General features: G+C 74.3%; 27 protein-coding genes and 1 pseudogene (2 of these 28 only partly in view). 10 read left to right on the top strand and 18 right to left on the bottom strand.

The genetic code is table 11. The features are described 5' to 3' along the window. From OG715_RS06980 to OG715_RS06960, 5 genes are all read left to right on the top strand, one after another. Positions 1-25,828, top strand: partial view of an EndoU domain-containing protein gene (locus OG715_RS06980; protein ID WP_266276401.1) — the 3' portion only. 9,080 nt of this gene lie to the left of the window's left edge; 25,828 of the gene's 34,908 nt are visible here — the last part of the coding sequence; the start codon falls outside the window, past its left edge; it ends in the stop codon at positions 25,826-25,828. A gap of 106 nt (positions 25,829-25,934) precedes the next feature. Continuing rightward, positions 25,935-27,482 carry a carbohydrate-binding protein gene (locus tag OG715_RS06975; RefSeq protein ID WP_266276403.1) on the top strand — a complete coding sequence of 516 codons (1,548 nt, stop codon included), beginning with the start codon at positions 25,935-25,937 and terminating at the stop codon, positions 27,480-27,482. Positions 27,483-27,630: 148 nt separating this feature from the next. Further along, complete coding sequence (locus OG715_RS06970) at positions 27,631-31,005, top strand: right-handed parallel beta-helix repeat-containing protein (protein ID WP_266277415.1); 3,375 nt, start codon at positions 27,631-27,633, stop codon at positions 31,003-31,005. After that, entirely contained in the window at positions 31,002-32,498 is a 1,497-nt protein-coding gene (locus tag OG715_RS06965) for a S8 family serine peptidase (protein ID WP_266276405.1), read from the top strand. The genes OG715_RS06970 and OG715_RS06965 overlap by 4 nt, the downstream gene beginning before the upstream one ends. Positions 32,499-32,728: 230 nt before the next feature. After that, positions 32,729-33,349, top strand: a complete 621-nt coding sequence (locus OG715_RS06960) for a sigma-70 family RNA polymerase sigma factor (protein WP_266276407.1) — start codon at positions 32,729-32,731, stop codon at positions 33,347-33,349. A 374-nt stretch (positions 33,350-33,723) separates the two neighbouring features. On the opposite strand, the gene OG715_RS06955 is transcribed toward OG715_RS06960, so the two are convergent. Together OG715_RS06955 and OG715_RS06950 are read right to left on the bottom strand one after the other, a co-directional pair. Continuing rightward, complete coding sequence (locus OG715_RS06955) at positions 33,724-34,233, bottom strand: ATP-binding protein (RefSeq protein WP_266276408.1); 510 nt, start codon at positions 34,231-34,233, stop codon at positions 33,724-33,726. Between the two features lie 263 nt (positions 34,234-34,496). Beyond that, positions 34,497-36,077, bottom strand: coding sequence for a CehA/McbA family metallohydrolase (locus OG715_RS06950; RefSeq protein WP_266276409.1), 1,581 nt, complete (start codon positions 36,075-36,077; stop codon positions 34,497-34,499). 203 nt (positions 36,078-36,280) lie between these two features. Here OG715_RS06950 and OG715_RS06945 point away from each other — a divergent pair, with 203 nt between their 5' ends. Beyond that, positions 36,281-37,243 (top strand): polysaccharide deacetylase family protein, encoded by a 963-nt coding sequence (locus tag OG715_RS06945; RefSeq protein WP_266276412.1) that lies wholly within the window; start codon positions 36,281-36,283, stop codon positions 37,241-37,243. On the opposite strand, the gene OG715_RS06940 is transcribed toward OG715_RS06945, so the two are convergent. The 13 genes and pseudogenes from OG715_RS06940 to OG715_RS06880 all read right to left on the bottom strand — a co-directional run bounded on the left by OG715_RS06940 (position 37,215) and on the right by OG715_RS06880 (position 50,404). Continuing rightward, positions 37,215-38,516 (bottom strand): sensor histidine kinase, encoded by a 1,302-nt coding sequence (locus OG715_RS06940; protein ID WP_266276414.1) that lies wholly within the window; start codon positions 38,514-38,516, stop codon positions 37,215-37,217. The genes OG715_RS06945 and OG715_RS06940 overlap by 29 nt on opposite strands. A 21-nt stretch (positions 38,517-38,537) precedes the next feature. Next, positions 38,538-39,122 carry a hypothetical protein gene (locus OG715_RS06935; RefSeq protein ID WP_266276416.1) on the bottom strand — a complete coding sequence of 195 codons (585 nt, stop codon included), beginning with the start codon at positions 39,120-39,122 and terminating at the stop codon, positions 38,538-38,540. Positions 39,123-39,294: 172 nt separating this feature from the next. Next, the gene (locus OG715_RS06930; RefSeq protein WP_266276417.1) at positions 39,295-40,860 is read right to left on the bottom strand and encodes a carbamoyltransferase C-terminal domain-containing protein; all 1,566 of its coding nucleotides are present in this window, start codon (positions 40,858-40,860) and stop codon (positions 39,295-39,297) included. Positions 40,861-40,908: 48 nt separating this feature from the next. Beyond that, positions 40,909-41,733 carry a histidinol-phosphatase gene (gene hisN, locus OG715_RS06925; RefSeq protein WP_266276418.1) on the bottom strand — a complete coding sequence of 275 codons (825 nt, stop codon included), beginning with the start codon at positions 41,731-41,733 and terminating at the stop codon, positions 40,909-40,911. Between the two features lie 5 nt (positions 41,734-41,738). Continuing rightward, a complete protein-coding gene (locus OG715_RS06920) occupies positions 41,739-42,428 on the bottom strand; it encodes a methyltransferase (RefSeq protein WP_266276419.1) in 690 nt (229 codons plus the stop codon). Between the two features lie 31 nt (positions 42,429-42,459). After that, on the bottom strand, positions 42,460-43,749 hold the full coding sequence (locus tag OG715_RS06915) for a DegT/DnrJ/EryC1/StrS aminotransferase family protein (RefSeq protein WP_266276421.1): 1,290 nt from the start codon (positions 43,747-43,749) through the stop codon (positions 42,460-42,462). Positions 43,750-43,799: 50 nt separating this feature from the next. Continuing rightward, entirely contained in the window at positions 43,800-44,816 is a 1,017-nt protein-coding gene (locus OG715_RS06910) for a Gfo/Idh/MocA family protein (protein WP_266276423.1), read from the bottom strand. 97 nt (positions 44,817-44,913) lie between these two features. Further along, positions 44,914-45,384 carry an NUDIX hydrolase gene (locus OG715_RS06905; protein ID WP_266276426.1) on the bottom strand — a complete coding sequence of 157 codons (471 nt, stop codon included), beginning with the start codon at positions 45,382-45,384 and terminating at the stop codon, positions 44,914-44,916. 517 nt (positions 45,385-45,901) lie between these two features. After that, entirely contained in the window at positions 45,902-46,744 is an 843-nt protein-coding gene (locus OG715_RS06900) for an SAM-dependent methyltransferase (protein ID WP_266276429.1), read from the bottom strand. A gap of 160 nt (positions 46,745-46,904) precedes the next feature. Next, positions 46,905-47,540 (bottom strand): 4'-phosphopantetheinyl transferase family protein, encoded by a 636-nt coding sequence (locus tag OG715_RS06895; RefSeq protein WP_266276430.1) that lies wholly within the window; start codon positions 47,538-47,540, stop codon positions 46,905-46,907. Between the two features lie 75 nt (positions 47,541-47,615). After that, positions 47,616-47,945 (bottom strand): annotated as a pseudogene (locus OG715_RS06890) (arylsulfatase); the annotation flags it as partial. Between the two features lie 62 nt (positions 47,946-48,007). After that, positions 48,008-49,309, bottom strand: coding sequence for an ROK family transcriptional regulator (locus tag OG715_RS06885; RefSeq protein ID WP_266276431.1), 1,302 nt, complete (start codon positions 49,307-49,309; stop codon positions 48,008-48,010). A 51-nt stretch (positions 49,310-49,360) separates the two neighbouring features. Next, positions 49,361-50,404, bottom strand: a complete 1,044-nt coding sequence (locus OG715_RS06880) for a TauD/TfdA dioxygenase family protein (protein ID WP_323182287.1) — start codon at positions 50,402-50,404, stop codon at positions 49,361-49,363. Positions 50,405-51,061: 657 nt separating this feature from the next. On the opposite strand from OG715_RS06880, the gene OG715_RS06875 reads away from it, so the two are divergent. Next, complete coding sequence (locus tag OG715_RS06875; RefSeq protein WP_266273001.1) at positions 51,062-52,324, top strand: ISL3 family transposase; 1,263 nt, start codon at positions 51,062-51,064, stop codon at positions 52,322-52,324. Between the two features lie 217 nt (positions 52,325-52,541). On the opposite strand, the gene OG715_RS06870 is transcribed toward OG715_RS06875, so the two are convergent. Further along, positions 52,542-52,778, bottom strand: a complete 237-nt coding sequence (locus OG715_RS06870) for a hypothetical protein (protein ID WP_266276433.1) — start codon at positions 52,776-52,778, stop codon at positions 52,542-52,544. A 237-nt stretch (positions 52,779-53,015) separates the two neighbouring features. Further along, complete coding sequence (locus OG715_RS06865; RefSeq protein ID WP_266276435.1) at positions 53,016-53,273, bottom strand: hypothetical protein; 258 nt, start codon at positions 53,271-53,273, stop codon at positions 53,016-53,018. Between the two features lie 130 nt (positions 53,274-53,403). Between OG715_RS06865 and OG715_RS06860 the strand changes: the two genes are divergently transcribed. From OG715_RS06860 to OG715_RS06850, 3 genes are all read left to right on the top strand, one after another. Continuing rightward, positions 53,404-53,886 carry a cysteine/serine endopeptidase inhibitor gene (locus OG715_RS06860; protein WP_266276437.1) on the top strand — a complete coding sequence of 161 codons (483 nt, stop codon included), beginning with the start codon at positions 53,404-53,406 and terminating at the stop codon, positions 53,884-53,886. Positions 53,887-54,016: 130 nt separating this feature from the next. Then, a complete protein-coding gene (locus OG715_RS06855) occupies positions 54,017-54,613 on the top strand; it encodes a hypothetical protein (RefSeq protein WP_266276439.1) in 597 nt (198 codons plus the stop codon). A gap of 240 nt (positions 54,614-54,853) precedes the next feature. Further along, positions 54,854-56,188: an NAD(P)/FAD-dependent oxidoreductase gene (locus OG715_RS06850; RefSeq protein ID WP_266276441.1), complete on the top strand. Its 1,335-nt coding sequence runs from the start codon at positions 54,854-54,856 to the stop codon at positions 56,186-56,188. 59 nt (positions 56,189-56,247) lie between these two features. On the opposite strand, the gene OG715_RS06845 is transcribed toward OG715_RS06850, so the two are convergent. Continuing rightward, positions 56,248-57,671: the 3' portion of an excinuclease ABC subunit UvrA gene (locus tag OG715_RS06845; protein WP_266276443.1), read on the bottom strand. It continues 967 nt past the right edge of the window; the window shows 1,424 of its 2,391 coding nt (coding positions 968-2,391); its start codon lies beyond the right edge, outside the window — the gene reads right to left on this strand; it ends in the stop codon at positions 56,248-56,250.

The following is a 57,671-nucleotide window of genomic DNA, read 5'->3' as shown; positions in this document are numbered from 1 at the left end:
GGACCGGGAGAACCACCGCGCATGGGGCCTGAACACCAAGGCTGATGTCATCGCCCACGAGGTCGGCCACCTGTTCGGCCTGCCCGACGAGTACCGCGAAGCGTCGTGGAGCAGCCGTCCGGTCTACCTCGACGGCGGGCTGATGGCGGCCCGGGCCCGGGAGGAAGGCCACGGCCTGATCGCGGTCGACCAGGACCACCAGTCCAGGGGCAACTACTCCGTCGGCCCGCACCAGGTCCTGCCCGCGCGCAACCTGCGGCAGCTGGGCGCCGTGATCGACCTCGCCTTCGGTGCCGACCGCGGTCCTGCCCCGGGCGCCACCCACCCGCCGCGACCGCAGGTGAACGAGGACGCCCGGCGCACCGCGCTGTACGGCGACGGGCGCGGGGGCGGCCACCTGTTCCCGCCGCCGGGTTCCGACCGGCCCCGGCCGGAGCGGGTCGCGGGGTCGGAGAACCGCAACGGCACCTTCCGGGTGCTCGGCGGCCCGGCGGACGAGGTGGCGACGGACCACCGGGCGACGCTGAACGGGCGGCAGGCCGGCGACCTGGCGACCGGCCGGGCTCCCCGGACTGCGGACTTCACCACCGGCCGGGCTCCCCGGACGGGAGACCTCGGTACCGCCCCTGACCCCGTTCCCCGGGGCGGCGACCGCCACCGCACCATGTTCCCGGAGCACTGGTCGTCGGACGACGCGGTGTACGCGGCTGAGCAGGCGTACCAGCACGCGCTGCGCCGGGGCCCGGAGGCGTTCACCGAGGTCGCCCCCGGTGTTCGGACCTTCACCGGTGAGTACGGCGGGGTGCGGATCGAGGGCCGGGTCGAGAACCGGACCGAGTTCCGGCCGGCGAACCCGGAGGAGAACCGGCGCGGCGGCCAGGTCGAGGTGGTGGAGATCGTCTCCTTCCGCCCGTCCGACGACCAGAGCGGCCTGGGCGCGGCCGCCCACCTGCCGTGGCGCCCCTCCGAGGGGGCCTTCGGCCGGCGCGTCGAGGACCTGGTGCGCTTCGGCGACCGGCTCACCCTCACCGGCCTGCACCACCAGCCGGTGGACGCGGCCAAGGCCGTGCACGGGATCGACATCGGGGAACCGGTGCACACCAACCCCAACGGGACCTACCGTGCCCCGGTCTGGTTCCTCGACCCCGTGGCGTCCCCGGGTTCCAGGCTGGCGGAGTTCGACTCCCGCTGGCACCGGCGCGAGGACGCCCCGGACAACATGTTCTACCCCCGGACCTGGGACCCGCTGCGGGTCCTCGGCGCCGTCGAATCGGCGCACCGGAACGCGACCGACCGGCGCACCGTGAACGGCGCCGTCCACTGGACGGGGGTGGCCGACGGCGTCCGGATCGAGGGCATCACCCGGGACGGTCGCCACCTGATCCACCGTCCGGCGGACGACCAGCCCGGCGCTCCGGCGGCGGACGGGCACCGCTCCCACCCGCTCACCGAACCGGCGCCGCCCGGCACCGGCACCCGCCCGGCGACGGTGGCCCGGCCGATCGCGGACCCGGTGGACGCCGACGTGGTCAGCCCGTCCCTGCGGCCCGACGCGGGCCGGGGCCTGCCGCCGCAGTGGACCCGCGAGGAGATGATCCACGCGGCCGCCCGCGGCGATCAGATCGGCTCCCAGACGCAGGTCGGGGCCGAGCTGATCCAGCAGGTGCGCTACGGCGACGTCCTGATCACCGTGGTCCGGGACTGGCACAGCTACAAGATCATCGACTTCCGGGCCGCGGACGGGCACACCCCGCCGCCCCAGGGCTCCCGTCCCCTGCCCCCGCGCGGTTCCGGGCCGCTGTCCGGCACGGACGGCGAGGGCCCGGTGCTGCACGCGCCACACACCGGTGACGCGGACACCCTGGTCCTCCCGCAGGCGTACCCGAACTCCGATGTCCCCGCGCCGACCGCGCCGGCCACCGCTCCCGTCGCCGCCGCGCAGGCCGGGCAGGCCGGAGCGGCCCGGACCAACCCCTGGCACCCCACCGCGACCGACGGCACCGTCCAGGACGGCCCGCGCCGCCCGCCCGCCCTCCAGGACGGCGAGCGGCAGGAGACCCTGCACAACGGCACGGTCCGGGTGTTCAAGGCACAGCTGGACCCCGCCGTGGAGGCGGGCGCGCCGGTGGCGGCCTTCCCCTCGCGCTGGAGCCGCTCGTTGCTCGACCCCGGCACCGTGTACTACCCGAAGGCCTGGACCGCGGCGCACCTCGGCGAGCGGGTCACCGAGGCGCTCGGGAACACGCTGTTCACCCGGGTGGAGAACGGCGTCACCTTCAAGCTCGGCCGCGCCGACGGCGTGTGGATCGAAGGCATGTACCTCGCGGACGGCAGCTTCATGGGCCACCGCCCGTCCCCGCACCAGTCGTTCCGGGACCCGAGGTACGACCTCGGCTCGGCGCCGACCGTCGGCCGGGGCGAGGAGGTGGACCTGGCGGGCTTCGGGCCGGTCCGGGTCCGCCGCGAGCTGATGGCAGACGGATCCGAGGTCGTCCGGCTCACCGCCCGGGTCCGGATCACCGGCACCGAGGGTGTCGCCCAGCCCGACGTCGTGCGCGCCCAGACGGCGCTGCACCGGGCCGCCGGCCAGCTGCTGGCGGGCCACCAGGACGGCGGCATCCGGATGGAGCTCGGGCTGCGGTTCACCCGGGACGCCGACGCCGTCGAGATCCGGTTCGTCCCCGGCGAGGGCTTCTCGCTCCAGCAGGCCGTGCCACGGCTGCACGAGGAGGCGACCGGTCCCGGACCGTCCGCAGTGCTGGCCGCCGCACGGGAGCAGGCACCGCTGCCGCCGCACACCGTGTCCGGCGAGACGATGCTGGACGGAGCGCGGGAGCTCTTCGCCCCGGCCGCGTGGAACCGTCCGACCGAGGGCCGCAACCTGCCCCGCGAGTGGACCCCCGACGAGGCCCGCTACGCCGCGAGCGTGGTCGCGCGCTCCGCGTTCCGGGCCCAGGCCGGGCCGGTGCCGCCCGGCGGCACCACCGCTCCCACGCTGCGCCACGGCGAGTTCGCCGGGGTGCGGCTGACGGTGCGGGTGGAGAACGGCCGGATCAGCGACTTCTGGGCCCAGCCGGACCAGCGGGTCCCGGACCAGCTGGCCGCGCCCACGGCCGAGCGGCGCCGGGTACTCGGGACCCGTGAGGTCGTCCCGCCGGTGGACCTCTTCGAGCGCGCCCTGGAGGAGCGGCGGCTCCAGCGGTTCTCGGTGAGCCGGATCAGGCTCGCCGACGGTGACACCGAGTCACTGGTGACCGTCAAGGTGTATCTGGACACCCGTGACCTGGACATGACGAAGCGGGCCACCAAGGACGGCCTCAAGGAGCTGACCAGGAACGCCCGCGCCAGGACGGCGGAGATCTACGACCTCGGCCAGCGGCTGCCCGGCGGCGACCGGCTGCGGGTGCGGATGGAGTTCGTGAAGAACCCCCGCGCCGCCCACCACACCGTGACCGTCCACCCGACCCAGTCCCGGCCGAACGCCTTCAACTGGGGCCTGGACACCCCGGCCAAGGCCGTCGTCCACGAACTCGGCCACCTGCTCGGACTGCCGGACGAGTACCGCGAACTGTCCCGCCCCGGCCGGGTCCGCCCGGTCCACGACGACGGCGGCATGATGGGCTCCACCACCCGGGACCGATTCGGCCGGGTCGGTCTCGACGCGGACAACCCGACCGGCGGCGAGTACACCGCGGACCCGAGGCCCGTCCTGAAGGCGCGCAACCTGCGCCAGCTCGGCGGCGTCATCGACAGCGCCTTCGGCGCCGACCGCGGCCCGGTCCGCGACGGCAGCCACCCGCCCCGCCCGACGGTGAACGAGGACACCCGGCGCACCGCGCTGTTCGGCGACGGCCGCGAGGGCGGCCACCTGTTCCCGCCGCCCGGCTCCGACCGGCCGCGGCCGATCCGGATCCCCGGCTCCGAGCACCGCAACGGCACCTTCCGGGTGCACGACGACGGCCCGGCCGCCGGGCCGACGACCGGTCAGCACCGGCTGGCCGGCGACCTCGCCACCACGCCGGCCCCCCGGCCCGCCGACCGCCACCGCACCATGTTCCCCGAGCACTGGTCGTCCGACGACGCGGTGTACGCGGCCGAGCAGGCGTACCAGCACGCGCTGCGCCGGGGCGGCGACGCGTTCACCGAAGTCGCCCCCGGCGTCCGGACGTTCACCGGCGAGTACGGCGGCGTGCGGATCGAGGGCCGGGTCGAGAACCGGACCGAGATCCGGACGCCGAACCCGGACGAGAACCGGCCCGGCGGCCCGGTCGAGGTGGTGGAGATCCTCTCCTTCCGCCCGTCCGACGACCAGGGCGGGCTCGGCCCGGCCCCGCACCTGCCCTGGCACCCGTCCCCGGACGCCTTCGGGCAGCACGTCGCGGACCTGGTCCGCTACGGCGACCGGCAGACCCTCGCCGGCTTCCACCACCAGCCGGCCCAGGACCGCCCCCAGGACGGGCAGTTCTCCAAGGTCGAGGTGGCCGGCAGCCGGCGGGGCGTCAGGATCGGGAACCGCTCCTTCAACTCCAACCCCAACGGGACCTACCGGGCCACCGCCTGGTTCCTCGACCCGTTCATCGCCCCGAGGGCGCACCTGGCGCAGTTCCCCTCCCGCTGGTTCCGGCACGCCGACCACCCGGGGCGGATGTTCTACCCGGCGCACTGGCAGGCCGGCCACGTCCTCGACGCCGTCCAGCACGCGTACGAGAACCGGAACGTGGCCCACGACCGCGTCGTCGACGGTGCCACCCACTGGACCGGCACCGGCAACGGCGTCCGGATCGAGGGCATCACCCGGGACGGCCGGCACCTGGTCCACCGCCCGGCGGACGTCCAGCCCGACGCCCGGGTGCGGGGCAGGTCCGCCCCGCTCACCGAGCCCGCGGCGCCCGGCACCGGCCGGCGCCCGGCCGTCGTCGCCGACCTGAGCGCGATCGAGCTGCCCGCCGGCGAGGCCGGCGTGCTGCGGGCCGGCGCCGGCCGCGGCCTGCCCGAGGAGTGGACGGCGGCGGAGCGGCTCTACGCCGCCTACGCGGGCCGGCCGCTGGAGCCCGTGACCGCGCTCGACGACGGCGGCTCCAGCGTCCGGGTGCGGTTCGCCGGCGTCGAGATCACCGTGGTGCGCGACGCGAGCAGCCGGATCGTCGACTTCACGGTCGCGGACGGCCACACCCCGCCGCCCCAGCGGGCCGTGCCGATCCCCGAGCGCGGTACCCGGCAGTCGGCCCTGCGGCCCGTCGAGAACGAGCCGCTGCCGCACTACCCCGGCTCGGACGAGGGCTCCGACCACGACCTCGGTTCGCCGGGCGGCCACCGCCGCTCCGACGAGGACGAGGACATGGAGCTGTACTCGGACACCGACGAGGAGACGTTCTCCCGCGCCGACACCCTGGACCTGATCTCCGACGACGAGCCGATGGACTGGGAGGACGGCTCCGACGCCGGTTCCGGCCGCCGCTCGGAGGAGCCGGACGACGACCTGCTGATGGACCTGGACGAGGTACTCGCGGTGCGGCCGGTCCGGCCCGCACACGAGGCGCCCGCGCCGGACCTCGGGTTCGCCGCCGTCCTCGACCCGGTCGAGGTCACCGCGCCCACCGACCGGGCGCTGCACAGCAGCACCTCCACCGTCCACCGGCGCTTCCAGGCCGCGCGAGGCTTCCTGCTGGACGGCTCGCCGGCCGTCGAGACGGTGGTGCGGATCCACCTGGACACCTCGGGGCTACCGGCCGGCCAGGACCACAGCGGCGCGCTGGGGGACCTGCGCGCCCGTGCCCGGCGCGGCGTCGACGAGTACTTCAACACCGGTCACCGGCTGCCCGAGGGCGACGTCCTGGTGGTGCGGGTGGAGTTCGTCGACGACCCCGACGCGGCGCACCACCTGGTCCGGGTCGAGGACGGGAACGTCCGCGAGCACAACGACCTCTGGGGGCTGCACACGAACGGCACCGTGCTGGCCCACGAGATCGGCCACCTCTTCGGTCTGCCCGACGAGTACCGGGAGCGGCGCGTCCGCGAGGAGGGCGTCGACCAGGGCGGAAACCGCGTCGTCCTGGAGCGCGGGATCCGGCCCCGGCCGTCGTACCTCGACGCCGGGCTGATGGGCGGCACCCACGCCGGCAACGACCGGGTCCGTTTCGACCAGGACGCCGGGATCCTCACGGACGGCACCGACATCCGGTTCGCGCTCCAGCCGCGCAATCTGCGGGAGCTGGGGGCGGTGATCGAGCAGGCGCTGGGTCCGGTGCTGGCGGTGCCGAACGCGCACGGTCTGCCGGGCCGGGCGTCGTTCGACCTGGACGCCCGGCAGTCCTCGCTGTTCGGGGGGACGCGGAACCCGGGCGGGCATCTGCTGCCGCCGGTCGGCTCGGACCGGCCGGCGCCGGAACGCGTGGTGCGGATCGAGCGCAACGGCGTGGTCGTCGCCGACTTCTCCTCGGACGCCACGATCCCGCGCGTCCGGCGGACGGACACCTCGTCCGCCGCCGGTGACCTGCCGGCCGACGCCACCCTCACGGGGCCGGTCCATCGCCGGATGTTCCCGCGCAACTGGACCAGCGAGGACGCGGTGTACGCGGCCGAGCAGGCGTACCTGCACGCGCTGGGCACCGACCAGGTGGTCCCGCTGGGCGGCGCCCGGCACCGCTGGACCGGCGAGTACGCCGGGGTGCGGATCGAGGGCGAGGTCCTCGGCGAGCAGTTCCTGTCCTTCCGGCCCTCCGACAGCCAGCCCGACACCGACCCGCCCCTGAACGCCCCGCACCGGCCCGACCCGCTGGCCCTCACCGAGCACGACCCGGCCCGGAGCGACAACCAGGCCCAGGGCTACGGCGCCTTCGGCCAGCGCGCCGAGGACATCGCCCGCTACGGCGACCGGCAGCACCTCACCGGCCTGCACCACGAACTCGACCCGGCCCTGTCCGGTCGGGAGAACGCGCTGCGGGCCCACGGCGCCCGGGTCGTCGAGACCAGCCCGCCGATCCACAACGGCACCTACCGGGCCCGGGTCGCCTTCCTCGACCCGACCGTCGCCCCGACCTCCCCGCTCGCCCAGCTCCCGACCCGCTGGCGCCTCCGCGGCAACGCCGACGGCGGCAGCGCGCGCACCATGTACCCGCGGACCTGGTCCTCGGCGGACCTGCTGACCCGCGTCGACGAGGCGCACGACGGCGTCCCGGCCGAGCGCCGGGTCTACCTGGACGACGGCCGGACGTACTACTGGACCGGCGAGGCCAACGGCGTCCGGATCGAGGGACTCTCCCGCGACGGCGCCCACCTGGCCCACCGCCCGACCGACACCCAGCCGATGACCGACTGGAACCAGCGGCGGGTGCTGCGCACCTCCCCGGACACCGCGACCTGGCTGGGCGACCGCCCACTGTCCGTCTCCCGGGTGCTCTTCGACTCCGGGCAGGAGGGCCTGCGGATCACCGTGCCCGTGCGCACCGTCGTCGAGGGCCCGGTGACGCCCGAGTACCGGGCGTTCGCCGAGGAGCACGTCCAGCAGCGGGTGAACGACTACGTCCGGGACCGGACGCTGGAGACGGCGGGCCCGGACGGGGTGCCGCCGAGGCTGGTCGCCGTCGTCCTCGACTTCACCCCCGGGCGTCCGGACGTCTTCTCCGGCGTGCTGGTGCGTCCCGGCTCGGCGTCGGACGTGTCGGACGTCCTGGGCCCGCTGGCCTTCCATGGGCAGGACCAGGTGTTCAACTCGCTCGTCGCCGCCCTGGACGGCTATGCCACCCCGCACGCCGACCTGGTCGCCCAGCAGGGCGCCCCCCGGGTCCCGGCCGACCTGCGTGAGCCCGGCCCGCTGCGGCCCGGCGAGCACCGGCCCGCCGAGGTGGCCGGCTGGGACCAGCAGACCGCGCTGGAACTGCGCCACCTGGACGCCCGGTTCAGCCAGGAGGCGCTGGCCGCCGACCCGCGGAACCTGCCCGTCACCCACAGCCTGCCCCGGGAGTGGACGGCCCTCGACGCGCGGTGGGCCGCCGTCCAGATCCACAACGCGCACGACAGCCAGTACGGCGCCACCGTGACCGGCCTCGTCCGGGGCTCCTTCGGCGGCGTCGAGTTCGCCGTCCACGTGGAGGAGGGACGGATCGTCCTGGTCACCGGCGTCGGCGACCAGCGGGACCTGCCGCAGCTGCACGTCCCGCCGCTCGGCGCGGACGCCGGGACCCAGCCCGCCCCCGCGCCCGCCCCCGTCGCGCAGCGCCGGGCCGCCTCCGCCTGGCAGTCGGCCGACCTGGACGGGACGGTGACCGGGACCCCGCGCCGCCCGCCGGCCCCCGCCGCCGGCGAGATGCGGGTGACCCTGCCGAACGGCGCCGTCCGGGTCTTCGCGGCCCACCTCGACCCCGCGGTCGCCCCCGGCGCCCCGGCCACGCAGTTCCCCACCCGCTGGCACCGCTCCGCGCTCGACCCCGGGACGGTGTACTACCCGGAGCACTGGAGCGAGGCGCAGCTCACCGCGCACGTCACCACCGCGCTCGACCACCCGCTCCTCACCCGCCAGGAGGCCGACGGCTCCCGGGTCGTGCTCGGCCGGGCCGACGGGGTGTGGATCGAGGGCCGGTTCGGACCGGACGGCGAGCTCTACTACCACCGCCCCGCTCCGCACCAGACCTTCGACAACCCGGACTACCAGGGAGCCGCCTCGGCGACGGCCCACCGGGGCACCGAGGTGCGGCCGACCGGCCTCGGGCCGGTCCGGGTCCGCCGCGACCTCATGTTCGACGGCTCCGAGGTCCTCCGGGTCACCGCCCGGGTCCGGCTGGTCGGCGGCGAGCACGCCACCCCCGCCGACCTGCGGCAGGCCGAGACGACATTGCGGCAGGCCGCCGCCGAGTACCTGGAGGGCCACCAGGCCGGCAGCGACACCCCGTTGGACCTCCACCTGGAGTTCACCCGGGACCGCGACGCCACCCCGGTCCGGCTCGTCCCCGGCCAGGACCCCACCGTCGAACAGGCCCTGCCGAGGCTGCACCGGGCGGCGGGCACCGACCGGCTGGCCGAGGTGCTGGCCTCGGAGCGGCAGCCGCAGGCGCCGTCGGCCCCGGACACGGTCTCCGGCGAGACGATGCTCGACGGCCGGCGGCGGCTCTTCACGGCCTCCGTGTGGGACCGCCCGACCGAGGGCCGCAACCTGCCCCGCGAGTGGACCGCCGACGAGGCCCGCTACGCCGCCAGCGTGGTCGCCGGCTCGGCGCACCGCGCCCCGGCCGGCCCGGTGCCGCCCGGCGGCACGACCGCGCCCGAACTGGTCCACGGCACCTTCGCCGGGGTCCGGCTGACGGTGCGGGTGGAGAACGGCCGGATCAGCGACTTCTGGGGCCAGCCGGACCAGCGGATGCCCGACCAACTGACCAGGCGCGGACCCGAGCGGATCCAGGTGCTCGGGAGCCGCGAGGTCCACCCTCCGGCGGACCGCCTCGAACACGCCATGGAGGACCGGCGGTTGCAGCGCTTCTCGGTGAGCCGGATCCGGTTCGCCGACGGTGACACCGAGTCCCTCGTGACCGTTCGGGTGCACCTGGACACCGCCGCGCTGGATCTGGCCGACCCCACCACCGTGCGCGGCCTCGACGACCTGGCCAACCGGGCTCGCGCCGGGCTGGCGGCCACCTACGGCGGAACCCAGCGGCTGCCGGGCGGCGACCGGCTGCGGGTCCGGGTCGAGTTCGTGAACGACCCCGGCGCCGCGCACCACATCGTGGCCGTCCACCCCGACCAGGAGCGGGCGAACCACCACAACTGGGGCCTGGACATCCGGGCCGAGATCATCGCCCACGAGATCGGCCACACGCTCGGGCTGGCGGACGAGTACCGCGAGGGCTCCTACGACGGCCGGTCCCGGCCGGTCCACGTCGACGGCGGACTGATGGCCTCCACGACGCGGGACCGCTTCGACCGGCCTCTGGTCGACAGCGACAGCCTGGCCGACCGCCCGGGCTACACCGACCGGCGACCCGTTCTGACGGCGCGCAACCTGCGGCAGCTGGGCGCCGTGATCGACCTCGCGTTCGGCGCCGACCGAGGCCCCGCCCCGGACGGGACCCACCCGCCGAGGCCGCGGGTGAACGAGGACGCCCGGCGCACCGCGCTCTTCGGCGACCTCGACGGGACCGGCGGGCGGTTGTCGAGCGGCGGCCGCGACGGCGGCGGCCACCTGGTCCCACCGCCCGGTTCGGACCGGCCGCGGCCGACCCGGATCCCGGGCTCGGAGAACCGCAACGGCACCTTCCGGGTCTACGGCGGCCCGGCCGACGGCACCGCGACCGGGCAGCACCGGCTGGCCGGCGACCTAGCGGCCGGCCCGGGCGCCCGCGACCGGGGCCGCACGGTGTTCCCGGAGCACTGGTCGTCCGACGACGCGGTGTACGCGGCGGAGCAGGCGTACCAGCACGCGCTGCGCCGCGGCGGCGACGCGTTCACCGGACTCGGTTCGGGTTCCTGGGCGTTCACCGGCGAGTACGGCGGGGTGCGGATCGAGGGCCGGGTCGAGTCCCGGACCGAGTTCCGGCCCGCCAACCCGGCCGAGAACCGGCGCGGCGGCACGGTCGAGGTGGCGGAGATCGTCTCCTTCCGCCCGTCCGAGGACCAGAGCGGCCTCGGCGCCGCCGCGCACCTGCCCTGGCACCCCTTCCCGGACGGCTTCGGCCAGCGGGTCGAGGACCTGGTGCGCTACGGCGACCGCTACACCATGACCGGCGCGCACCACCAGCCGCCGGAGCCGCCCGGGCACCGGCCGGGGGAGCCGTCCGCGGTGGAGCTGGCCGGCCAGCGCCGGGGGATCCGGATCGGCGCCCCGTTCGGCGGGCACCCCAATGGGACCTACCGCGCGCCCGTGTGGTTCCTGGACCCGGTGGTGACGCCGTCCTCCTGGATAACGGACTTCCCCTCCCGCTGGCACCTGCGCGCGGACCACCCGACCAACACCTTCTACCCGAGGGACTGGCCGGCCGGCCGGGTCCTGGAGGCCGTCCGGACGGCGTACGAGAACCGGACCGAAACGCGCCTCGTGAACGGTGCCCAGCACTGGACCGGCACCGCCGACGGCGTCCGGATCGAGGGCATCACCCGGGACGGCCGGCATCTCGTCCACCGCCCGGCGGACGAGCAGCCCGGCGTCGTCCTGCCGCCGGACGCGCACCGCTCCGCCCCGCTCACCGAGCCCGGGGCGCCCGCCACCGGCCGCCGCCCGGCCACCACCGACCCGACGGCGCCCGTCGCGGTGCCCGCCGACCGGGTCGCCCCGAACCTGAGCGACACCGCCGGCCGGGGCCTGCCCCGGGAGTGGACGGCTGCGGAGCGCCTCTACGCGGCCCACCACGGGCGCCCCATCGGGGTCGAGGAGCCGGTCGCGGACGGGTTCCGGAGCCGGGTGCGGTTCGCCGGGGTCGAGATCACGGTGCTGAGGGACGCGGAGTACCGGATCGTCGACTTCTCGGTCGCCGACGGCCACACCCCGCCGAGCCAGACCAACGTGCCGGTGCCCGAGCGAGGCCCCGTCCGGCCGCCCGCCCCGGGCGACGCGGCACCGGCGCCGCTGTCGTTCGCGCCGCGCTCCGCCGGTTCGGACGGCGGCTCCCTGCCCACCACCCCGGGCGGCGACGGCAACGTCGTGCCCAGGACGCCCGGCCATGACGGGGACTCCCGGCCCACCACTCCGGGCGGCGACGACAACGCCCTGCCCAGGACGCCGGGTTGGCCCACCACCCCGGGTGGGCCCAGCACGCCGGGCCGGGACGAGTCCGGCCTGCCCGCCACCCCGGGCCGGCCCGAGGACATGGACCTGGACCTGTACCGGGACTCCGACGAGGAGATGGGCTACTACACCGACTCCACGCTCGACTACCTGTCCTCCGACCACGACATGGAGTCGGTGTACGGCTACGACTCCGACCGATCCATGGACACGGACTCGCGCCGGGACACCGACACCGACACCGACACCGACAGCACCACCGACACCGACAGCACCACCGACACCGACGGCGGCGCCGACCGGGTCCGCCCCGCGCACCGGGCACCGGCGCCGGACCTGCGGATCGCCCAGGTCCTCCGGACGGTCGAGGTCACCGCGCCCGCCGACCGGGCCCTGCACAGCAGCACCAGCACCCACCTGCGCCGCTTCCAGGCCGGCCGGGCCGTCCTGCTGGACGGCTCGCCGGCGGTCGAGGTCCTGGTGCGGGTCCACCTGGACACCTCGGGGCTGCCGGCCGGCCAGGACCACACCGAGTCGCTGGCGGACCTGCGCGCCCGTGCCCGGCGAAGCGTCGACGACTACTACAACACCGGCCACCGGCTGCCCGACGGCGATGTCATGGTGGTCCGACTGGAGTTCGTCGACGGCCCCGGCGCGGCGCACCACCAGGTCGAGGTCCTGGCCCCCGAGCCGGGGACGCCGATCCGTGAGCACTCCGGCCTCTGGGGTCTGGACACGAACGGCACCGTCCTGGCCCACGAGCTGGGCCACCTGCTCGGCCTGCCCGACGAGTACCGCGAGCGGCGCGTCCACGAGGAGTCGGTCGACGAGAACGGCGACCGCGTCGTCCTGGAGCGCGAGATCCGACCCCGGCCCTCCTACACCGACGCCGGGCTGATGGGCGGCACCCACGCCGGTAACAACCGGGTCCGTTTCGACCAGGACGCCGGGATCCTCACCGACGGCACCGACATCCGGTTCGCCGTCCAGCCGCGCAATCTGCGGGAGCTGGGGGCGGTGATCGAGCAGGCGCTCGGTCCCGTGCAGGCGGTGCCGAACGCTCACGAGCTGCCGGGTCGGGCGTCGTTCGACCTGGACGCCCGGCAGTCCTCGCTGTTCGGGGGGACGCGGAACCCGGGCGGGCATCTGCTGCCGCCGGCCGGTTCGGACCGGCCGGCGCCGGAGCGGGTGGTGCGGGTGGAGCGCAACGGCGTGGTGGTGGCCGAGTTCGCCTCGGATGCGGCGCTGCCGCGGGCGCGGCGGGTGGCGACCTCCTCCGCCGCCGGTGACCTGCTGGGCGCCGGTGACCCGCTGACCCCTGCCGGGCCGGCGCAGCGCCGGATGTTCCCGCGCAACTGGACCAGCGAGGACGCGGTGTACGCGGCCGAGCAGGCGTACCTGCACGCGCTGGGCAGTGACCAGGTGGTCCCGCTGGGCGGCGCCCGCCGCCGCTGGACCGGCGAGTACGCGGGCGTGCGGATCGAGGGCGAGGTCCAGGGCGACCGGTTCCTGTCCTTCCGGCCCTCCGACAGCCAGCCCGACACCGACCCGCCCCTGAACGCCCCGCACCGGCCCGACCCGCTGGCCCTCACCGAGCACGACCCGGCCCGGAGCGACAACCCGGCCCAGGGCTACGGCGCCTTCGGCCAGCGCGCCGAGGACATCGCCCGCTACGGCGACCGGCAGCACCTCACCGGCCTGCACCACGAACTCGACCCGGCCCTGTCCGGCCGGGAGAACGCGCTGCGGGCCCACGGCGCCCGGGTCGTCGAGACCATGGCCCCGGCCCACAACGGCACCTACCGGGCCCGGGTCGCCTTCCTCGACCCGACCGTCGCCCCGAACTCCCCGCTCGCCGAATTCCCGACCCGCTGGCGGGTCCGGGACGCCGACGACGGCCTGCGCACCATGTACCCGCGGACCTGGTCGTCGGAGGACCTGCTGATCCGCGTCGACGAGGCGCACGACGGCGTCCCGGCCGAGCGCCGGGTCTACCTGGACGACGGCCGGACGTACTACTGGACCGGCGAGGCCGACGGCGTCCGGATCGAGGGACTCTCCCGCGACGGCGCCCACCTGGCCCACCGCCCGACCGAGGACCAGCCGACGGCACCGATCCGGGCCTGGGACGACCTCCGGGTGCGGCACACCGTCCGCGGCGAGGACGTCGACCTCGACGGCCGCACGGTCACCGTCTCCCGGGTGCTGTTCGACTCCGGGCAGCTCGGCCTGGAGATCACCCTCCCCGTCCAGGTGTCCACCGAGGGCGGCCTGACCCGCCGGGAGCAGCTGGCCGCCGAGGGCGAACTCCAGCGCCGGGTGGACGCCTACGTCCGCGAGCGGGTCCGCGACACCGCGGACCCGGACGGCCTGCCGGAGACACTGGTCGCCGTCCGCCTCGACTTCGCCGACGAGCACCAGGACCCCTATGCCCGGGTGATCGTCGACCGCGACTCGCTGCCCGACCCGGAGGACCTGGCGCTGGTCGACACCGCCGAGAACCTCCGGCACCTCCTCGGCCCGCTGGCCCACTTCGACGGCGCGGACGTGTTCCACGAGACGGCCGTCCGGCTGGAGGAGGAGGCACCCACCCGGGTCGACCTCCTCACCGACCTGCACACCGCCGGGGGCACCCCCCGCGTCCCCGCCGACCTGCGCGAACCCGGCCCGCTGCGGCCGGGCGAGCAGCGGCCCGCCGTGACCGCCGGCGCCGACCGGGACACGCAACGGGCCGTGGAGGCGATGGACTTCCGGTTCACCCGGAGGGCGGTCGACCTCGACCCGCGCACCTTCCCCGCCGACCGGAGCCTGCCCCGCGAGTGGACCGCCCGCGACGCGCGCTGGGCCGTCACCCGGCTCGTCGAGCAGCACCAGGTCGGCCCGAGGGAGACGAGCGTCGTCATCGGCGACTTCCGCGGCGTCCTGCTGGAGGTCTCCGTCGTGAACGGCCGGATCACCGGCTACCGGGGCATCGGCGACCAGCGGGAGCTGCCGCAGCTGCACGTCCCGCCGCTCGGCGAGCAGGCCCCCTCCCACACCTCCGCCCCCGTCCCCACCGCTCCCGCCGCCCTGCCGCACCTCGCGCCGCCGGACGGCCACCCCCTGCTGGACGCCGTCGCGGACGCCTCGCCCGAACTCGTCGGCGCCCTGCTCGGGCACCACAACCTCTCCCCGGACACCGGACGGCCGGAGCTGCGTCGGCTGATGACCACCGAGGTGGCCGAGTACCTCCAGCGGACCGGGCCCGCAGACCTGCCCGCCGAGGCCCTGGCCGCCTTCCGCCCCCACCTGGCGCCGAGCATGGACACCGCCCGGGAGCTGCACGCCCTGCGGCACGCCCTGGCGGCCTCGGACGGCACCCACGACGCCGGGCTCGGCGGGGCGCTCGCCCCGCTGCTGGCCCACGCCCTGCACATCCGGCTGGAGGTGACCGACCAGCAGGGGAACACCGCGCACCACGGCCCCGACAGCGAGACCGTCGTCCGGATCACCGACGAGCCCGCGGAGCAGGACACCGCGGGCCACGACACCGACATGCAGTCCCAGCGGGAGTCCTCCCCGGCCGGGACCGACCACGGCGACGACCTCACCATGCTGGTCGACCCCGCCGAGACCGAGCTCGCCCAGGTCACCGGGGCCCGCGAGGTCCGGGCCCCCGCCGACCCCTTCGGCCGGTCCGTCTCGGCCGCCCGCGTGCGCGGCTACGAGGCGCGGCGCGGCCTCCTGGAGGACGGCGAGCCCGCCACCGAGATCGTGGTGCGCATCCACATCCGCCGCGAGCAGGGCGAGATGGACAGCGACCTCGACAGCGAGGACGGCCACCTCTACGACGCCCCCGTGGAGCAGTTCACCGACGAGCAGATCGGGGAGGTGATCGAACGGACCTGGGAGGGCGTCAACGCGGCCTACAACACCGGCCACCGGCTTCCCAACGGCGACCTGCTGCGGATCCGGCCCGAGTTCGTCGAGCACTCGGCCGACGTCAACCACCACGTCCACATCGTCGACCTCTTCACCCGCCAGCTCCACGAGAACCACGAGACCTGGTCCCTCGAATCCACCCCGGACACCCTCGCCCACGAGATCGGCCACCTGCTCGGCCTCGACGACGAGTACCGCCGCCACCAGATGCGGCACACCATCTACACCGACGCCGGGATGATGGGCTCCGTCCACGTCGAACACGGCCGGGTCTCCGCCGACCAGCTCGCCGGCGTCGGCCCGCAGCGGGTCGAGGGCGTGCCGACCCTGGCCGCGCGCAACCTGCGCGAACTGGGCGCCGCCATCGACGAGGTGTTCGGCACCCAGCCGTCCCGGCTCACGCCCACCCACCACGCCCCCGACGGCCACCCGCTGCCGCCCCGGGCCGCGTTCGACCTGCACACCCGGCAGGCCGCCCTGTTCGGCGACCGCCGTACCGAGGGCGGCCACCTGCTCCCGGCACCCGGCTCCGACCGTCGCCGGCCCACCGGCATCGTCGAGCAGCACCCCAACGGCGTCCTGCACGTCGAGTACGGGGCTGCCCCGGTCGGCCCGCGCCGCACCGTCACCGACGTCCGCACCAGCAGCTCCGCCGGGGACCTGCACAGCACCGGGCCCGCGCCCACCGCCGACCACAGTCGGCGGCGGCTGTTCCCGCGCAACTGGACCGAGGACGAAGCGGTCTATGCCGCCGAGCAGGCGTACCTCGACGCGGTGCGCCACAGTGGCGTCACCCCGACCGGCCCCGGCCGGTACCGCTGGACCGGCGAGTACGCCGGAGTGCGGATCGAGGGCGAGATCCACGGCGACAAGTTCACGTCCTTCCGGCCCGCCGACACCCAGCCGGACCCGCAGGCCCACCAGGTGCACCAGGCCGGCCCGCCGGCCCGCCCCCGCCGGGCCGCCCCCTGGGACGGCCTGTCCGACCTCGGCCCGCTGCCGCCGCGCGGCGAGGGCCTCGACCACGCGCCCTCGCGGCCCACCGGCCTGCTCCGCTACGGGCAGCGGGCGCAGGACGTCTCCCGCTACGGCGACCGGCAGTCCCTCACCGGGCTGCACCAGGAGTTCACCCCGAACGGGGAGCTGGACCTCGCCGCCTGGCAGCGGCAGCGCGGCGTCGAGGTGATCGAGCGCGGCAACGTCCACCCCAACGGCACCTACCCCGCCCGGGTGCGGTTCCTGGACGCGACCGTCGCCCCCGACGCGCCGCTCGCGGAGTTCCGCAACCACTGGTTCGAACCCCAGGGCACCTCCGTCCGGACGATGTTCCCGCGCGAGTGGGGGCGGACCGCCGTCCTGTACGCGGTCGAGACCGCGCACGCCAACGCGTTCCACCGGGTCCGGATCGACGAGCGGACCTACCGCTGGATCGGCGAGGCCAACGGCGTCCGGATCGAGGGCCTCAGCCGCAACGGCCAGCACCTCGCGTACCGGCCCACCGGGATCCAGCCCGGCGCCCACACCGAGGTCTGGAACCGGCAGCAGGTGATCGCCACCGGCGCCACCCGGGCGGTCGCCGCCGGCACCGGGCAGATCCACGTCCAGCGGGTGCTCTTCAACTCCGGACAGCAAGGCGTCGACATCGTCGTCCCGCTCCATGTCGGTCTGACCGGCGGGGTGACGGAACAGCAGGTCCGCGCCTTCACCGACCAGGTGACCCAGCAGGCCCAGCAGGTCTGGGGCCAGGCCAACGCGGGCCGGCAGCCCTGGCTGGTCAACGTCACCGTGGTGCCGACGGCCGGGCCCGCGGGCGCCTTCCGCAGCCTCGGCGCGAACGAGGCCGGCGGCATCTCCGCCTCGGCACTGCTGGGCGGCCTGCTGCCCGGATTCGGCTGGAACGGGTCCGGCAGCCCGGTGCGGCAGCTGTTCGACCTGGCCGGGCCGGTCACCACCTTCTCCGACCGGCTCCTGCCGACCGGCGGCCCCGAGGCGCTGCGCGAGCCCGGCCCGCGCCGGCCGGGGGAGCAGCTCCCGCCCGCCGTCCCGCAGTTCGACGCCCGCACGCTCCGGCCCGAGTTCACCGAGGACGCCTGGCGGGACCCGCGCGGCCCCGGCCTGCCGCGCGAGTGGTCGGCCGACGACATCCGCGTCGCGGCCGGCGTCGTGCTCGACCACGCCCGGCGGACCACGGGGCAGCTGCCGCCGGCCGACGGCGTCGTGCACGGCACCGCCGGCGGCGTCACCGTGCACGTCCGGCGCGAGGGCGGCCGGATCGCCGAGGTCTGGGGCGAGCCGGGCCAGGAGCAGTCGCGGCAGCACTCCACCCCGGTCGGCGAGGGCGTCACCGTCCCCCGCAACGCCGTCCGGCCGGAGCAGGAGCCGGCCGGCTCGCAGATGCTGCGCGCGCTCGTCGAGGACGACCCGGGACTGCTGCGGGAGCTGTTCGGCGACGAGGAGGGCGGGCGGCTCGCCGCCGACCCGGCCGCCGCCGAGCGGGCGCTGCGCGAGCTGGTCCAGCAGCGGTTCCGGGACGAGCCCGAGCTGGCGCGGGAGGTGCACGAGCTCTACGCTGCCTCGGCCCGCCGGACCGGGAACGAGCCGCCCGAATGGCAGCCCTTCCTCGAGGGCCTGCGGCAGGAGTTCACCGCCTGGCACGAGCAGGACGAGGTCGGCCTGACTGCCCCGAGCACTGGCAGCGACGCCCTCGCCGTGCTCACCGCCGCCGCGCTGAACCTTCGGGTCACGCTCGTGGACGTCGGCGACAACCGGGCGGTGCTCTCCGAGTTCGGCCCCGCCAACGGCCGCCGGACCACGCTCGACCACACCGAGCAGGAGGGCTACTCGACCGTCGCCGCCGCCGAGCGGCGGAAGGAGCAGGAGCGGCTCGACCAGGAGCGGCGGGAGCAGACCGAGGAGGAGCGGGAACGGGAGCCGGTCAGGCGGGCGAGCGAGGACGAGCAGGAGCGGGAGCGGCTCCGGCGGGAGGCCGAGGAGGAGCTGACCGAGGAGGAGCTGCAGCGGATCCGCAGGAACGCCGCCGGCAAGGCCAAGGCCCCCACGACGGTCGACGAGAGCGTCGGCGCCGGCAGTAACCCTGCGCGCGAGAACCCTGTGCGCGGCAAGCAGGAGGCCGAAGAAGCGGACCTGCCCGAGATCAACCGGCGGATCAAGGAGATGGAGGACGCCGACGCCGCGAAGAAGGCCGCGGAGAAGGCGGCGACGCAGGGGGAGAGCTCGGGCAGCTGGCCGTCGAAGCCCGCGCTCAAGGACGAGGAGGCGCCGAAGGTCCCGTCCAAGAGCGAGATCGAGGAGGAGCCCGCGCTCCCGCTCAAGGAGGAGGAGGCCGCGCCGCCGCCGAGGATCGAGCCCGTCGTGGTGCCGTCCTCGTCCAGCACCGACGAGCGGGTACCGCCGCGGACCGTCACCGAGTCCGGCGTACTCTCCGGCTCGCACATGGTGACCGGCATCGGCGAGCCCAGCAGCGTGCTGGTCGTGAACCTCGCCGCGCGGATCGCCGACGTCCTCCCCGAGGGGACCGCCAACCGGCGGGCCCTGGCCAGGACGCTCGCGGAGACCCTCTTCAGCGACTCCGCCCTGCGCGCCCAGGTGTCCGCCCTCTCCCGGGGCGAGGTCGTGCACATCCCGGTCGGGACCGACGCCCGGCAGGGCACCGTCACCGTCCGCGGCGAGGTCGCGGACCTGGTGCACCGGGCGAAGGACAAGGCGAAGGAGAAGTTCGAGTACGAGGGCGGTAGCGACCGCGTCGTGACGCTCGGCACGACCACGGGCGGCCGCAAGCGGCTCGGGCTCGGGCTGCAGGGGCGGCTCGACTTCTTCAAGCTGTTCCGGCTCCAGGGCTCCGGCGGGGTCCAGGGCGACCTGATGTCCTGGGAGGGCCTGACCACCCGGGCGCGGTTCTTCTCGCGGTCCAAGACCACCGAGCGGACCGAGATGTTCGACGGACACCTGCGCCTGGAGGTCGGCTACCAGCCGGCCGGCCGGAGGGGGACGGAGGACCTGTCGGTCCGACTGGACCGGTTGGCCGCGAACGTCGTGACGACGCCGATCGAGGTCGGCATCCCGCAGCGCGAGACCCGGGACTCCGCCGACGACCTCGACGCCGCGCACCTCGACTGGCCGACCGGTTTCGACACGGCCCGCCGGACCCAGGCACGGCTGCACCTGTCCCACGTGATGCTGGACGTCCACGCCAAGGGCGAGCCCCGGCTGCGCAGCACGCCGCGCCAGGACGCGGACGGCAACGTGGAGATGCAGACCCTGAACACCCCGCCCGGCCGGCCGCTGCGACGGCAGGTCATGGCGGGCGTGGTCGACCTGCTCGCCGGGAACGCCGAGGTCAGGGCGGCGCTCGGGAGCGACCGCAGGTCGCTGTCCGACCGGCTCGTGGCGGAGTTCGGCTACCAGCGCCTCCAGCAGGACTTCAAGGGCATGACCAACGGCGAGTCCGTCGTCCTCCGGATCCCCGGCAGCGACGTCCGGATCGAGGTGAAGGCCGCCAACCGCGAACTGAACGTCCTGGCCCTCACCAAGGAGACCGAGTTCAACACCGGCGCGGGCGACATGGTCACCAGGCTCCGGCGGAAGGTCGTGAGCGGGCTCCGGCAGCTCCAGGGTGGCGGCCGGATCGGCCTCGACGACCGCAATGTCAACGCCTCCTACGGCGGCCGGAAGGGGTCGGACACGATCCACATCTCGGGCCGGACGCTGGAGACCGCGGTCACCACCAAGACCAAGGAACCCGGCGCGATCCTCGACGGCGACGGCTACCTGGAGGTCGTGGTCCACAAGGGTGACCAGCAGCTCGGCGACGCCGTCGAGATCCCGGTCGGGTTCCGTTCGGTGATGCCGCAGTCCGACCTGCTGACGCCGACGAAGCACGCTTCGGCCGCGGCCACGGCCGCGGTGGCCAGGATCGTCGAGAACGGCCTGCCGGAGTCCACGGTCGTCCGCGACCTCGGCTCCGTCGACAAGCTGCGGGCCGGGCTGGAGAAGAACGGCAAGGAGTACTACGGGAGCCTCTGGCCGACCGTGCGGGACGAGGTGATGCAGCTCGTCACCCAGCCCGCGCTGGCGTCCCGGCTCAGTGCGATGACCCGCGGGGAGGCGTTCGAGCTGAACTCCTTCGACCAGAGCAAGGCGGGCGTCCTCAAGGACACGGTGCTGGGACGCAACCTCAAGGTGACCGTCACCGCCACGCTCGAGCCCGATCCGAAGTACCTCAGGCAGAGCGCCAGCGCCGACCTCAGCCGGCAGAACGAGACCAGCACCTTCAGCTCGGAGCGCCGGCAGACCGGGAAGCACAAGGTCAAGCAGGGCGGCATCGGGTTCCCCATGGTCGCCGACCAGCCCTACGGCAACACGGACCTCAGCTGGCAGGAGCGGGTCCGGGTCGGTACCCGCGACTCCGCCGCGGACAAGCTCTACGCGAACAGCAAGGTCCGCGACGCTCAGGACATCCTCGGCGGACAGGTGAGGCTGACCCTGACCCTGGAGGGCAGGGGCGCTCCACGCTCCGTCACGAGGTTCCTCGACACCGAGTTCAGCGTTCGCGCCCCGAAGGCCGAGCTGCCGCTGGAGCCGCACCTGCGTACCCACACCGTCCTGCCGCGCAACCAGCTCAGCGCCTCCTCGGTGGTCGCGTTCAAGGAGCTGGACGGCGGGCGGAGCGGGGGCGCCCAGGTGCTCACGGACGTCCGCGCCGCCCTGCAGAAGCGCTTCGCCGCGCGCGGGGGCGTCTCCCGGCAACTGGACCGCGTCCTCGCCGAGGAACTCGGGCCTAGGACGCTCCAGGCCAACCTGTCCCAGCTCACCCGGGGCGGCGTGCTCAAGGTGCCGGTCGGCGGCGCCGGCTGGTCGGCCGAGGTGGTCGTCCGGGCCCGGCTGAGGGAAGCCCCCGTGCTGCGCCGCGAGGTGAACGACGCCGAGATCGAGGTCGGTACGCAGAACCGGACCGGCCACGGCGTCTCCTACGACCAGCGGGAGCGCGTCACCGGCACCGTCGGCCTGAGCGGCAAGCCCGGTTCGGACGGCAAGAGCGTGCTGACGGTCGACTACTCCTACCGGCACGACTCGGCGACCGGCATCGCCCTGGAGACCGCGGGCAGTACCGTCAACCGGGCGAAGAACGTGTCGAGGGCCGCCGTGTCCGACGCCGATGTCAGCTTCGAGGTCGAGATCCGGGGCTGGACGGGCGGCCTGATCCCCAGCAAGACGAAGCTCCCCGAGATCCGGGCGGAGGCGGAGGTCCTCACCCCGCAGTACAGCCCGGTGGAAACGCCGAGGGCCGTCCCGGACCGCATCTGGCAGACGCACCGGCTCGGGTCCTCGGACGTCGTCACCAACGTGTTCGTGCCGGAAGCCCGCGACAACGGCGCGGCGTCGTCCCACGGGAGCACCGGATCGGTGTCCTCCGACCGGAACTCCGGCGCGGGGCACGCCAACGAGAACAGCGCCGGCGGGAACAGCCTCGGCGTGGACAGCCTCGCCACGAACAACACCAGCACGAACACCATCGTCGCGAACAGTGCCGTCGCGAACAGCGCCGGGGGGAACAGCACCAACGGGAACACCGCCGCCAGGCCCCGCGACTTCGCCGAGGCCCTGCTGCGCTCACCGGGCGACCCGGGGGAGTTCGGCGGCCGGAACATCACCAAGTGGCTCGACGGCCTCGGCAGGTCCGGCCTCCGGCAGAAGCTCTACGACACCCTCACCCCGAACACCCTGCACGACCAGCTCAAGGCCATGATGTCGGGCCGCGAACTGGTGGTCTCCGACGGCGGCGTGACCGTCCGGATCGGCGCGTCCGTGCGCCGGCTGGCCCACACCGGCAGCACCACGACCACCGAGTTCAACACCGGGACGCAGACCGAGCACACCCACTCGGCGGCCGACGGCGCGACCGGCGGCGGGGCGGGCTCCGGCCACCAGCTGCGCGCCACGCTGGGCGTCAACGGCGGTGCCTGGTACGCGGGCGGGGCCCTGACCGGGTCCACCGGCCACGACACCCAGGAGACCTGGTCCAACCGCGCGGGCTCCGGCAACACCACCAAGGTGAAGCCCAAGAACGCGAGCATCTTCAGCGGTGAGGCGGACCTGCACTTCCGGGTCGAGTGGAAGGAAGCGGTCGGCACCACGCCCCCGTTCGTGATGGCCACCAAGCACGCGTACTTCCGGCGTCCGCTCGGTATGGAGACCGTCATCGACATCGCCGAGACGAGGGCGCAGGCACCGGTCGGCGCCACGCCCAACCCGGGCAACGTCTTCGACTCCGCCACCGCGCCGCGCGGGGCCGAGCTGCGCGGGCTCACCGATCACACGGCGGCGGACAACGTCGTCCGGATCCCGCCGGACCGGGTGTGGACGCACGGGCTGGTCGACACGGACGTGGTGCGGACGGCCGACATGGGGCCGGACGCGCGGCAGCAACTGACGGCCGGGGCGAAGGAGTTCCTCGGCGCGGACGCCTGGGACCGGATCCGGGGCATGGTGGACCGGATGATCGACCCGGTGGCGCTGGCGAGCCGCCTCAGCACCCCGCTCACCCCGCTCACCCCGCCGACCCCGCCCACCCCGCGCGCTCCGGGGGAGAACGCCGGCCAGGCCGCCGCGAAGCCGGAACCGACACTCACCGACGGCCCCGGGAACTCCACCCTGCTGATCGGCCCGCCCGACCTGGCCGGCGGCGTCCGGGTGGAGGTGCGGGTGAAGGTCAAGCAGCTGGAGTTCGTCCGGACCGACGCGGAGTCGGAGTCCAACCCGACCAACACGACCTCGGTCACCGACGGTGTCAACTCCCAGCGCACGGTCCAGGCGGCGCTGCGCCTCACCGGCGGCGCCAAGGGCGAGATCAACGAGTACGTCGGCGGTCGCGGCGGCGGCTACGCCGACGGCGCCTACCAGTACCGGACCGACCTCGCGACCGGCGAGGGCGGCCAGGTCGTGAACAACGCCAAGATCAAGACCGACACCGCGCGGTACCGGGGCTTCGCCGAGGTGGAGGTGGTCTACCACAAGGACGGGAAGGTGCTTCCGCGCAAGGAGCTCATGGCGATCGAGATCGACATCCCCGTCGACAACGTCAAGGGGAGCACCGACGTCCCGTCCGGCGGCTACCTGCGGTTCGACGAGGGCACGCGCGACGGTGAACTCCTGCTGCACGGCGCGCCGACCACGGCGGTGCGGTCGGTCGCGGACGCGCTGGGGCTGGACCCGGCCGCCCCGGCCGACCGCGCCCGGATCCTGGGCGTCGGCCACGTCGCCCGGGAACTGCTCGCCGGGTCCCTCACCACCGAGGGCGACCGGGCCGTGCGCTGGCTGCGGGGCCTCGACCGGATGCTCGTCCTCGCCGGGGACGAGTCGAACGGCGGGGCCTTCGAGCACCTCCGCCGGGTGCGGGACGGCGGGACGGTGACGGCGGAGGAACGGCGCCGGCTCCAGGACCTGACCGAGCAGTTCGGCGAGGACCCCGACCTGTCGGCGGCGGACCTGAACGCCCGCTGGAACGCCGAAGCCTCGCACCAGCCCGGGGACCTGAGCCTGCGGGAGCCGTCGGCCGGCCCGGATCCGACGATCCGGCTGGCGGCCGACGCCCGCAGTACCGGCGAGACGAACAGGCTGCTGGAGGACGTCCGGCAGCGGGTCCTCGGTGCCGAGGGCGACGCGCCGCAGCGGGTGGAGGTCACCCTGGACGTCCCGGCCGACCGGGCCACCAGGGAGGCCGACCGCCTGGAGCGGCGGCTGCGCGGGGTGCTCCGGACGACGCCGCGCGAGGTGGACGTGGTCATCGTGACCACCACCGCCCAGGTCCGGCGTCCGGCGCAGGACGGCCCGGAGCCCGAGGGCGGGCCCGGGCCCGTGGGCGGCGTCCGGAGCTTCCGGGTCGGCCCGCCGTCGCGGGACGCGGGGGAGCAGGTGCAGCACGAGCAGGTGCAGCAGGTGGAGCAGGTACAGGTACAGCAGGAGCAGGTGCAGCAGGTACAGGTACAGCACGAGCAGGTGCAGCAGGTAGAGCAGGAACGGGTACAGCAGGAGCAGGCACAGGTGGAGCAGATTCCGCCGGTCGTCCAGGTCCCGTCCGGGCAGGCCCCGCTGCTGCAGGCCCCGCCTCCGCCCCCGCCGCGTCGCGCGTCGGCGGAGGAACTGCCGCGCAACTCGGAGGACGAGCACCTGACCTCGGAGTCGGAGTCCGACACGTCGTCGCTGAACAGTTCGAACGACGACACGCCGGACCTGGGACCGGTTGCCGACGAGTGGATGCCCGGCTTCGGGGCATCGGCGTTGCGCAACCTTCCCCGGCCTTCGAACCAGTCGGCCGAGCCGCCGCGGAACCTCGGGTCGGACGAGTCGCGGCCGTTCGACGGCTTGCAGATCGCCGTCCCGGAGGGTCTGACGCACGAGCGTGAGGCGACCACCGACACCTGGCACACGGCTCGGCCCTACGAGGGTGCGGAGGAGTTCTATCTGCATCCCAACACCCGGGTGGGGAACGACTCGGACAACCTCTCGGTCGACTCGGACCTGTCGGAGCCGGCGCACGAGCGTGAGGCGACCACCGACACCTGGCAGACGGCTCGGCCGTACGAGGGTGCGGAGGAGTTCTATCTGCATCCCAACACCCGGTTGGGGAACGACTCGGACAACCTCTCGGTCGACTCGGACCTGTCGGAGCCGGCGCACGAGCGTGAGGCGACCACCGACACCTGGCAGACGGCTCGGCCGTACGAGGGTGCGGAGGAGTTCTATCTGCATCCCAACACCCGGTTGGGGAACGACTCGGACAACGACTCGGTCGACTCGGACCTGTCGGAGCCGGCGCACGAGCGTGAGGCGACCACCGACACCTGGCAGACGGCTCGGCCGTACGAGGGTCCGGAGGGGTTCTATCTGCATCCCAACACCCGGGTGGGGAGCGACTCGGACAACCGCTCGGTCGACTCGGACCTGTCGGACTCCGGGAGCGAGCTGTCCGAGGACTCCTGGGTGCACGTCCCGCCGCCGGTCCCGCCGGTCCCGCCGGTCCAGCCGCCGGTGCCGCCGCCGGGCCCGAACCCGCCGCTGCCGCCGAACGCGGCCGACGGGCCGCCTCGGATCGAGGAGCCGGAGCCCATGGAGAGCCTGGAGGACAGCGTCTTCAGTGCCCTGACCCAGCTGTTGGGCGGCGGTGGTGGGCAGCCGTGAACCGTCGGGCCGGGTCCGGCCGTAGGAACGGAGTAGGAGCACCCGAAGTCCAGTCGACGGGGTGGTCCTGTCGACTGGGACTGCATGCGAGGCCGGAGGGGCTGCGGTGAGCACGAGTACGGGTGGGAACGGGGCTCGGGGCGGGGCGGCGGGGATCCAGCTGCCGTCGATGGACTGGGAGATGGAGGAGGAGCCGGCCGGGGCACCGGCGGGTGCCGCCGCCCCGGCCGGAGGAGCGGCCGCGGCTGCCGCGGTGGCCGCCCCGGCGACGGCGGAGGCGCCGACCGAGCAGGTCGCCGTGCCGCAGTACGGGCCGGTCACGCCGGTGGTGACCGCCGCCGCGGTGCCGCCGGTCGCGGTCGTCCCCTCGGCCTCGGCCGGGTTCGGCCCGGGCGAGGAGCCCGGGGCGCCGGTCCCCGTCGGGGTCGAGGGCGCGGACGGCGAGGAGCCGGACGAGACGTCCCGTCGTCCCCGGTTCCGGCGGCCCGCGCTGGTCGCCGCCGCCACGGCGGGCGTGGTGCTGATGGGCCTGCCGTTCCTGATCACCGACGGCGCGGACAAGCAGGGCGACAACCGGGGCGTGAACCGGGCGGACCCCCAGCTGGTCGACGGACCGGAGATCGACGACGTCCAGCCGCCCGCGCCGACCGACCCGCCCACGACCGGGCTCCCGCTCCCGGCGCCCGTCGACGCGCCCGCGACCGGTGACCCCGGCGCGCTCACCGCGCCGCCCGCCGATGGTTCGGGCACCGTCCCCGGGCTCGCCCTCGGCGGCGGAACCGTCGGCGCCCCGGCGGTGCCGGCCGGCCAGCCGGCCGGTACGAACGTCCCGGCGGGCAAGGCACCGCAGAGCGGGACCCAGAACGGCACCGGTGGCACCGGCGGCAGTAGCACCGGTGGCAGCAACAGCAAGACGACGCAGCCCGCTGCGGGCCAGCCCGCCGCGCAGCAGCCCGGTGCCGGTCAGCCCGCGGCCCAGCAGCCGGCCCCTGGTCAGCCGGCTCCGCAGCAGCCGGCCCCGGGCCAGCCCGCTCCGCAGCAGCCGGCGCCCCAGCAGCCCGCCCCGCAGCAGCCGGCGCCGCAACAGCCGCCCGCCACCCAGCCCCCCGTCCAGCCGCCCGCCGCCGCCAAGGCCACCTACAGCGCCATCGGCGGTGGCAACTGCAGCACCGCCTCGGTCACCTACGCCCAGCACGGCTACTGGGAGCAGGGCTCCACCGGCTGGCTCAGCAGCTCGACCGGCGGCTACACCGGTTCGGGCTGCAACGGCAAGTACGTGTCGATGCCGATGTCCGGCTCGGACAGCAAGGACGACAACGACAACTCGGTGGTCTGGACGTTCTCCACCGCGCCGGTCACGTCCGGCAGTTGCACGATCTCCGTCTACGTGCCGAACAACAGCGACTACAAGCTGGTCGGCGGCAAGCCCGCGTACTACACCGTCCAGAACACCCCGAGCTCCGGCGTCATCGGCGACTTCTCGGTCAACCAGACCAGCAGCCGGGGGAACTGGGTGACCAGCAAGGCGTTCACGGTCTCCGGCGGCAAGATCTCGGTGATGCTGCACTCCCGCGGCCTCGACTGGGCCGGTACCGCCACCGACAAGGCGCACATCGCGGCCTCCGCCGTCAGGGCCGACTGCACGGCCTCCTGACCGCGCGGGGGCGGTCCGGACCTCCTCCCGGACCGCCCCCGGCCCCCGCCCCGTCCGACCTTCCCGACCCCGTCCGACCTGTCCGACCCCGTCCGCCCCGCCCGACCCGCCCGACGACGTACTGATGAAGACCCAGGAGAGGACGGCCATGTCGCGCCATGTGCTGACGGTGTGCCCGGAACAGCGGGGCGGCCCGTACCGCACGATCGGCGACGCGCTCGCGGCGGCCCGCAGCGGAGCGGTGATCTCCGTCCGCCCCGGCCGCTACGAGGAGAACCTGGTCATCACCAAGATGGTCACCATCACCGCCGAGGAGCCGCGCGGCAGCGTCCGGATCACCGCCCGGCGGGGCTGCGTCGTCCAGGTGGTGGCCGAGGCCGTCCAGCTCACCGGCCTGGTCGTGCAGGGCCAGGACGAGGAACTCCCCGCCGTCGACGTGCCCCGGGGGCAGGCCGCGATGTCCGACTGCGAGGTGGTCGGCGCCTCCTGGACGGCCGTCCTCACCCGCCAGCAGGGCTCGCTCGCGATGCGCGACTGCCGGGTCACCAACCCGGCCGGCGCCGGCATCGTCGAGACCTCCACCGGCACCAGCGTGATCGAGGACTGCGTCATCGAGCACCTCGGCACCTCCGCCGTGGTGGTCGGCGAGCGGGCCAACCCGCTGCTGCGCAACTGCGTCCTGCGCGACGCCCGGGGCAACGGCATCTGCGCCAACGGCGAGGCCCGCGGCACCTTCGAGGACTGCGAGATCTCCGTCACCGACAAGCCCGCCGTCGCCCTGGAGGAGCGCTCCACGACCCGGCTGGTGCGCACCGCCGTCCGCGACACCGCCATCGGCGTGTACATCAGCTCCGAGGCCCGGGTGGTGCTGGAGGACTGCGTGGTCAGCGCCACCACCGGCCACGGCATCGCGCTGGCCGCCGGCACCGACCCGGAGCTGCGCCGCTGCTCCACCGCCCGCACCGCCGGGCACGGCATCCACATCACCGGCCGTTCGCGCGGCCAGTTCGAGAACTGCGAGGTCGCCGACGCCGAGGGCACCGGCATCTGGGTCGGCGAGCACTCCGGTCCGGTGCTCAAGGGCACCGTGGTGCGCGGCTGCGGCGGGGCCGGCGTCGAGCTGGCCGAGGAGAGCGCCGCCGACATCGACCGGCTGGAGATCCGGGACGTCACCGGCCCCGGCCTGTCGATCGGCGGCGGCGCCAACCCCCGGGTGCGCCACCTGACCGTCACCGGCGCGGGCGCCGACGGCGTCGAGGTGCTGCGGGACGGCCGGGGCCGGCTGGAGGGCGTCGAGGTGACCGACCCCGGGCGGGCCGGACTGCGGATCACCGACGGCGCGGACACCTTCGTCGGCGCCGGGGTGGTGCGCGGCGCCAAGGGCTCCGGCGTGGTGGTCGGCAAGGTCGGCCGGGCCGCGCTGCGGGACTGCGAGGTCAGCGGCTCGGGCGAGGACGGCCTGTCCGTCGAGGACGGCGGCGACCTGACCTGCACCAGGGTCCGCAGTCACGGCAACCGCCGCCACGGCGTGCGGATCGGCGCCGGCGGACGGGCCGCCCTGGCCCAGGTCGACGCGGTGGAGAACATCGGCGACGGGGTGCGCCTCGACTCGGTGGAGGCGGTCCGGCTGACCGGCTGCAAGCTGTCCCGCAACCGGGGCTCCGGCCTGCGGCAGACGGCGCCGAGCGAGCGGCTCGCGGTGGAGCAGCTGACCAGCGAGGAGAACGGCCTGCCGGACGCCCACGGCACCGCCGCGGCCGCCACCGGCAGCCCGCGCGCCGAGGGCTCCGCAGCCTCCGGCCCGGCCGCCGCCGGGACCGGCGCCCCCGAGCCGGGCGGGGAGCCCGGCCGCGCCCCCGCCCCGGCCGCGCCGCCGGGACCGCTGGAGGTGCTGGAGTCGCTGGTCGGCCTGGCCGGCGTCAAGGAGCAGGTCGCCACCCTGGTCAACCTCAACAAGCTGGCCCGCCGCCGGGAACTGGCCGGTATGCCGGCCCTGCCGATGAGCCGCCACCTGGTCTTCGCCGGTCCGCCCGGCACCGGCAAGACCACCGTCGCCCGGCTCTACGGCGCCATCCTGGCCGAGCTGGGCGTGCTGCGCAGCGGGCACCTGACCGAGGTGGCCCGGGCCGACCTGGTCGCCTCGATCATCGGCGGCACCGCGATCAAGACCACCGAGGTGTTCCAGCAGGCTCTCGGCGGCGTGCTGTTCATCGACGAGGCGTACACCCTGTCGGCCGGTTCCGGCGGCTCCGGCCCGGACTTCGGCAGGGAGGCGATCGACACCCTGGTCAAGCTGATGGAGGACCACCGCGAGGACGTGGTGGTGATCGTGGCCGGCTACTCCGCCGAGATCACCGAGTTCCTGGCCTCCAACCCCGGCCTCGCCTCCCGGTTCAGCCGGACCGTCGAGTTCGCCAACTACGAGGTCGACGAGCTGGTCACCATCGTCGAGCGGGCCGCCACGAGCCACGGCTACGAGCTCGCCGCGGGCACCGGCGACGCGCTGACGCTGCTCTTCGAGCGGATGCCGCGCGGCGAGGACTTCGGCAACGGCCGCGCGGCCCGCAAGGTCTTCGAGGAGATGGTCGACCGGCAGGCGACCCGGCTGGCGGAGCAGGCCGAGATCAGCGACCAGGACCTCGCCCTGCTCGTCCCCGGGGACGTCGGCGTCGAACTCGAACCGCCGGCGAAGGAGGCCGACGGCACCGAGCCGCTGGCCGAACTCCAGGCCCTGGTGGGCCTGCCCGCCGCCAAGGAGCAGGTCGAGGACCTGGTGAACCTGATCCGCCAGGTCCGCCGCCGGGAGGAGGCCGGGCTGGCGACCGCCACCATCAGCCACCACCTGGTCTTCGCCGGTCCGCCCGGTACCGGCAAGACCACGGTCGCCCGGCTCTACGGGCGGCTGCTGTCCGAGCTGGGCGTGCTGCCCGGCGGCCAGCTGATCGAGACCGCCCGCTCCGACCTGGTCGGCCGCTACGTCGGCCACACCGCGCAGCTCACCAAGGAGGCCTTCGACCGGGCCCGGGGCGGTGTGCTGTTCGTCGACGAGGCGTACACCCTGACGCCCCGGCACGGCGGCGGCGGGGACTTCGGCCAGGAGGCCGTGGACACCCTGATGAAGCTGATGGAGGACCACCGGGACGAGGTGGTGGTGATCGTGGCCGGCTACGAGGACGAGATGCGGCACTTCCTCTCCTCCAACCCCGGTCTGGCCTCCCGCTTCTCCCGCCAGATCGACTTCGGCCACTACTCCGACGCGGAGATGGTCACCATCGTGCGCAACCACGCGGTCAAGGCCGGGTACGAGTTGGCACCGCACACGCTGGCCGCGCTGGAGCAGCTGTTCGCGGGGGTCGCGCGCGACCGCACCTTCGGCAACGGCCGCTTCGCCCGGCAGACCCTGGAGGGCATGATCACCCGCCAGGCCGGCCGGCTCAGCCGGCTGGACGTCGCCGACCTCTCGGAGCTGAGCCTGCTGCTGCCCGAGGACATCGCCGCGGACCGCACCGGCAGCCCGGTGTGAGCACCGGCCGGGGCCGGCTCGCCCGTCCCGCCGCCGCGGTGGCCTGCGGCCTGGCCGCGCTCGCCGCTCTCGCCCCGGACGCCGCGGCGGGCGCGGTGGCGGGTGCGTCCGGTTCCGGGCCGCTGGCGGCCGGTCCCGCGGCGGCCACCTCGGCGCCGGCCGTCGGGAACGCGGTGCCGGGTACCACCCCGGGTGCTGCCGCCGGGGGTGGTGGCGCCGGTGCCGCTGCCGGCGGGGGTACGGGCACGCAGGCGGCGGAGTTCCCCCCGATGGCGCAGACGCTCTCCGACGTCCGGCAGAACGGGTGCCGCAAGCCGGTCGCCCGCGCCGCGGACCGGCCCAGCTGGTCGCAGGTCTTCCTGCGGCCGGAGGCCGTCTGGCCGCTGAGCCGGGGCGCCGGGGTGACGGTGGCCGTGATCGGTTCCGGGGTGGACGCCGGGGCCGGTTCGGGCTCCGGCGCGCTGGCCGGGCGGCTCACCCTCGGGCCCCGGCTGCACGGGGACGGCGACGCGGGCCGGGACTGCGTCGGCCACGGCACCGCGCTCGCGACCCTGGTGGCCGGCCGGCGGCCCGCCGACGGAGGCCCGTCCGGTGTCGCCCCCGCCGCGAAGGTGCTGGCCGTGGCCGCCACCGACGACGCCGGCAGCACCAACGCCGACCTGCTCGCCCGGGGCATCCGCGCGGCCGCCGACGCCGGTGCCCGGATCGGCCTGGTCGGGGCGCCGATCGCGGAGGCCGCGCCCGCCCTGGCCGACGCGGTCGGCTACGCGACGGCGAAGGGCATGCTGCTGGTCGCCCCGGTCGGGCCGGACAACCAGGCGGTGAACGTTCCGGTCTACCCCGCCGGGTACCCCGGGGTGCTCGCGGTGGCCGCGATCGGCTCGGACGGCGCCCCGGCCGGTGCCGGAGTCTCCGGCACCGGCGGCGGTTCGGCGGGCCAGGCCGGTGGTGCGGCCGCCGCTCTCGGCCCCGGGCGGACCTCGCGGGTGGACGTGACCGCGCCGGGCGAGGGCCTGCTGGCGGCCGGCCCCGGCGGCGGCACCTTCACGGCCACCGGGCCGAGCTACGCCGCCGCACTGGTGGCGGGGACGGCGGCCCTGGTGCTCGGCCGGTCGCCGTCGTTGACGGTCGAGCAGCTCGCCGACCGGCTGCGGTCCACCGCCTACCGGCCCGGTACGGCGCTGCCCGATCCGGCCGTCGGCTGGGGCGCGGTGGACCCGGTGACGGCGGTCGGCGCCCCGGCCGCCGCCGGAGCGGCTGCGGCCGCAGCGCCGACCCCGGCTGCTACCGCCGACCCCGTGGTTGTCCCGCCGCCGCCGGACGGGAGGCCGGTGCGGCTGGCGTCGGCGGTCACCGGGGTGAGCCTGGGCGGCGCGGCGCTGCTCGGCCTGGCGGCTGCCGCCGCGAGGGTCGGCCGCAGGCGGGCGGCCGGGCGGGACGGCCGGGACGGCCGGGACGGGCAGGACGGAGCGGGGACGCCGGCGGCGGAATGACCCGGCGGTGGATCGACCCGTAGGTGGATCGACCCGTCGGCGGGACGCCAACGTCCCGCCAACGCGGGCGGTCGCGGCCGCGTTGGCCGCGCGTTGGCGGGGGCTGTCAGCGTGGCACCGCCCGGGGAGCCGTCCGATCGCGGTGGCCTGCCCCGGTGCACCGAGACAGCGATCGACCCCGGTACCGACCGACCGACGTACCGATGAATGGTGTGAGGGGCTCAACAGCCGTGGCCATCGACGCAACCGCCCTGGCCGGGACGACCTCCGGGGACGCCCCGGTACCCGCCGTGCCCGCCGTGCCCGCCGCGCCCGCCGCGCCCGCCGTCCGGCCCACCCTGGACCAGGACGTCCTCGCCGAGCTCTACCGCCTGCACGGCGGCTACCTGCTGCGCGCGATGCTCCGGGTGACCAGCGGCGACCGGGGCAAGGCGGAGGACATCGTCCAGGAGACCCTGCTGCGCGCCTGGCAGAACCCGGCGGCCGTGCAGCGCGGCCCCGAGCACAGCCGCCCCTGGCTGTTCACGGTGGCGCGCCGGATCGCCATCGACCACTACCGGATGCAGGCCGCCCGCGCCCAGGAGGTCGCCGACGAGACCCCGGAGGACCACGGCGGTGCCCACGACCCCTACGACGAGGTGCTCGTCGCCCAGGACGTGGCGGTGGCGATGGCCGAGCTCCAGCCGCACCACCGGGACGTCCTGGTCCAGTTGCACATGAAGGGCCGGTCGATGGTCGAGGTGGCGCAGGTGCTGGGAGTGCCCGTCGGCACGGTGAAGTCCCGCAGCTTCTACGCGGTCCGCGCGCTGCGGCCGATCCTGGAGGCCCGCGGGATGGCCTGGGCCGGCTGAGCCTCTGACCGGGGGACCGGCTGACCGGCCGGGGTTCCGCCCGCGATCGCTGCCCTTTCGGGAAATCCCGGCCGGTCCGGGCGGACCCGAACCGGAAGGCCGTGAACCGCTTCCGAGCCGCCGTCCGTTGACCATTGTGGCGGCACCGCCACCGGCGCCTGTACCCCCGTTCGGGCGCCGGGTCCGCGGCCGCCCCGGCGTTCGCTCTTGTGGGAGAGCGGACGCCGGGGCGTCGTCGCTCGTGACGCCGTGCCGCGGGCGGTCGGCCGGTCCCCCCCAGAACCGACCGACCGCCCCTCTTCCGTTCCCGGCCGCCGTCCGCCGCCGTTCCGTTCCTGCCGCCGCCCCGGTCTCCCCCCGGGGCGGCGGCATGCTCACCAGCCGAGCAGGTACGCCCCTCGGCGCAGCCCCGCCAGCACCGTGTCCGCCGTGGCCTCGGCCGCGTCCGCCGCCGGGCCACCGGCCTGCGGCGCACCGTCGGCCGCGGCACCCCCGGCCGTGCCCCCGTTGAGCACCACGTAGTGCAGCGCCGCGCCCGTGGCCCGGCTCTCCCGCCGGAAGGCGTCCAGAGCGGTCGGGGCGACCGAGCCTTCCACCACCACCTGGTAGCCGCCCGAGGCGAAGGCGAAGGCCGCCTGGGCGGTGGCCGCCAGCGCGGTCAGGTTCTGCCGCCGCGCCTCCGGCCGGTCCGGGGCGACATAGCCCTGCCGGACCGCCCGCCGGAAGTCCTCCGCGCGCAGGTGGACGCTGGGGAAGAGCGCGTCCGCGACCAGGGGGGCCACCGCGCCGCTCCCGGCGCCGGCGGCCGGGTCGGAGAGGACGACCACGCTGCCCGCCCCCCGTCCGCCTCCGAGCTCCGGCCCACCTACGGTCGTACGGTTCACAGCTGCTGATCCCTTCGCGGGCCTGGGACGGACGGGGCCGGGGCGGGACGGGCGGAACGCACGGGGGCCGGCCGGAGTCGGCACACGAACCGACCGAATCCGGCAAGGCGGACAGCCGACCGCCTCGTCCCTACGAGTGACTGCTGTCGAGGATCAACCTAGTCCACGGCGCGCCCCGGAGTCCTCCCCTCCCCGGACCTCCCGCCGTCCCTCCGCGGGCCCCCCGCCGTCCGTTCGCCTTCCCGCCGCGCCCGCGCGGACCGCTACGCCCGGGCCCGCAGCACGATCGGGTTGGTGAGCGCGGCCATCGGGCCCCAGGGGAGGTCCGGGCCCATCGCGTTGCCCCGGCCCGGGGTCCCGTCGGCCCTCGGGTGCCGGACCTCGGCCCGGACGAACGCGGCGAGCGAGGCCGTCGTCCGCCAGACCACCGTGCCCGCGCCCTCGGCGGGCAGCGACTCCTGGTGCAACTGGCCCTCGTCGGTCAGGAACCGCACCGTGCCGTTCGGCACCCCGGAGACGTCCAGCCGGACGTCCACCGGCGCGTCCGCGGGCACCGCCAGCTCCTCGCCGATCCCGGCCTGCCGGCCGTTCCCGGTCGCCGTGAACTCCAGCCGGACGGCCGCCGATTCGGCCAGCCAGCTGCGGCCGGACCGCAGTCCGTCGAGGATGTCGTCGCGGGAGAGGTCCTCGGCGAGCACCACGGTGTGCGGCGAGCCGATCACCTGCGGGGCGCTGTGCGCGTCGCTGTTGCCGATCGCGGGCAGCCAGGAGCGCCCGTCGCGCAGCGCCACCGCAAGCTGGGCGTCCCAGCCGTCCACGGCCGACTCGTCGTCGTACGTCCACGGGCCGTTCCACACCTCGACGGCGTCGGCGTGCTCGTACCCGAACTTCCACTGGCAGGCGACGTACGGGCAGAACGGGTGGGCCGGGACCACCAGGCCGCCCTGCCGCTTCACCTGGCGGGCGAACCGGGGGAGGGCCTCGTCGCGGGAGCGGTAGCGCCAGTCGACGAACTCGCCCGGGCGCAGGCCCAGCGCGAGCCAGTGGCCGTTGCGGGTGGTGACCTCCTCGCCGGGCAGGATCAGCAGGTCGGGGCCGGCCAGCGGGCCCCAGACGCCGTGGGCGGAGGAGGTGTTGTGGTCGGTGGACACGATGAAGTCCAGCCCGGCCGCGCGCGCCCCGGCGGCCACCTCGGCGGGCTCGCGGCGCCCGTCGGAGTGCACGGTGTGCAGGTGGCAGTCGCCCCGGTACCAGGCCCGGCCGCGCCCCCGGGCGCGCTCCGGCGGGTAGGCGGGGGTGAACGCGCCGCCGGCCGGGCCGAACCGCAGGGTGACGTCGACCCGGTACTCCAGCCCCTGCGGAGCGATCTGGTACGGGCCGAGGACGACGTTCCAGCGGCCCGGGCGGACCGGCCCCGGCAGGTAGCCGGGGGTGGCCCGCTCCCGGCTCACCGCGAACTCGGTCCGGAAGCCGCCCGACCAGCCGCGGAAGCCCCGGCCGCCGAGTTCGGTGCCGCGCTCGTCGAACAGCCCGATGTCGCAGGAGTTGCCCGGAGTGCCGGTCGGCACGGTCGGCCTGTCGTAGCGGTAGGAGACGGCGAGTTCGCGGACGCCGGACGGGACGTCGAAGGGCAGGTACACGAAGTCGGGTGCGCCGGTCGGCAGCTTCCCGGTCAGGGTGATCGTCCGGTCCTGGGGTGCGGCCGGGGCGGCGGCCCCTTGGGACCCTTCGGCCCGGGCGGTGCCCGTGCCCGCCACCACCGCGCCGAGCGCGCCCGCCGCGCCTGCGGCCAGTAGCCCCCGCCGGCCCGGCCGGGCCCTCTCCTCGTGCACGTCGTCCGCCATCGGGTGCCTCCGCTCTCGCCGGGGATGCTCGCGGCCGGTACCTACCCGCTGCCGGCTCGCCGGGGTGAACCCCCGGTGAGCCGGACCCCACCACCGGGTGGTGGCCCCGTGAAGGCGGACCCGGGTTGCGCCGGGGGGTGGGGCGGGCCCTGAATAGGAGGTAGTCAGATCATCTGACAGTCAGGCAGATTCGGAGCGCATTCATGTCACTCAGTCGGCGGACCCTCCTGGTGGCCGCGGCCGGCACTACCCTGGCCGCCTGCGCGCCGACGACGAGCCCCGCGCCGCCCGTCCCGACCGCGCCGCCCGTGCCGACCCTGGAGCCGGTGGCGCCCGTGCCGACCCCGACCGCGACTGCTGCTCCGAGCCCGAGCCCGACCCCTGATGCCCCCGCGCCCGAGGTCCCCGCACCCGAGGTCCCCGCACCGGCCCCCGTCCCCGCCGCTCCCGCCACCGTCCCCACCCGCGCGTCCGTCACCGCCCGCTACGCCGACGCCGCCCCCGCCGCCTGGGGCCTCGACGTCCCCGGAGTGCTCACCACGCTCCCCAGGGCCGCCGCCCCCGCCGTCGCCCTCACCTTCGACGCCTGCGGCGGCCCCGGCGGCTCCGGCTACGACGCCGCCCTCGTGGACACCCTCCGCACCCACGGCGTCCCCGCCACCCTCTTCCTGAACGCCCGCTGGATCGACGCCAACCCCGCGACCTTCGAGAGCCTCGCCGCCGACCCGCTCTTCGAGATCGCCAACCACGGCACCGCCCACCGCCCCCTCTCCGTCACCGGTCGCTCGGCCTACGGCATCGCCGGCACCCGCGACCCCGGCGAGGTCCACGACGAGATCGCGGGCAACCTCGCCAAGCTCACCGCCCTGCTCGGCCGCCCCCCGGCCTTCTTCCGCTCCGGCACCGCCCACTACGACGACGTCGCCACCCGGATCGCCGCCGACCTCGGCCAGCGGATCGCCGGCTTCAGCACCAACGCCGACGGCGGCGCCACCCTCCCCGCCGCCCAGGTCCGCCGGGAACTCCTGGCCGCCGACCCCGGGGGCATCGTGATCGCCCACATGAACCACCCCGGCGGCGGCACCGCCGTCGGCCTCGCCACCGCCCTCCCCACCCTCCTCGCCGCCGGCCGGACCTTCACCCGCCTCTCCGACGCCTTCCGCTGACCCCCTCCGTCGGCCGCGCCGCCCCGGCGCCCGCACCGGAGCCCGGAGCGGCCCCGGCGGCCCCGGCGGCCATGGACACCGGCAGTGCCGCCGCCACCCGGTACCCGGGCCCGTACGGGGCCGCGCTCAGCAGCCCGCCGTACAGCGCCACCCGCTCGCGCAGCCCGAGCAGCCCGTGCCCGGTCGACAGCTCCCGCCGGTCGTCCGGCGGCCGCCCGGCGCCGTCGTCGACCACCTCGATCAGCAGCGCCCGGTCCCAGGTGATCCGGACCACCGCCCTGGTCCCCGGACCGGCGTGCTTGGTGATGTTGGTGGCGGCCTCCTGGACCAGCCGGTAGGCGGTCAGGCTGACGCTGTCGTCGATCCGCAGCGGGGCGCCCCGGGTCTCCACGGAGATCCGGACACCGGCCTTCCGGACGTCCGCCAGCAACCCGTCCAGATCGCCCAGGCCGTGGCTGTACCCGCACTCGACCGCGGCCTCGGAACTGCGGAGCAGCCGCAGCATGTGCCGCAGCTCGGCCATCGTCGAGCGGCCGAGGTCCTCGATGTGCCCGAACGCCTCCCCGCGCGCCGGATCCTCCAGGGCCGTGACCCGGGCCGTCTCGGCCCGCATGACGATCACCGCGACGGCGTTCGCGACGATGTCGTGCAGCTCCCGCGCGATCCGCACCCGCTCCCGGGTGACCCGCAGCCGGGCCTCGGCGACCTCCTGGCGGTGCCGTTCGGCGGCCTCCTCGGCGGCCCGGCTCCACCGGGCGAAGCCCCAGACCACCAGCGTCACCGGGACGTAGAAGGCGAGGTTGGCGACCAGTACGGAGGCGAGCCGCGGGCCCTGGTAGTTGCCGATGGTCTCGGCGATCGCCAGCCCCAGCGGCACCAGGGTGAGGAACAGGGCCGCGTACGCGACCGGCCGTCGGCACTGTGCGGCGACGGTGTAGAGGGCGACCATCAGCCCGAAGCAGGGCACGTAGTCGAGCGCGTTCGCCCACGAGAGCAGATCGGCGCCGGCCGAGACCGCCCAGACGACGCCGAAGACCGCCACCGGCCACCGGCGGCGCACCACCAGGGCGGCGGCCTCGCCCAGGGCGAGCAGGACCATCCACACCTGCTGGTCCCGGCTCGTCCAGGGCGCGAGCACGGTGCCGAAGTAGAACAGCTCCGGGACGACCGCCGCGAGCGCCAGCGCGACGTCCTGCCAGCAGACCGGCGGGGGGAGGCCCGGTCCGGTGTCCCGGGCCTCCCGCGGCCGTTGCGTCGCTGTCGCCGTGATCATCGGGATCACCCCGCGGCCCGGTCAGGCCGCTTCGGTGGCCGGGGCCGCGGACGCCGCGCCGGGGCGCTGGCAGCAGTTGGGGCTGCTGCCGCAGGTGCCGCAGCCGAAGTCCTCGACGCTGGAGTGCACGTACTGCTCGTAGGCCGGGCCGAGCCACCACTCGTCGGTCGGGCCGGGCTTCCGGGCCGGGCGCACCACCCGGAGGCCGAGTTCGGCGTAGACCGCCCACTGGTCGCCGTGGTGGCGGACCAGGAGCTCGGCGACCCGTTCCGGTGTGGAGGTCACCGTGGGGACCTCGAACCGGGTCGGCCAGATCAGCGACAGCAGGGCCGCCGCGGTGCTGATCCCGTCCCCGTGGACCGCCGCCAGGGCGATGCCGGCGACGGGGAGCACCTCGGCGGTGCCGTCGTGCCCCGGCGACCGGGATATTCGGAGGATGTATCTGCGCCACGGGCTCGCGAGCTCCCGGGGCGGATCCGGGACCAGCACGGTCGAGCCGCTGGTCATGAAGCCGTGTGCCAGCAGCTTGCCGGGCACTCCGTCCCGTACCTGGTGGTGCACGGTGACGAGCAGGGCGGGCGCTGCGGTGACGGAGTCATTACTCATGGTTACACCTCGTAACCGTCCCGGCCCGCTCCGATCCTGCGGGCGCTGTACCTCCACCCTCCTCCCACTCCTGTCCCAGGAACATGAGCCCCCGGCCCCAGCCGCGCCCCGACCTCGCCATGCCCTGTCCGGTTGCCGTTCCGACGGTCCTCACCACGCGCCGGCGGAAGTCCTAGCGTCGCGGCGTGACGAAGACGTCGTTCACGACGTACCCGTCCAGTCCGTGCAGCTCGCCGTAGGCGATCAGGTCGCTGCTCCGGTTGATGAACCCGCGTCCCGAATAGTTGAGCGAGGTGTTGCAGAGGACGCTGAACCCGGTGAGTTCGCCGAAGGCGGTCAGCAGTGCACCCATGGCCGGGTTCGCGGCCGGGTCGACGGTCTGGGTGCGGGCCGTTCCGTCGACGTGTGTCACCGCGCGCAGGTCGGCGGACTCGACCCGGCTGAAGTACAGCATGTAGGGGTCGGGGAGGCCGCCGCCGAACCAGCGGCCCGCTTCCTGCTCCAGGCAGATCGGGGCGATGGGGCGGTAGCTCTCGCGCTGTTTGATCCTGTTGAGCCTGGCCGTGGTCTCCTCGGTGAAGGGAGCGGCCAGGATCGACCGGTTCCCGAGGGCGCGGGGGCCGATCTCCCAGCGGCCCCGCGCCCAGCCGATGATCTTCCCGTCGCGGAGGTGGCGGGCGACCTCGCCGTGGTCCAGCGGGCGGATCTCGTAGCGCTGCGGGTCGAACGCGATGTCCTCCACGAATTCGCCGCCCGCGTAGACGTCCCACTCCAGGTCGGCCGACCCGGTGTAGAAGTGCTGGGCGTCGATGGCGGTGCCGATCGCGGAGCCGCTGTCGTTGGGACACGGCGGAACGAAGACCGCGGGGAAGAACCCGCACTCGCGCCAGCGCCGGTTCCACTCGCAGTTGAGCCCGCAGCCCCCGGAGACGAGCAGCGGGATTCCCTCGGTCAGGTACTCCCGGGCGTACGCGTGGAAGCGGTCGAAGATGGCGTCCGAGAGCCGGGCCGCCAGGTTCTTGTACGCGCTCGATTCCACACCGACGTTGTGGAAGGGGGAATCGGTCATCTGGTCCTTCAAGCTTCCGGTGATGACCTCCTTCTGGCCGAGGACGAAGTCGATGACGTCCTGTTCCGCCCGGGTCGCCGGCCGGTTCTCGGCGAATCCGGCCAGGGCCATCTGCTTCCCCGCGTCCTGGAACCGGACGAACTCCTGGTGCGGACTGAACTTCGGGTCGGCGAGCGCGAAGCCGTAGGAGTACTTGTTGCCCGGGTAGTTGAGCACTTCCTTGAGATGGGTCACCTGCCCGTGCCGGTCGATCCGGTAGAACGAGCCGATGTTCCCCTCCCACACCAGGCTGTAGAAGGGCTGGTCCCGGCGGAGTGCCGACATGCCGTAGGACGTCATGATGTGGGAGCGCTCGTGGGTGGACGAGAAGACGCGCACGGCCTTGCCGAAGAACCGGCCGGCCTCGTCCGTGATCGCGGCCGCGCCCACACCGAAGTACCCGGCGCGCGAAGCCTGGTCGGTGCACTGGGTTCCCTTGATCCAGCCGCTCACGGCGACGACGTCGGGCTGCCTGTCCAGCCGGTCCGCCGCCGTCGCGAACAGTTCGGCGGTCGGATTGCTGTAGCGGAGGAACGAGTCCTTCTCGGCTTCCAGGGAGAAGAGCAGTCTGCCGTCGTCGACGGCCGCGATCGCCCCGTCATGGCCTTCCTTGAGGGAAAGAATCAGCATGATGGTCCGTTTCTCGGTGGGTTCCGCGTCCGACGGTTCGGGGCGGGCTCAGGGTCCGGGCGGCCCGGGTGCCGCAGGCGCCGAGAGGGCCTCCACGGCGAGCCGGTGCAACCGCGGGTTGGCGGACAGGGCGCCGGTGCCGTTCCGGGGCGAGGCGCCCAGGAGGTCGGTGCAGAGGCCGCCGGCCTCCTCCACGAGAACCTGTACCGCGGCGATGTCCCAGGGGTTGACGACCGGTTCGGCCGCGATGTCGAGCGTTCCCTCGGCGACCATGCAGTGCTGGAGGAAGTCGCCGAAGGCACGGTCCTCCCAGCAGGCCTCGGCCAGGCGCAGATAGGCCGCACGTGAGTGGAAGACGTCCCAGGTCCGGGTGCTGGTGGTGGAGAGGTACGCCTGGTCGAGGCGGGTGCGGCCGGAGACCCCCAGGCGTACGGGGGTGGTGCCGGCCGGTCCCCGGCGCAGCCAGGCGCCCCGGTCCGCCGCCGCCCACCAGCGGCTGTGCAGGGCGGGGGCGCTGATCACGCCGACGGTGGGGCGGTCGTCCTCCAGCAGGGCGATCAACGTGGCCCAGACCGGTACGCCGCGCAGGAAGTTCTTGGTGCCGTCGATGGGGTCGACCAGCCAGGTGCGCCCGGAGGAGACGGAGCCGCCGGTCTCCTCCCCGGCGAACGCGTCGTGGGGGCGGGCGGAGCGCAGTTCCTCGCGGACGGCCGTCTCGACGGCGGTGTCCGCGTCGGTCACGGGTGTACGGTCCGGCTTCTCCCGGACCCGCAGGTCGAGGGCGTGGAAGCGGCGGACGGTGAGCCCGTCGGCGAGGTCGCCCAGACGGAGGGCCAGTTCGAGGTCGTCCTCCGGCGGCACGGGCGGCGTCACCCGGATCACCTCGTCCGCAGTTCGAGCAGGTGGTACTCCATGACGCCCACTTCCTCGATCCGGCGGACCTTGCGCAGCATGTCGATCCGCAGGCCGGCCTCACCGGCGAGCACGTCGAGCCGTTCACGGTCCCCGAGGTGGGCGGTGCCCAGCAGCAGTCGGCCGCCGTCGGCCAGGTACTCGTGCGCCCCGGCGAGGTAGCGGGCCTGGCCCCGGTAGCCCGGGTCGAAGACGGCGGAGTGGACGTCGCTGGAGAGGGCGAAGCCGTCCTCCACATAGGTCCAGGGCACGTTCCAGAAGATCGTGTCGAAGCGGCTCAGGGGATCGAGTGCCGTGTACATGTCGCTGTGGAGGACGCGGACCCGGTCGCCCACACCGTGCCGCTCGGCGTTGGCGACGGTGTTGGCCACGGCCTTCTCGTTGATGTCCAGTGCGGTGACGGAGGCGCAGCCGCTGAGTGCGGCGGTGACGGCGATGACGCCCGTACCGCAGCCGACCTCCAGGAACGAGCCGTCCCGGGGATAGGGCACCACCGAGGCCATCACCTCGGTGGCGGCGCTCAGCGTGCTGGGCCAGACGCCCCGGTGCAGGGTCCATTCCCGTCCCAGCAGGGTGAAGGTGTCCGGCAGGTCGTCACCGGTGAGAGCGTGCTGCAGGGCCCTCGCCACGTCCTCCGGCGACTCTTCGACAGTCATGCCCACTCCCTCTTCGGTGGTGCGGTTCCGGTCATCGGGGCAGATCGGCGGCGTACCGGACCAGCGCTTCGCGGTGACGGCCGATCTTGCGGAACGCCTCGGCGTACTGGTCGATGAGCGCGGTGTCGTCGGGCCAGGCGGTGAAGGTCGGCAAGGAGAGCGCGTGCTGCTCGACGTGCTCGGCCTGCGAGTCGGCCCCCGGCGTGGTGGCCTTCTTCGGGACTCCGGGGAAGAGGGGGTTCTCGGGGCGCGCGTAGAGCGGCAGGGTGGACAGCCGGGGGCCGGAGGGGGCGCCGACCTCCATGCCCTCGGCGCGCAGCGCCCGGACGAGCACCGAACGCGGAACGCCACCCAGCGCCTCGGGCCGGTAGAGCGGCTTGTAGCCGTACCAGGCGCCCATGTCGACGTGGTCGGCGACATGGACCCGCTGCAGGTACTCCACGTCGGCGAGCTGCTCGCCGAGGTGCCGCAGGCACCGGTGCCGGGCCTCCTTGCGTGCGGGGAAGGCGGCGAGGGCGTGCCGGGCGACGATGGCGTTGAACGGTGACATGCGCAGCTTGAGTCCGAAGCCCGTGACCCAGTGGGCCCGCAGGTCCTCGTCGAGGACGGAGTCCCGGGAGCGGTCCCGGTAGTGCCCGAGGAGGGTGGCGCGGTCCTGGATCCCGGGGTCGCTGGTGACGAGGATGCCGCCCTCTCCGGCGTAGACGGCCTTGTTGGCCTGGAGGGAGAAGACGGCGGCGTCGCCGAAGGTGCCGACCGGCCGGCCCTTGTAGCGGCTGCCGTGGGCGTGGGAGCAGTCCTCCAGGACGCGCAGCCCGTGCCGTTCGGCGATCGCCAGGATCGCGTCCATGTCGCAGGGGTGGCCCCACTGGTGGACGACGGTGACGACCTTGGTGTGCTCGGTCAGCGCGGACCGGAGTGCCTTGGGGTCCAGGCCGCGGGTGTCGGGGTCGATGTCGGCGAGGACCACGTCACCGCGCAGCGCGAAGACGGGGCTCAGCGCGGCGTGGTAGGTGAGCGCCGGTCCCACGACGTCCACCCCCTCGCGTACGCCGAGGGCGAAGTAGGCGGCGAGGAGCGCGCTGGTGCCGGAGTTGAACGTGACCGCGTAGCGGGCGCCGCCGTCCAGGAAGGCGAGGAAGTCGGCTTCGAGCCGGCCGATGGGGCCGCTGTTGCCCTTGATGGAGATGTCGGTGTTCCGCTGCGCGGCCAGCTCGGACAGCTCCGACTCGTCCGCGGGGGGCGGCCACACCTCGTGGGGCAGTGGCCGCGAGATGGCGGGTGCGCCCCCGAGAAGGGCGAGCCGTTCGTCGGTACTCATGTGCTCTCTTCCTGTCCTTGCGGGGTGGGTTCCTGTCCTTGCGGGGCGGGTCAGGCGCATCGGTCGGTGAGTCCGCCCGTCCCGCCCGATCGGGCCCGGTAGATTCCGTCGATCGTGCGAACGGTGGCGAGTTGACGCAGGAGGTGGTCCCGGCGGTAGTCGCGGTCCTCCAGGCGGTCCAGGTAGTGGATGAACATGGAGCGCGTGATGTCGGCCCTGGATCCTTCCGGGGCGTAGCGTTCCAACTGGGCCCCTCCGACGGCATGCAGGGTGGCCGCCCCGGGGGCGACGTTCAACGCGCCTTCCGAACCGAGCACGCAGAGCTGTTCGGTCTTCGCGAGGCTGTGGCGCGAGATGCGCAGCGAGCCCGCCAGCCCCCTCGACGGGTAGCTGCACAGGAGGGCGACCAGATCCTCCAGTCGGCGGTCCCGCGTCTCCTGGTACTGGTGCACGAAGGCCGAGTGCACCCGGGGGGCTTCGGGGAACATCCCGTTGAGCACATCGACGAGGTGGTAGCCCATGTCGAGGAGCACACCGCCCCTTGCCTGCTCCCGGGAGGCGCGCCAACCCGTGGTCGGACGAGCCAGGTTGAAGTGGTAGTCGTAGGAGAACCAGTAGGGCCTCCCGATCCGCGCGAGGTTGTCCCGGGCGAACCGGAACACCGGGTCGAAGTTCCGTTGCAGCAGTGTGAAGACGCTGCGGTCGGCCTGCTGCGCGAGACGGATCAGCTGGCGCGCTTCAGGTTCGGTGACCGCGAACGGCTTCTCCTTGATGACGTGCCTGCCGTGCGCCAGCAGCCGCGTACAGACCGGGAAATGCTCGCCGTGAGGCACGGTGACCACTGCGGCGTCGAATTCGACGGATTTCATCGCGTCGTCGAGGCTCCCGTAGTACGGGAATCCCCATTCGTCGGCGAGTGGTACGGCGGGCGGGGCGGAGTCGACGCCGCCGACGATATCGGCACTCTCCTGGACGATCGGCAGGTACTCCTTTCCTTGATGCCCGGCAAATCCGATCATCAGGACTCGTGGTCGCGGACGGATGGCCTTCGGCCTGTCGCCGGGCATGCAGAATATTCCCCTCGCAGAACACCGCTCGACGATGACGTGGGAAGTCGGGAAAGGGTTGTGCGGCCCGGATCGGACTTTCGTGTCCGCAGACGGTTCAGAGAGCCGCGCGGCTCCCCGAAGGGTCGGCGCGCCAAGCGTGCGCCGCGGTCACGACGTCCTTGATGAAGGTGCTGCCGCTGCGCAGTGTGTTCTCGTCGAGCAGCGTGACGTCCTCGGCGGCCAGCCAGGCGAACTCGGTGTGTTTGTCCGGTTCGAGTGCGGGCGAGGAGAGGTCCCCGTCCACCTCGACGAGGTAGTCGGACTCGATGTGCCGGATGCCGTCCGCCGTCCACTCCGTCTGTGCCACCCGGGCGAGAACGCGGCGCAACCGCCACCCCGTCTCTTCCGAGATCTCCCTGCGGAGCGCTTCCAGGAGGGATTCCCCCGGTTCGACGGCTCCACCGACCACGTCCCAGCAGCCGGGGAAGAGGGGGCGGTCGGCCGAGCGGCGCTGGACGAAGATCCGGCCGGCCGGATCACGGATCAGCGCGCCCACCACCGGTCGGGGCCGGGCTGCCCCGGTCATGAGGGTCCCCCGTCGCGCTCGGACGGGCACGGGGGTACGGAATCGGTATTCCCGTACGAACGGTCGAACGGACGTGGGGTCGAGCCGTCCGAACGGTGGGGTCGGGGCGGGAGGAAGCGGACTGGATTCGAACTGGAGAATGAACGACCTGAAGCTTGCATCTCCACGACGCGAGGTTAGCCGAATCCCGGAGAACAGGTGCGAGGACGAACTTCTTCGAGGTGCCTTGAGTTCGACTTGACACGGCTGACGGTCGCGTGCTGAAGGGATTGCCTCCCGGTGAATGCCGCGGATCCGCCCCGGCGGAATCGCCGGGGCGGGGCCTTGTCCGCGCACGGTCCGGTATCGGCCCGGGTCGGCCTGCTCCATGGCGACGGGGCTCCGGCAGCGGATTCCTGAGCGATTCTTTCCTGCCACCGCTGACGGTTCGTGAGGGAACTCTATTGGCCGGATCGGCCGCCCTTCGCGTCCCGGCGGTGCCGTCCTCCGGCCCCGCCGGCCCGGCCGGCGCCTCCGTTCACCGGCGGCGCGCGACCACGAAGGCGTAGCCGATCTCCGTGAGGGCACCGAACCGGGGAAGGGAACGGGCGAAGTCGAAGAACTCGTAGTGCGGGTCGTCCACGGAGGGGGTGACATTCGCGAAGGCATCGGCGAACGCCTGGTAGGTGCGCCGGACGTTCTCTCCGATGTCCTGGAACTCCAGAACCTCCAGACCGGCACGGTCGAGGGCCGTGCGGAGCTCCGCCGGTTCGGGGAGCGCGGGGGACCCGAACGCCCGGCAGGTCCGGCGGACCGTCTCCGCGGCCTCACCGGTCACCGGCGACCGGAGCAGCACGTCGGTGACGACCAGCGTGCTTCCGGGCCGCAGGGTCCGGGCGATCTCGGTGAGGGCGGCGGTCCGGTCGGGAATGTGCATCATGGACTCGATCGCCCAGGCACCGTCGAAGGACGCGGACTCGAAAGGCAGTGCGCAGGCGTCCGCGTACCGGAAATCCACCCGGTCGGCGAGCCCGGCGGCATCCGCCCGGGTCCGGGCGAGGGCGATGTCCTCGGCGCTGACCGAGATTCCCGACACCTGGCCGCCGGTGGCCCGGGCGATGCGCAGCGCGGGCCGTCCCGTTCCGCAGCCGACGTCCAGCAGACTGCGGCCGGGTGCGGCGGCCAGCCGCCCCGCCACGAGGTCGGTGAGCCGGTCGGTGGCCCGGTCGAGCGACCGTCCGTCCGCCGGGCCGTCCCAGTAGCCGACATGGATGTTCCCGTCGACGGCCGCGCCGTCCACGATCTCGGTGTGCTCGTCACGGAGCGGGTCGGGGTCGGGTGAGGACGGGACGCCGTGCTGCGCGGACGGGTTGTCGGTCATCGCGATCTCCCGGGTGCGAGGGGTGAGTCGGCGGGTGACGAGGGCGGGCGGCGTTCGCCGGGAGCGGGCAGAGGTGTTCCCGGACGAACGCGACGCCGTTCCGTTCTTCCCGAAGGACTTCCCGTGCGACCGGCGGTGGGAACCGCTTCTCCGTGACCGGTTACCGCAGGACGGTGATCGCGGTGGCGAGGTGGTCCTCGTGGACGCGCCAGCGGCCGTCCAGGGTGGGCAGCGGGGAGGGGACGAGGAGGACGGCGGTGAAGGTGCCGTCCGGGCGGAGGGTGAGGTCGGCCTCGGAGAAGTCGAGGAAGGTGTGGGTCAGCGGGAACCAGCTCTTGTAGACGGACTCCTTGGCGCTGAAGAGGATGCGGTCCCAGGGCGTGCCGGGGTGGGTGGCGGAGAGGGCGGTGTTGCGCTGCTGCTCGGCGGGGAGGGCGATCGCGTCGAGCACGCCCTCGGGCAGGGGGAGGGCGGGTTCGGCGTCGATGCCGAGGGAGAGCACGTCCTCGGCGCGGGCCACGGCGGCGGCGCGGAAGCCGGCGCAGTGGGTGAGGGAGCCGACCACGCCCTCGGGCCAGCCCGGGGCGCCCCGCAGGCCCGGGACCAGCGGGCGGTACGGGACGCCGAGGCGGCCGAGGGCGAGCCGGGCGCAGTGGCGCACGGTGGTGAACTCGCGGCGCCGGGATTCGACGGCGCGGGCGACGGCCGCCGCCTCCTCGGGCTCCAGGCGGGCCTCGGGCGGGTCGGAGTAGGCGGTCTCGACGACGACGGACGCGGGCAGGAGTGCGCTGATCACTGTTCCCCCGGACAGGACGGACGACAAAGAGGCTGAGCAGTCGGAGGATAACCCGATGATCGGTTTCGTGATCGGTTATTCGAAGGCGGCGGCGGCCTCCCGCAGGGCGCGGGCGACGGTCTCCGGGTCGTCGGGGGCGGGATCGCCGGGCCGGTGGGTGACGGCGCGCAGGCCGCCGCCGTAGCGGAACGAGCGGTGGCGCTCGTACACCGGCCAGGAGACCGGGGACTTGCGGTCGACGCCGACACTGATGCCCTGGAACGGCGCCATCCCGATGAGCTGGTGGACGGGGCCCAGCCGCCCGGTCTCCGCGCCGTCGACCAGCACCCGGAACTCCCAGCGCAGGCCCGGGACGGCGGTGGCCTCGACGGTGACCAGGTGGGGGCCGGGCGCGAGCGGTCCGGCGCCGGCGAGGCCGCCGCGCAGCAGCGTCCGGCGGGACAGGGCGGGGGCGGTGGGGAAGCTGGTCACGAGTGGGGTCCTCTGCGGGAAGAAGCGTGCGGGGTCGGCGGGTTCAGGGGCGGCCGGTTCGGGGTCGGCCCGTGCGGCCGGGGAACGGCGGTCAGGGCGTGCACCGGACGGGCGTGCAGGGCGGTGAGCGCGGCGGCTCCGGCGGCGACGGCGAGCACATCGGCGCCGCGCTGCTGGGCGATCAGCAGATCGGCGTCCCGCCGCAGGTGCGAGCGGCGGGCGAACTCGGTGCGCACCACGTCCAGGTAGGCCGGGTCGAGCAGGGCGAAGGTCTCGGTCAGGACGAGCAGATCGGGGTTGACCACGTCGGCCAGCAGGGCGAGCGCGCGGCCGATGACCTCCGCGCGCCGTCGCACCAGCCGGTCGGCACGCGGGTCGCCGGCCTGGACGGCGGCCAGGAAGGCCGCCCGGTCCGGCTGTTCGATGATCCCCTCGGCGGTCGCCGCCTCGAACAGCGTGGTGTCCGAGGCGGCGACCGCCAGACAGCCGGTCCGGCCGCAGTGGCAGAGTTGGTCGCTGTCCGGCACCGGCAGATGGGCGACGTCCCCGGTCGGCGAGGCCGGGCCGACGTGCACGGTGCCGGCGACCGCCAGGGCCGCGTCCACCACATGGCCGACGAACAGGTGCACCATCGAGCGCCGGGCCGCCGGGTGGCCGAACAGGATCTCCGCCTGGGTCAGCGCCCGGGCGTGGTTGTCGACCTGGACGGGCAGCCCGGAGGCGTCCGCGAGCAGCGCGGCGAGCGGCAGGTCCCGCCACTTCAGCGGGTCATGACGGAGAATCAGTCCGCGCTCCCGGTCGGCCGAACCGCCGGTGACCGCGCCCAGGCCGACCACGGTCCGGCCGTCCGGGGCGGCGGCCAGCAGCCGGGGCAGCCGCTCCAGCAGCGGCCGCAGCACGGCCCGGCCGGTGCGGCCGCGATTGCTCAACTCCCGGCGGTACAGCACGTTCCCGCGCGGATCGAGGAAGGCGAAGGTGGTGTACGGCAGGCCGATGTGCAGCCCGGCCACGGCGATCCGGCCGGTGTCGACGTCGACCGGGAGCTGCGGTCGGCCCACCGCCCCGGCCGTCGGGGCGGTCAACTCGGGCCGCTCGCGCAGCAGTCCGAGCCGGACCAGGTCGACCACCTGGCGGGAGACCGCCGCCGGGCTCAGGCCGGTGAGCGCGGCCACCCGGCCCCGGGCCACCGGGCCGTGGTCCAGCACCGCCCGCAGGACGGCGGCGGCGTTGACGTCCCGCCGCGCGTCCCCGGTGCGCGGCCCGCCGACGGGCGTGACGGGGGCGGTGTCCGTGGTCATGCTTCGCCTTCCTCGGTTCCGGTTCCGGTCCTGTTCCGGTTCTGCTTCCGCTCAGTCCTGGTCGGCGGTCGGGGTCACCGCGCTCGGGGCCACCGCGGCCCCGGCTCCGGCGGCCTCGGCTGCGGCGACCTTCGCGGCCTCGGCGGCCGAGGTCTCCAGCTCCTCGGCCGGCACCAGCCCGGCCACCCGCGGCGGCTCGGCGGGCTCCAGCAGGCGGCTCGGCGCACCGTCCACGCCCACCGGCAGGTCGCCGTCCAGGGTGATCCGGCGGACCAGGCGCGGCTCGTCGCCGTAGTCGTTGACGGCGTAGTGCTGGGTGGCGCGGTTGTCCCAGATCGCGACGTCACCGACCTGCCAGTCCCAGTGCACGGTGTTCTCCAGCCGCTCCACGTAGCGCTGGAACAGCGCGAGCAGGGCCCGGCTGTCGGCACCCGAGACGCCCTGGATCCGCTGGGCGAAGGCGCCGAGCAGCAGGTTCTTCTCCCCGGTCACCGGGTGGACCCGGACCACCGGGTGCTCGGTCTTGAACGCGGTGGAGACGAAGACCTGCCGGAACAGGTTGGCGATCTCGGCGTTGTCCGCCAGCTCCGGGCGCAGGGCGAGGCTCGCCGCGTAGTCGTAGTCGTTGGTGTGCACGGCGCGCAGCGACTCGGCCAGCACCTTCAGCGGCTCCGGCAGGTCCTGGTACGCGGCGGCGGTGTTGGCCCACACGGTCGAGCCGCCGGCCGGCGGCAGCTCCAGCGCGCGGAGGATCGAAGCCTTGGGGTAGGAGGGGACGAAGGTGACGTCGGTGTGCCAGTTGTTGGCGCGCACGCCCTTGGTGGCGTCCAGCTCGAAGACGTAGCGGCCGTCCGCGCTGGGGACGGTGGGGTGGCCGACCGGGTGGCCCAGCAGACGGGCGAAGGCCTCGTGCTCGGCGTCGTCCAGGTGCTGCTGGCCGCGGAAGAACAGCACCTTGTGCTCGTAGAGCGCGGCCTCGATCGCGGCGACGGTCCCGGCGGGCAGCTCGCCGCCGAGCTGCACGTCGTGTACGACCGCGCCGATCCGGCCGGCGGCCGGGGTGAGGCGGAGTGCGGTGGTGGCGGCGGTGGACATGGCGGATCCTCGACTCTCGTACGGAGGTGGATGCGGTGGAGGTGAAGGCGGGTGCGGTGAAGGCGTGTGTGCCGGCAGGGCCCGGCCGGCGCGGTCGACGGCGCGGACCTGGGCAGGGCGCGGCGGGGCGCGGACGGGTGCGACGGGGCGGGGTGCGACGGGGCGGGGTGCGACGGGGCGGGGTGCGGCGCAGGGCGCACGGGTGCCGCGGCGAGGAGGGGCGGCCGGAGTGCGGCCGGGAGTCAGCGGGCGAGCGCCCCGGGACAACAACAGCGGCGGCGGACCGGGGCGACACGGTGAACGGTGCGGCTGATCATCGGCCCTCCTTCCGCTGTCTCGGGGTGTTGCGACTGGGCTCGGCGCTCATCGTGCTGAAGCTCGCGCATCCCTGTCAATCACCCGTTCCGCCTGCTGGGAAAGGGTGTTGCGGCCGTGTGACACCGCGTTGCGGGAGGCGTTCGGGTGATGACGCGGCTGCTGCGAGGGCGTGTTCCCGCCTGTCGCGGGCGTGTCGGGAGGACTAACTTTCGCAGCGGAAATAACCGGCTCTTCTGCTCCATCTGTGGGTCGCTGAGGCGCGTCTAACGCGGGGCACGCCGTCCCCTGTGCAGATCTTGAGGTGTCGAGACTCAGAATCTGGGGTGCAGGGAGAACGGCGTGCGGTTGACCACGGTATTGAAGGCGTTGGTCGGATGCGAGCAGGCAGTGCCGGAGGAGGTGCGGTTTGAGGAGAAGTCGCAGGTCATCGTGGTCACTGTCCGGCCCAGGTCTCGGGCGCGTCGCCGGTGCGGGATCTGTGGAAGCCGCTGTCCGGGGTTCGACGCCGGTGCGGGGCGGCGGCGCTGGCGCCACCTGGACGCCGCCGGCCTCAAGCTCTACCTGGAGGCCGACGCACCTCGTGTGACCTGCGGGCGGCACGGGGTGGTGGTCGCCGCCGTCCCCTGGGCCCGCCACGATGCGGGACACACCCGAGACTTCGACCAGCAGGTCGCCTGGATGGCCACCGAATGCTCCAAGGCGGCCACCGCCCAGCTGATGCGGACCTCCTGGCGCACGGTCGGCGCGATCATCACCCGCCACCAGGCCGACGCCGATGCCGGGATCGACCGGCTCGCCGGCCTGCGGCGTGTGGGCATCGACGAGATCTCCTACCGGCGCGGGCAGAAGTACATGACCGTGGTGGTCGACCACGACTCGCGCCGCGTGGTGTGGATGGCCGACGGCCACGGCAAGGACGTGCTCCGCTCCTTCTTCGACGCACTCGGCGCCGACCGCGCGCACCGGCTCACCCACATCAGTGCCGACGGCGCCGAGTGGATTGCCGACGTGGTCGCCGAGCGCGCTCCGAACGCGGTCCGGGCCATGGACCCGTTCCACGTCGTGGCCTGGGCCACCGAGGCCCTGGACGAGGAACGCCGCTCCGCGTGGAACCGGGCCCGACGCGAGGCCGCGGACCCCGAACTCGCCCGACGCCTCAAGCACTCACGCCACGCGTTGTGGAAGAACCCCGAGGACCTCACGCCCCGCCAGCAGGTCAAACTCGCCTGGATCGCGACCAACGACCCCCGCTTGCACCGTGCCTATCTGCTGAAGGAGGGCCTGCGCACGATCTACCGGATCGCCGCCGACGAGGGCGTCGAGGCCGCTGTGAAGGCCCTGGACCGATGGCTGTCCTGGGCTGTCCGGTCCCGCCTTCCGGCCTTCACCGACCTCGCCCGCAAGATCAAGCGCCACTACGAGGCCATCCTCCACGCGATCGTCGAGAAGCTGTCCAACGGCCTGATCGAGTCCACCAACACCAAGACCCGCCTGATCATCCGCAGAGGCTTCGGCTTCCGATCCGCCGAGGCCGTCATCGCCCTCGTCATGCTCTGCCTCGGCGGCAACCGCCCCACCCTGCCCCGACGCCAACTCGCATGACCAGACCCACAGGTCCAACACAAGAGCCAAATAACCGTGGGCAGTCGAAGGGCCCGCCCGGACAGTGTCCGGACGGGCCCGAGTACGGCGAGGGGTGCCTCCGGAGATCGTCTTCGAGGATCGGATCCGGAGGAGATCGGGTCCCCGCGCAGGTGGGACCGATGGCGGTGGTGGGCCGCACTGCCCGTGCGGCCCACCGTCATTGTGTTCCGGCGGCTCAGTAGAGGATGGCGGAGAGCCGCGCCGGGCCCGTCTCGGTGGTGGTGTCACAGAAGTAGACGATGGCCTGGTGGTTGTTCACGTACGCCTGGCCGGCCGCGTGGCAGGAGGCGGCGGTCGGGTAGATGCCGATGTAGGTCCAGGTGGACGCCTGGGCGCTCGGGGCGGCGATCAGGGCGCCACCGGCCACGAGTCCGGCCACGGCCACGGCGGAGAAGGCCTTGCGAATCGACATGAGTGGTCTTCCTCCCATTGGTGAGCGCCGGGGTCCGTGCCCCTGCGCTTCGCCGAGGAGCCTCCTCCGAATATGAACGGTGGGCAATGGTAGAGACCAATTGCGACCGGAATCGATGTGGTGTTTCTGTGACGGTGCAGGTCACGGGCTCGCCTGACAGGCTGACGATCATCTTCCGGACAGTTCTTGCACTGTCCGGCACCTGACAGGCAGCCGTCGTCGGCACCCCGACGGGCCCTACGCCCCCAGCAGTCGGGCGAAGTCCAGGCCGAGACTGCCGAGCACCGGGAGCGCGCCGAGGTCCGTGACGGCGCCGACCGGGATGCTGTAGCCCTGGTTGACTTCCCGGGGCTTCGGTGCGGCGGCGGCCGGGCCGGTGGCGGAGCCGGCGAGCACGGCGGCGAGGGTGGCGAGCAGGGCGAAGGTGCGCAACGGGGCCTCCGGGGGCGAGGGAACGGGCTTCCTGCTGAACGCGCGGGGGAGTCGTGCGGTCACGCATCGTCCCCCCGTCGGCCGAGCGGGTAAAGCCTCGCTGCCTGTGTTCATGACAACATGTCAGATGTCTGTACCAGTGGTGGATGCTCTGCCTACTGTCCTTTCCAGTCACCGAACTGGGAGGGCACACATGCGAGTTGTCCCGAACCTCCGGATCCTGGCCGGCGTCCCGCTGGCCGCCGCCGCGCTGGTCGCGCTCACCGCCGGTACGGCGAGTGCCGCGATACCGATCAACAAGCCCATGAGCGGCAAGGCCACCTACTACAACGACGCCGGCTACGGCGCCTGCGGCACCCAGATCAACGCCGGCAACCAGATGCTGGTCGCCGTCTCGCACACCTGGTGGACCAGCGCCAACCCCAACAACGACCCGCTCTGCAAGGGCATCTCGGTCAAGGTCAGCTACCAGGGCAAGACCGTCACCGTGCCGGTCAGGGACAAGTGTCCGTCCTGCGACTCCACCCACATCGACCTCAGCCAGCCGGCCTTCGCCCGGTTCGCGCCCCTCGGCCAGGGCGTGATCAACGGCCTGACCTGGCAGTTCGTCAAGGCCGGATTCGCCGGTGAGAGCATCCCGCTCTCCGAGCCGGTCACCGGCTCGACCATCGGCTGAGCCGCCCCCCGGTCGCCCGCCCCCGCCGCGGCCCCCACTGTCGGCGGGTGCGGGCACAATCGGCACCGTCCACAGCGGGCGCGGCCGGCACGACCGGTTCGGCCGGTACGACGACGGAGGAGCCGCGGACATGGCGCTGTACATCACGGTCGCGGCGGCGGTCACCATCGCCGAACCCCGCCTGCGGGCCTGTCTGCGCTCGCCGCTCGCCCCGGCCTCCGCCCGGCCGGAGTCCGACTGGACCGGCCTCTGCACCCCCTGGGCCGACCGGGCCCTGCGGGACCAGTACCTCGCCGAACTCCCGGCGGCCGTCGCCGAGTGCGACAGCCGGCTCGACGGCGACCATGCCGACCACCTCCTCGAACTGGCCGAGCACGACGACCTCACCCTCCGCCACGACGAGGCCACCGGTGCCCTCACGCTCGACCTCGACACCCGGGTCGACTTCGAACTCCCCGGCATGATCTGGGCGTTCACCGTCCTGCGCGGCCTCGCCGGGGCGATGGCCGAGGGCGACGGCGGACTCGTCGAACTCACCCCCGACTGGACCGCCGGCGCCGTGCGGATGCTCCTGGCACCGGGCCGCTCCCTCTTCCTCGACCCGGCCCGCGACGCCGCCGAACTCGCCCGCGCCCGCGACGCCGCCTTCGACGTGCGCTGCGCCGTCCCCGAGCCGGGGGAGGGCGAGCCGACCGCAGGGCTGCTCGAACGCCTCCTCGGAGCCTGACCCCCGTCCCGCCCCCCGCGGCTCCGGACCCGCCCCCACCCCTGCCGCGCACCTGACAGGGTGCAGCGAGCGGGCACCGGATTCTTCCAAGCTGGCGGTGGTTCGCACCCGGGCGGCAGGCGTAGCGTCCGGGAAACTGTCGGCGTGAGAGCGAGGTCGGGTTCCGTGGGGTCCGGTGGCACGGGTGTGAACGGCACGGGTGTGAACGGCGGAGTGTCCTTCTGGTGGAGCCGGCTCGGGATGCCCGACGCCCGGCCGGCGCTGCCCGGCAACCGGGAGGTCGACGTCTGCGTGGTCGGCGGCGGCTACACCGGCCTGTGGACGGCCTACTACCTCAAGAAGGCCGACCCGGGCCTGCGGATCGCCGTCCTGGAACAGCGCTTCTGCGGCTACGGCGCCTCCGGCCGCAACGGCGGCTGGCTGTACAACGGCTTCGCCGGCCGCGGCGCCTTCGCCCGCCGGTACGGGCAGGAGCGGGCCGCCGCGATGCAGCGGGTGATGGACCGGGCGGTCGGCGAGGTCGCCGACACCCTCACCGCCGAGAACATCGACGCCGACCTGGTGCGCGGCGGCGTCCTGGAGGTGGCCCGCACCCCCGCCCAACTGGCCCGGCTGCGCACCTTCACCGAGGCCGAACGTGCCTACGGCGCCGACCGCGTCCAGGAACTCGACGCCGCCGAGGCCGCGCGCCGCCTGAACGTCGCCGGCACCCTCGGCGCCGTCTGGAGCCCGCACGGTGCCCGCCTCCAGCCCGCCAAGCTCGCCGCCGGCCTCGCCGAGGTGGTCGAACGGCTCGGTGTCGACCTCTACGAGGGCACCCGGGTGACGGAGATCCGCGGCGGCCGCAAACCCCGGGCCGTCACCCCGCACGGCACCGTCACCGCTCGGTACGTGCTGCGCGCCACCGAGGGCTTCACCTCCGGCCTCGCGGGCGAACGCCGCACCTGGCTGCCGATGAACTCGGCGATGATCGCCACCGAACCGCTCCCGGCCTCCTTCTGGGAGGAGACCGGCTGGGAGGGCCGCGAGGTGCTCGGCGACTTCGCCCACGCCTACATGTACGCGCAGCGCACCGCGGACGACCGGATCGCCCTCGGCGGGCGCGGCGTCCCCTACCGCTTCGGCTCCCGCACCGACACCGACGGCGCCACCCAGCCCGCGACCGTCCGCCAACTGCGCGAGATCCTGCACGAGTTCTTCCCCGCCGCCCGCACCGCCAGGATCGAGCACGCCTGGGCCGGGGTCCTCGGCGTACCCCGCGACTGGTGCGCCACCGTCGACCTGGACCGCCGCACCGGCCTCGGCTGGGCGGGCGGCTACGTCGGCAGCGGCGTCACCACCACCAACCTGGCCGGCCGCACCCTGCGCGACCTCGTGCTCGGCCACGACACCGAACTCACCCGGCTGCCCTGGGTCGGCCACAGCGTCCGCCGCTGGGAGCCCGAACCCTTCCGCTGGCTCGGCGTCCACGCCCTCTACGCCGCGTACCACCTCGCCGACCGCCGGGAAGCCACCCGCCGCCGCCCCACCACCTCCCCCCTCGCCCGCCTCGCCGACACCATCGCCGGCCGGTAGCGGGAGGTAGCGGGAAGGGGTGTCGGGCCCCGGGAGCGCCCGGGGCCCGACACCCCGGCTCAGGCGCCCACGTAGGCCGCCAGGTGTTCGGCGGTGAGGGTGGAGCGGGCGGCGACCAGCTCCGCCGGGGTGCCCTCGAAGACGATGCGGCCGCCGTCGTGGCCGGCGCCGGGGCCGAGGTCGACGATCCAGTCGGCGTGCGCCATGACGGCCTGGTGGTGCTCGACCACGATGACGGACTTGCCGGAGTCGACCAGGCGGTCCAGCAGGCCGAGCAGCTGCTCGACGTCGGCCAGGTGCAGGCCGGTGGTCGGCTCGTCGAGGACGTAGATGCCGCCCTTGTCACCCATGTGGGTGGCCAGCTTGAGACGCTGCCGCTCGCCGCCGGAGAGGGTGGTGAGGGGCTGGCCGAGACTGATGTAGCCGAGGCCGACGTCGGCCAGGCGGGTGAGGATGCGGTGGGCGGCGGGGGTGCGGGCCTCGCCGGCGGCGAAGAAGGCCTCCGCCTCCGTCACCGGCATCGCCAGGACCTCGCTGATGTCCTTGCCGCCGAAGCGGTACTCCAGCACCGAGGCGTCGAAGCGCCGCCCCTCGCAGTCCTCGCAGGTGGTGGCCACACCGGCCATCATCGCGAGGTCGGTGTAGACGACCCCGGCGCCGTTGCACGTCGGGCAGGCGCCCTCGGAGTTCGGGCTGAACAGGGCCGGCTTCACCCCGTTGGCCTTCGCGAAGGCCTTCCGGATCGGCTCCAGCAGGCCGGTGTAGGTGGCCGGGTTGCTGCGCCGGGAGCCGCGGATCGGGCTCTGGTCGACCGACACCACGTCCTCGCCGGGCGGGACCGAGCCGTGCACCAGGGAGCTCTTGCCGGAGCCCGCCACGCCGGTGACGACGACCAGCACGCCGAGCGGGACGTCCACGTCGACGTCGCGCAGGTTGTGGGCCGCGGCGCCGCGGATCGGCAGCTTGCCCGTCGGCGTGCGGACGGTCTTCTTCACCGCCGCCCGGTCGTCCAGATGACGGCCGGTCACCGTGCCCGCCGCGCGCAGGCCCGCCAGCGGACCCTCGTAGCAGACCGTGCCGCCCGCCGAGCCCGCGCCCGGGCCGAGGTCCACCACATGGTCGGCGATCGCGATCACCTCGGGCTTGTGCTCCACCACCAGCACCGTGTTGCCCTTGTCCCGCAGCTGGAGCAGCAGGCCGTTCATCCGCTGGATGTCGTGCGGGTGCAGACCGGTGCTGGGCTCGTCGAAGACGTAGGTGACGTCGGTCAGCGAGGAGCCGAGGTGGCGGATCATCTTGACCCGCTGCGCCTCGCCGCCGGAGAGGGTGCCGGCCGGCCGCTCCAGCGAGAGGTAGCCGAGGCCGATCTCCACGAAGGAGTCCAGGGTCTGCCGGAGCGCGGCCAGCAGCGGTGCCACCGAGGGCTCGTCCAGACCGCGCACCCACTCCGCGAGGTCGCTGATCTGCATCGCGCAGGCGTCGG

Source organism: Kitasatospora purpeofusca, from assembly GCF_036010405.1.
Lineage (GTDB): Bacteria > Actinomycetota > Actinomycetes > Streptomycetales > Streptomycetaceae > Kitasatospora > Kitasatospora purpeofusca.
The sequence above is the reverse complement of the archived record's forward strand: the minus strand, read 5'-3'. Positions and strand labels throughout refer to the sequence as shown.

Coding starts and splice junctions, on each gene's coding strand:
- OG715_RS06970 (WP_266277415.1), top strand. CDS start 27,631: ATGTCGCGCCATGTGCTGACGGTGTGCCCGGAACAGCGGGGCGGCCCG.
- OG715_RS06950 (WP_266276409.1), bottom strand. CDS start 36,077: ATGGCGGACGACGTGCACGAGGAGAGGGCCCGGCCGGGCCGGCGGGGG.
- OG715_RS06945 (WP_266276412.1), top strand. CDS start 36,281: ATGTCACTCAGTCGGCGGACCCTCCTGGTGGCCGCGGCCGGCACTACC.
- OG715_RS06940 (WP_266276414.1), bottom strand. CDS start 38,516: ATGATCACGGCGACAGCGACGCAACGGCCGCGGGAGGCCCGGGACACC.
- OG715_RS06935 (WP_266276416.1), bottom strand. CDS start 39,122: ATGAGTAATGACTCCGTCACCGCAGCGCCCGCCCTGCTCGTCACCGTG.
- OG715_RS06930 (WP_266276417.1), bottom strand. CDS start 40,860: ATGCTGATTCTTTCCCTCAAGGAAGGCCATGACGGGGCGATCGCGGCC.
- OG715_RS06920 (WP_266276419.1), bottom strand. CDS start 42,428: ATGACTGTCGAAGAGTCGCCGGAGGACGTGGCGAGGGCCCTGCAGCAC.
- OG715_RS06915 (WP_266276421.1), bottom strand. CDS start 43,749: ATGAGTACCGACGAACGGCTCGCCCTTCTCGGGGGCGCACCCGCCATC.
- OG715_RS06910 (WP_266276423.1), bottom strand. CDS start 44,816: ATGCCCGGCGACAGGCCGAAGGCCATCCGTCCGCGACCACGAGTCCTG.
- OG715_RS06905 (WP_266276426.1), bottom strand. CDS start 45,384: ATGACCGGGGCAGCCCGGCCCCGACCGGTGGTGGGCGCGCTGATCCGT.
- OG715_RS06900 (WP_266276429.1), bottom strand. CDS start 46,744: ATGACCGACAACCCGTCCGCGCAGCACGGCGTCCCGTCCTCACCCGAC.
- OG715_RS06885 (WP_266276431.1), bottom strand. CDS start 49,309: ATGACCACGGACACCGCCCCCGTCACGCCCGTCGGCGGGCCGCGCACC.
- OG715_RS06880 (WP_323182287.1), bottom strand. CDS start 50,404: ATGTCCACCGCCGCCACCACCGCACTCCGCCTCACCCCGGCCGCCGGC.
- OG715_RS06870 (WP_266276433.1), bottom strand. CDS start 52,778: ATGTCGATTCGCAAGGCCTTCTCCGCCGTGGCCGTGGCCGGACTCGTG.
- OG715_RS06860 (WP_266276437.1), top strand. CDS start 53,404: ATGCGAGTTGTCCCGAACCTCCGGATCCTGGCCGGCGTCCCGCTGGCC.
- OG715_RS06855 (WP_266276439.1), top strand. CDS start 54,017: ATGGCGCTGTACATCACGGTCGCGGCGGCGGTCACCATCGCCGAACCC.
- OG715_RS06850 (WP_266276441.1), top strand. CDS start 54,854: ATGCCCGACGCCCGGCCGGCGCTGCCCGGCAACCGGGAGGTCGACGTC.